General features: G+C 46.1%; 51 protein-coding genes, 1 rRNA gene and 1 pseudogene. 8 read left to right on the top strand and 45 right to left on the bottom strand.

Features of this window, described 5'->3' with window-relative positions; all coding sequences use genetic code 11:
• From DIJ65_RS11570 to rpsF, 30 genes and pseudogenes are all read right to left on the bottom strand, one after another.
• A pseudogene (locus DIJ65_RS11570) lies at window positions 1-410 on the bottom strand (IS21 family transposase); the annotation flags it as partial.
• A gap of 367 nt (window positions 411-777) precedes the next feature.
• On the bottom strand, window positions 778-2055 hold the full coding sequence (locus DIJ65_RS11565; protein ID WP_117302398.1) for an IS110 family RNA-guided transposase: 1278 nt from the start codon (window positions 2053-2055) through the stop codon (window positions 778-780).
• A 216-nt stretch (window positions 2056-2271) separates the two neighbouring features.
• A complete protein-coding gene (locus DIJ65_RS11560; RefSeq protein WP_117302396.1) occupies window positions 2272-2997 on the bottom strand; it encodes a M48 family metallopeptidase in 726 nt (241 codons plus the stop codon).
• Window positions 2998-3010: 13 nt separating this feature from the next.
• Window positions 3011-6109, bottom strand: coding sequence for a type I restriction endonuclease subunit R (locus DIJ65_RS11555; protein ID WP_117302394.1), 3099 nt, complete (start codon window positions 6107-6109; stop codon window positions 3011-3013).
• Window positions 6110-6152: 43 nt separating this feature from the next.
• On the bottom strand, window positions 6153-7148 hold the full coding sequence (locus tag DIJ65_RS11550; protein ID WP_117302392.1) for a restriction endonuclease subunit S: 996 nt from the start codon (window positions 7146-7148) through the stop codon (window positions 6153-6155).
• A gap of 93 nt (window positions 7149-7241) precedes the next feature.
• Window positions 7242-8009 (bottom strand): IS21-like element ISSau9 family helper ATPase IstB, encoded by a 768-nt coding sequence (gene istB / locus DIJ65_RS11545; protein ID WP_117302390.1) that lies wholly within the window; start codon window positions 8007-8009, stop codon window positions 7242-7244.
• A complete protein-coding gene (gene istA / locus DIJ65_RS11540; protein WP_142836497.1) occupies window positions 8002-9549 on the bottom strand; it encodes an IS21 family transposase in 1548 nt (515 codons plus the stop codon). Before istA ends, istB begins: the two co-directional genes overlap by 8 nt.
• 68 nt (window positions 9550-9617) lie before the next feature.
• A complete protein-coding gene (locus tag DIJ65_RS11535; RefSeq protein WP_071151813.1) occupies window positions 9618-9824 on the bottom strand; it encodes a restriction endonuclease subunit S domain-containing protein in 207 nt (68 codons plus the stop codon).
• A gap of 182 nt (window positions 9825-10006) precedes the next feature.
• On the bottom strand, window positions 10007-10999 hold the full coding sequence (locus tag DIJ65_RS11530; RefSeq protein ID WP_071151814.1) for a virulence RhuM family protein: 993 nt from the start codon (window positions 10997-10999) through the stop codon (window positions 10007-10009).
• A 16-nt stretch (window positions 11000-11015) separates the two neighbouring features.
• Window positions 11016-12545 (bottom strand): type I restriction-modification system subunit M, encoded by a 1530-nt coding sequence (locus tag DIJ65_RS11525; RefSeq protein ID WP_117302386.1) that lies wholly within the window; start codon window positions 12543-12545, stop codon window positions 11016-11018.
• Window positions 12542-13138 (bottom strand): restriction endonuclease subunit S, encoded by a 597-nt coding sequence (locus DIJ65_RS11520; protein WP_117302385.1) that lies wholly within the window; start codon window positions 13136-13138, stop codon window positions 12542-12544. Before DIJ65_RS11520 ends, DIJ65_RS11525 begins: the two co-directional genes overlap by 4 nt.
• A 232-nt stretch (window positions 13139-13370) precedes the next feature.
• On the bottom strand, window positions 13371-13850 hold the full coding sequence (gene rlmH / locus DIJ65_RS11515) for a 23S rRNA (pseudouridine(1915)-N(3))-methyltransferase RlmH (protein WP_117302383.1): 480 nt from the start codon (window positions 13848-13850) through the stop codon (window positions 13371-13373).
• Between the two features lie 89 nt (window positions 13851-13939).
• On the bottom strand, window positions 13940-14104 hold the full coding sequence (locus DIJ65_RS11510; RefSeq protein WP_117302381.1) for a CxxH/CxxC protein: 165 nt from the start codon (window positions 14102-14104) through the stop codon (window positions 13940-13942).
• Between the two features lie 306 nt (window positions 14105-14410).
• On the bottom strand, window positions 14411-14914 hold the full coding sequence (locus tag DIJ65_RS11505; RefSeq protein ID WP_117302379.1) for a DinB family protein: 504 nt from the start codon (window positions 14912-14914) through the stop codon (window positions 14411-14413).
• 382 nt (window positions 14915-15296) lie between these two features.
• Window positions 15297-16499, bottom strand: a complete 1203-nt coding sequence (locus tag DIJ65_RS11500) for a S1C family serine protease (protein ID WP_117302377.1) — start codon at window positions 16497-16499, stop codon at window positions 15297-15299.
• 800 nt (window positions 16500-17299) lie between these two features.
• Complete coding sequence (locus DIJ65_RS11495) at window positions 17300-18088, bottom strand: MBL fold metallo-hydrolase (RefSeq protein ID WP_117302375.1); 789 nt, start codon at window positions 18086-18088, stop codon at window positions 17300-17302.
• Window positions 18089-18100: 12 nt separating this feature from the next.
• Entirely contained in the window at window positions 18101-18913 is an 813-nt protein-coding gene (locus DIJ65_RS11490; RefSeq protein WP_142836496.1) for a two-component system regulatory protein YycI, read from the bottom strand.
• The gene (locus tag DIJ65_RS11485; protein ID WP_117302371.1) at window positions 18900-20234 is read right to left on the bottom strand and encodes a YycH family regulatory protein; all 1335 of its coding nucleotides are present in this window, start codon (window positions 20232-20234) and stop codon (window positions 18900-18902) included. The genes DIJ65_RS11490 and DIJ65_RS11485 overlap by 14 nt, the downstream gene beginning before the upstream one ends.
• Window positions 20231-22063: a cell wall metabolism sensor histidine kinase WalK gene (gene walK / locus DIJ65_RS11480; protein WP_117302369.1), complete on the bottom strand. Its 1833-nt coding sequence runs from the start codon at window positions 22061-22063 to the stop codon at window positions 20231-20233. The genes DIJ65_RS11485 and walK overlap by 4 nt, the downstream gene beginning before the upstream one ends.
• A 5-nt stretch (window positions 22064-22068) precedes the next feature.
• A complete protein-coding gene (gene yycF, locus DIJ65_RS11475) occupies window positions 22069-22776 on the bottom strand; it encodes a response regulator YycF (RefSeq protein WP_117302368.1) in 708 nt (235 codons plus the stop codon).
• Between the two features lie 319 nt (window positions 22777-23095).
• Window positions 23096-24385: a M23 family metallopeptidase gene (locus DIJ65_RS11470; protein ID WP_117302366.1), complete on the bottom strand. Its 1290-nt coding sequence runs from the start codon at window positions 24383-24385 to the stop codon at window positions 23096-23098.
• Window positions 24386-25061: 676 nt separating this feature from the next.
• Entirely contained in the window at window positions 25062-26348 is a 1287-nt protein-coding gene (locus tag DIJ65_RS11465) for an adenylosuccinate synthase (protein ID WP_117302364.1), read from the bottom strand.
• A 132-nt stretch (window positions 26349-26480) separates the two neighbouring features.
• Window positions 26481-27836: a replicative DNA helicase gene (gene dnaB, locus DIJ65_RS11460; RefSeq protein ID WP_117302362.1), complete on the bottom strand. Its 1356-nt coding sequence runs from the start codon at window positions 27834-27836 to the stop codon at window positions 26481-26483.
• A gap of 12 nt (window positions 27837-27848) precedes the next feature.
• Window positions 27849-28298, bottom strand: a complete 450-nt coding sequence (gene rplI / locus DIJ65_RS11455) for a 50S ribosomal protein L9 (protein ID WP_117302360.1) — start codon at window positions 28296-28298, stop codon at window positions 27849-27851.
• The gene (locus DIJ65_RS11450; RefSeq protein WP_117302358.1) at window positions 28295-30271 is read right to left on the bottom strand and encodes a DHH family phosphoesterase; all 1977 of its coding nucleotides are present in this window, start codon (window positions 30269-30271) and stop codon (window positions 28295-28297) included. Before DIJ65_RS11450 ends, rplI begins: the two co-directional genes overlap by 4 nt.
• Before the next feature lie 13 nt (window positions 30272-30284).
• Window positions 30285-30512, bottom strand: a complete 228-nt coding sequence (locus DIJ65_RS16580) for a DUF2232 domain-containing protein (protein ID WP_260678702.1) — start codon at window positions 30510-30512, stop codon at window positions 30285-30287.
• Between the two features lie 61 nt (window positions 30513-30573).
• Window positions 30574-31245 (bottom strand): YybS family protein, encoded by a 672-nt coding sequence (locus DIJ65_RS11445; protein ID WP_260678701.1) that lies wholly within the window; start codon window positions 31243-31245, stop codon window positions 30574-30576.
• A 571-nt stretch (window positions 31246-31816) separates the two neighbouring features.
• Window positions 31817-32053, bottom strand: coding sequence for a 30S ribosomal protein S18 (gene rpsR / locus DIJ65_RS11440; protein ID WP_084243442.1), 237 nt, complete (start codon window positions 32051-32053; stop codon window positions 31817-31819).
• A gap of 51 nt (window positions 32054-32104) precedes the next feature.
• Window positions 32105-32590 carry a single-stranded DNA-binding protein gene (gene ssb / locus DIJ65_RS11435; RefSeq protein ID WP_117302355.1) on the bottom strand — a complete coding sequence of 162 codons (486 nt, stop codon included), beginning with the start codon at window positions 32588-32590 and terminating at the stop codon, window positions 32105-32107.
• A gap of 50 nt (window positions 32591-32640) precedes the next feature.
• On the bottom strand, window positions 32641-32928 hold the full coding sequence (gene rpsF / locus DIJ65_RS11430) for a 30S ribosomal protein S6 (protein ID WP_117302353.1): 288 nt from the start codon (window positions 32926-32928) through the stop codon (window positions 32641-32643).
• A 233-nt stretch (window positions 32929-33161) separates the two neighbouring features.
• Here rpsF and DIJ65_RS11425 point away from each other — a divergent pair, with 233 nt between their 5' ends.
• Window positions 33162-33713: a DUF3267 domain-containing protein gene (locus DIJ65_RS11425; protein WP_117302351.1), complete on the top strand. Its 552-nt coding sequence runs from the start codon at window positions 33162-33164 to the stop codon at window positions 33711-33713.
• 412 nt (window positions 33714-34125) lie between these two features.
• Here DIJ65_RS11425 and DIJ65_RS11420 read toward each other — a convergent pair whose 3' ends face one another.
• The 15 genes from DIJ65_RS11420 to rpmH all read right to left on the bottom strand — a co-directional run bounded on the left by DIJ65_RS11420 (window position 34126) and on the right by rpmH (window position 47738).
• Entirely contained in the window at window positions 34126-34500 is a 375-nt protein-coding gene (locus tag DIJ65_RS11420) for a gamma-glutamylcyclotransferase family protein (RefSeq protein ID WP_117302349.1), read from the bottom strand.
• A gap of 119 nt (window positions 34501-34619) precedes the next feature.
• Window positions 34620-35720: a redox-regulated ATPase YchF gene (ychF, locus tag DIJ65_RS11415; RefSeq protein ID WP_117302400.1), complete on the bottom strand. Its 1101-nt coding sequence runs from the start codon at window positions 35718-35720 to the stop codon at window positions 34620-34622.
• Window positions 35721-35807: 87 nt separating this feature from the next.
• Window positions 35808-36008: a DUF951 domain-containing protein gene (locus DIJ65_RS11410; protein ID WP_117302347.1), complete on the bottom strand. Its 201-nt coding sequence runs from the start codon at window positions 36006-36008 to the stop codon at window positions 35808-35810.
• A gap of 53 nt (window positions 36009-36061) precedes the next feature.
• Window positions 36062-36952 (bottom strand): mechanosensitive ion channel family protein, encoded by an 891-nt coding sequence (locus DIJ65_RS11405; protein ID WP_117302345.1) that lies wholly within the window; start codon window positions 36950-36952, stop codon window positions 36062-36064.
• A 15-nt stretch (window positions 36953-36967) separates the two neighbouring features.
• A complete protein-coding gene (locus DIJ65_RS11400; protein ID WP_117302343.1) occupies window positions 36968-37684 on the bottom strand; it encodes a DUF554 domain-containing protein in 717 nt (238 codons plus the stop codon).
• A 108-nt stretch (window positions 37685-37792) separates the two neighbouring features.
• Window positions 37793-38626, bottom strand: coding sequence for a ParB/RepB/Spo0J family partition protein (locus DIJ65_RS11395; protein ID WP_117302341.1), 834 nt, complete (start codon window positions 38624-38626; stop codon window positions 37793-37795).
• The gene (locus DIJ65_RS11390; RefSeq protein WP_117302339.1) at window positions 38619-39380 is read right to left on the bottom strand and encodes a ParA family protein; all 762 of its coding nucleotides are present in this window, start codon (window positions 39378-39380) and stop codon (window positions 38619-38621) included. Before DIJ65_RS11390 ends, DIJ65_RS11395 begins: the two co-directional genes overlap by 8 nt.
• A gap of 153 nt (window positions 39381-39533) precedes the next feature.
• On the bottom strand, window positions 39534-40394 hold the full coding sequence (gene noc, locus DIJ65_RS11385; RefSeq protein WP_117302337.1) for a nucleoid occlusion protein: 861 nt from the start codon (window positions 40392-40394) through the stop codon (window positions 39534-39536).
• Between the two features lie 105 nt (window positions 40395-40499).
• Complete coding sequence (rsmG, locus tag DIJ65_RS11380; protein WP_117302335.1) at window positions 40500-41213, bottom strand: 16S rRNA (guanine(527)-N(7))-methyltransferase RsmG; 714 nt, start codon at window positions 41211-41213, stop codon at window positions 40500-40502.
• 286 nt (window positions 41214-41499) lie between these two features.
• Complete coding sequence (gene mnmG, locus DIJ65_RS11375) at window positions 41500-43389, bottom strand: tRNA uridine-5-carboxymethylaminomethyl(34) synthesis enzyme MnmG (RefSeq protein WP_117302333.1); 1890 nt, start codon at window positions 43387-43389, stop codon at window positions 41500-41502.
• Window positions 43390-43411: 22 nt separating this feature from the next.
• Window positions 43412-44797, bottom strand: coding sequence for a tRNA uridine-5-carboxymethylaminomethyl(34) synthesis GTPase MnmE (gene mnmE / locus DIJ65_RS11370; RefSeq protein WP_117302331.1), 1386 nt, complete (start codon window positions 44795-44797; stop codon window positions 43412-43414).
• Window positions 44798-45213: 416 nt separating this feature from the next.
• The gene (jag, locus tag DIJ65_RS11365) at window positions 45214-45975 is read right to left on the bottom strand and encodes an RNA-binding cell elongation regulator Jag/EloR (protein WP_071151787.1); all 762 of its coding nucleotides are present in this window, start codon (window positions 45973-45975) and stop codon (window positions 45214-45216) included.
• Window positions 45972-46751: a membrane protein insertase YidC gene (gene yidC / locus DIJ65_RS11360; RefSeq protein WP_117302329.1), complete on the bottom strand. Its 780-nt coding sequence runs from the start codon at window positions 46749-46751 to the stop codon at window positions 45972-45974. The genes jag and yidC overlap by 4 nt, the downstream gene beginning before the upstream one ends.
• A gap of 223 nt (window positions 46752-46974) precedes the next feature.
• Window positions 46975-47316, bottom strand: a complete 342-nt coding sequence (rnpA, locus tag DIJ65_RS11355; protein ID WP_117302328.1) for a ribonuclease P protein component — start codon at window positions 47314-47316, stop codon at window positions 46975-46977.
• Window positions 47317-47600: 284 nt separating this feature from the next.
• Window positions 47601-47738 (bottom strand): 50S ribosomal protein L34, encoded by a 138-nt coding sequence (gene rpmH, locus DIJ65_RS11350; RefSeq protein WP_033544046.1) that lies wholly within the window; start codon window positions 47736-47738, stop codon window positions 47601-47603.
• Window positions 47739-48219: 481 nt separating this feature from the next.
• Between rpmH and dnaA the strand changes: the two genes are divergently transcribed.
• The 7 genes from dnaA to DIJ65_RS11315 all read left to right on the top strand — a co-directional run.
• Window positions 48220-49563, top strand: a complete 1344-nt coding sequence (dnaA, locus tag DIJ65_RS11345; protein WP_071152274.1) for a chromosomal replication initiator protein DnaA — start codon at window positions 48220-48222, stop codon at window positions 49561-49563.
• A gap of 171 nt (window positions 49564-49734) precedes the next feature.
• Window positions 49735-50871: a DNA polymerase III subunit beta gene (dnaN, locus tag DIJ65_RS11340; protein WP_071152275.1), complete on the top strand. Its 1137-nt coding sequence runs from the start codon at window positions 49735-49737 to the stop codon at window positions 50869-50871.
• Between the two features lie 108 nt (window positions 50872-50979).
• Window positions 50980-51219 (top strand): S4 domain-containing protein YaaA, encoded by a 240-nt coding sequence (yaaA, locus tag DIJ65_RS11335; protein ID WP_071152278.1) that lies wholly within the window; start codon window positions 50980-50982, stop codon window positions 51217-51219.
• On the top strand, window positions 51209-52321 hold the full coding sequence (recF, locus tag DIJ65_RS11330; protein WP_071152276.1) for a DNA replication/repair protein RecF: 1113 nt from the start codon (window positions 51209-51211) through the stop codon (window positions 52319-52321). The genes yaaA and recF overlap by 11 nt, the downstream gene beginning before the upstream one ends.
• A gap of 206 nt (window positions 52322-52527) precedes the next feature.
• Window positions 52528-54456, top strand: a complete 1929-nt coding sequence (gene gyrB, locus DIJ65_RS11325) for a DNA topoisomerase (ATP-hydrolyzing) subunit B (protein ID WP_117302326.1) — start codon at window positions 52528-52530, stop codon at window positions 54454-54456.
• A gap of 29 nt (window positions 54457-54485) precedes the next feature.
• Entirely contained in the window at window positions 54486-57059 is a 2574-nt protein-coding gene (gyrA, locus tag DIJ65_RS11320; RefSeq protein WP_117302324.1) for a DNA gyrase subunit A, read from the top strand.
• 421 nt (window positions 57060-57480) lie between these two features.
• Window positions 57481-57544, top strand: a 16S ribosomal RNA gene (locus DIJ65_RS11315); the annotation flags it as partial.

Below are 57544 nucleotides of genomic sequence, written 5' to 3'. Positions count from 1 at the left end.
TCGCAGAGCCGGATCCGGAATTCATAGTAATTGGAGAGGTTAATCATGCCGTCCGTAATCTTCCGGTCCGTTCCGACAAACGATTTCACCACGGTTCGCATATTGTCGTAAGTGAATACAGATGGAACGAAACCTAAGTGGTCAATCAATTTGGTGTGCGCATCCTGTACACAGATCATCGTCTCGGATTCATAAAGCAGCGCAAATCGATAATTGCTGTAAGCCAAGGTGAAGACCGCCAGGGAATAAGATTTCTGTTTCCCGTCAATTACCAGTTTTACTTCTCCCCAATCAAATTCCACTTCCCAGGCAGCTGAATAGCGTTGGCGAATATAGACCTCTTTTGTCCGTCTCTCCTCGGTATTGATGAAATTCCGAACCGTCGTATAGCCGATGTCATATCCTCCCTCTATAAATATTGATGTATCAACGGTTTGCACCGTTTTCAGGGTGCCAAAAAATATTTTTTTGGCCCTGTTGAAACCATTTATTTTAAAACCTGTGAATCTCTGGTAATGAAAGAATACGCTCCGCTGGAACCAATTCCAGTTATTGGTTCTAATCCGCTATGTCATGCACATTGGATCTCTGCGTCGCTTATGATGACGCACCCTCCCATGTCTCTTGGCATCAAGTGCCTACATTCCTTCGTTCGGTCTATTCATAAGGCAGAGGCCAGCGAAGCTCCTTTAGGGACTCGGTGGTCGGATGGATAAAATGGTGCCGGCTTCTCCGTGTCATTCTCATGTCGTCGATCTCGCGTGAAATGCAGACTTCTTAAGCGGCCTCTTGGAGGCACAGGCTGTCGTTCATCATGCGCTTCGTGTCAAAATGGATCTCTTTCGTACAAAGCGTGTGGAGCACTTTCAGTAATTTTCCGCATAACACCACAATGGATTGTTTTTTCCGCAGGGGGTTGTGCGTGCGCGTTGTATAGTATTCATGTAATTTCTTAAACGCTTCGTTGTGGCGGATCATCGGCATCATCACCCGGAACAACAGGGCTCTGAGTTTCCGTCTGCCGCGTTTGGAGATGCGTTTCTGGCCTTTGTGCATGCCCGAGGAGTTCTCCCGCAAGGTGAGTCCCGCTAGCTTGATGAGTTGGCGTGGATCACTGTAATGGGAGAAGCTGCCGATTTCAGACAACAGGTCGATAATCGTCGGATCCCCAAGGGCAGGCACAGTCGAAAGGTATTCGTATTCAGGCGTCGTCTGGATCATGGCAGTGAGTTCCAGCGTCAGCTCATCCAGCTCTTTTTCCAGTTGGCGATACCGGCGGAGAAGCGTGGCGATTTCAAGTTGTGCCATCTTTTTCCCTTCCGTGATGCCAATGGACGAAGAAGCAAGTTCGATTAACTGCTTCGCTTTCGGTCGTTGCGGTGATTTCATTCCGTCTACCGTCCGGTAGAGGGCTAGCAGTTCTTCCACCTCTTTTCCGGTGATGTCACTGGGGAACGGCGTACGTTCAAGCGCTGCCAATGCCATCTTACCGAATGTGGGAAAGACCTGGACGAACTCCGGAAAATAGCGGTCCAGCCACCGGATCATCTTGTTTTTGATGGCGCCAAATTCTTCGGTCATCTGGGAACGAAGCGTGGCGCCGACGCGCAATTCCGCTTCCATGCCTTCCAGGGCGCGCGGATAGCTGAAGCGCCCGTCTTTTACCAGGCGTGCAATAACCAGCGCATCTTTCTGGTCGTTTTTCGTTTGTAAATTGTCGTCCAGCTCTTTCGAGCGTTTCACGTGCATCGGATTCGTCATGACGAGCGGAATCCCGTGATCGTTAAGGAAATGGAAGAGATTGAGCCAGTAATGTCCGGTCGGTTCGATGCCGACTAGCACATCGGTCTTCCCGAATTCCTTCATTGCGCTTACGAGGCGCTCGTAGAAGAAATCAAACCCTTCTTTCGATTGATGGACAGGGAAGGCTTTCACCAGCTGCCGTCCGCGATCATCGACGAATGTCGCATAATGCTTGCGCTTGGCGATGTCCATTCCTACAACAATTGTTGTATTCATGACTTGATTTATTTTTTCATTCAGTTTAGAATTCATTTTGGAGTCCTCCTTGGTATCAAATTAGGGGTCAATTCGTCTGTGTATTGACACCCCACATCATACCAAGAGGGCTCTTTCTGTTTCAATCCCCCGTAAATCCTTCTAACAGGAATGCTCCTTTACAACGTTAAATTGTTCTTTTATCGTATTAGATATAGTATAAATTAAAATAAAAAATCACAATCATGCTTCAATTGTGATTTCCTCGACTACTTACAAGTCTCTTACAATTTCCATATCCAAAATCTCCTTCCGCTTTTCCCAATCAGGCATTAGCGTCCAAAGTAAATTGTAAAATTTTTCACTATGATCATTGTAGATAAAGTGAATTAACTCGTGCAGAATTACATATTCAATACAGAATTTCGGAGCTTTGATCAATTCTGTATTAAGTGAAATTGTATTTGCCTCAATCCATGCGGAGCCCCACCGCGCTTTCATGGACCGCATTTCCACTGTCGGTTCTGCAAGTCCGTATTTTTTTACAAGAGGATAAAGTTTCTCTACTAATTCACCGAAAGTTTTTTTCGCTTTATCTAGATACCATAATTCCATTAGTTCGGATTTTCGATTGTGGTCGTCTTTGTTTTTGACAAACAGGTAAATAAATCCTCGGAAGTACTTTACTGATTCTTCTCCGCTTGTTACTTGCACTTTTAGACGATATTGCTTGCCGAGATATTTGAACGATTCACCGCTGACATATTCCCGCTCACTTTGCATATACGGCTGAACGGTTTCAAATTGACCGATCTGTCTTGTGATCCATGCGCCCTTTCCTTTAACAAAGTCGTAGATAAAAGAAAGCGGCACTTTTTCATTTGCCGAAACCATTATTCGCATATCAGGTTTGATATTGAGATTGACATTTTTAACGTTTTTTCTTTCCAGTTCAAACTCAATCCAATTAGAACCGTACGGGACTTGATGTTTCTCCATGTTGTTCACGTCCTTAGTAACGTCTAAGAGCTACCGTTTTAATTTGCTCGATTAAATGATCAATGACTTCTAACGGAATATCAGATTCCAGTTCTTTCGAAAAATCAAAGAACATATCATCCAAATCCTGCGCAATTCGGTTGTGGACATCAATATTGCTGTGCCAATCACGTTTCTTGTAATCTTTAATAATATCGTCCGTTTTTAGCGCAAGTTCACCTAGCGCATTATAATCGACACTAAACTCGGCTGCTTGTAAAATATCTTTTGTTATACCATAAAGAGCTTGTGCATTACCATTTTTCTTAATCAATTCGGGATAGTCATCCACAGGCTCCCCACTCCGGTACTCTTCTACAATTTCTTTCATCTTGTTCAAGTACTCAGCTTCAGAAATCCGCTTGTCCTTATACGCTGCAATCGCTTCCTGGATACGCTCAGAAAACCGCTTATAGTAAGCCGGATTTTCATCCCATTTCGTATTGACGCTTTTTGTTAAGCGAGTCCGAATCGCATCCGCTTTTGCACGCTTTGAACCGAGCCGTTCAATTTCTTCTTCAAATGCCTGTTCATTAAGAATATCAACCGGATTGGTAATCCGAATAACATCCTCAGCCGAGATATAGTGATCCATTAGCTTCTGCATTTTTGCTTCATATTCTTTATGGTCAATCGCATCCGAGTAGCGGAGTTTCACATTTTTCCGGAGCTCCTGGTAAAATCTCAAGTCTTTTTTATACGTTTTCAATTCTTCCTCAGAAAGCGCATTATAAACTTTTTCTGATTCTAAAGCGATGCCCAGATTCCGGCCAAATTTGCTTAACACATCATAGAAAGCATTGCGGCGCTCCTCGTCTTCCAGTGATACTTCATACTCTTCCGTATCGATTTTATTGCGGATAGAGCCGAACATTTGCACTAAATCGGAATGGTGTTGGCGAAGTTGGCCAATGATGCTGATCACATCATACATTGTCCCTTCCAAATCAGTTGGGTCGAAATTTTCAAGCCCTGCACCGGAATACATTTCCAAAGCCGAATCCAGTTTCTCAAGCAATCCCCGATAATCGATAATCAAGCCATAATCCTTGCCTTCATATAATCGATTAACACGAGCAATGGCTTGCAGCAACGTATGCTCTTTCATCGGTTTATCGACATAGAGAACAGTTGCACGCGGCGCATCAAAGCCGGTCAGCAGTTTATCGACCACAATCAACACATCGATTTCATCACCATGGATGAATTCTTCTTTTATTGCGTCTTCATACACTTCCGGTGTACCGTACCGGGCCATCATCTTTTTCCAAAAGCCTTGTATCTTATCTTTCGATTCTTCATCTACAGAATCATGGCCTTCCCGCTGGTCCGGCGGCGAAATTACCACCGCGCAGTTCAAATCTTCCAGATCTTCAAATGCTTCTAGATAACGGATTGCTTCAATTTTGCTGTTAGTCGCGAGCATTCCTTTGAATTGGCTTCCTTGTGTTTTGTAATGATTTAGGAAATGTTCATTTATATCAAAGGCAATCATACTGATGCGCTGATTAGAAGAGGCAATGCGTTCAAAAAGACTCCACTTCTGCATGACCTCTTGCTTATGCTCATCTGTTAAATGACGAGTTATCATGTCAAGCCGGTTATCAATCGCTTTTCGATTGACTGTCTGGTCCACCATTTTTCCTTCGTAAAGAAGAGGAACAATCGCTTTGTCTTTTACACCGTCCGCAATGGTATAGGTGTGGATCAGCTTTCCGAATTTAATCATCGTACTTTTTTCTTTTTTCATCAGCGGAGTTCCTGTAAACCCAAGATAACACGCATTAGGAAACACTTTTTTCATTTTGATATGGAGTTCCCCGTACTGGCTCCGGTGCGACTCATCCACCAACACAAAAATGTCCTTTGACTCAATCGGCTCTTGAAGAATAGAGGCTGTATCGAATTTATGGACGAGTGTCGTCACGATATCCACATTGCCGTCATTGATCAATTCAACCAAATGGCTTCCTTTCGTCGCTCGCCTCGCTTTAAGGCGGGTATGGTTGAATGTGTTATGGATCTGTTTATCCAGGTCAACCCGGTCGGTTACGACGATTACTTTCGGGTTGAAATCATTCAATTTGGATAGTACGTATTTGGCGAACATAACCATCGTCAAACTTTTTCCCGATCCTTGTGTATGCCAAATGACACCGCTTGTCCGATTGCCTTTTTCATCTCTGATTTCAATCGTTTTCAGAATTTCTTTGATGGCAAAATATTGCTGGTAGCGCGTTACTTTTTTTAGATCTTTATCAAATAAAGTGAAGAACTGAGTCAATTCCAGCATTCGCTTCGGATGGAACAGCGAAACGATGTTTTTGTCTTGCATCGTTGGCAAGCGGCCCTGAACGGTTTTATTCAAACCCTCTTGAAGCCAATCTTCGTTTTCTTCTTTCCAGACCGACCAGAATTTTTTGGGTGTATTACAGGTGGCGTACATCGTCTCATTTTTATTGGTCGCCATGACGATTTGAACATATTTAAACAATTGCGGCGCATAATCTTTCCCTTGATTGCGTATCATCTGGCTGATTCCTTGCTGCATGGAAATCGACGCTTTCTTGCATTCAATAACTCCGAATGGGATACCGTTGACAAACAGCACTAAATCCGGTCGGACTGTCCCATTACCGTCTTGGCGTTCAACGGAAAATTCTTCCGTTACGTGAAAAATATTATTTTCAATGTCTTCCCAGTCAATAAACTGAATGGTAAATGATTTTTTCGAGCCATCTGGCAAAAACTCAGTATAGCTTCGCCCTAACAATAGTGTCTCAAATATCTTTTCATTTGTTTTCACCAATCCGTCTGTCAATGCTTCGTCCAAGTCACGCATTGCCTGCTGGATATTGGTTTCACTGAATTGATATGTATTCCCCTTGTATTCATAGCGATTCAACTCTTTTAACTTCCGCTCCAACACAGCTTTCAATAAAACCTCATATAAATTGCCCCGCATCGCTTCAGCTTCGTTCGAATTGAGCTTCTGGTAGCCTAAGCCCGCCAGCACTTCGATTGCGGGCCCTTGGCTGATATATTGTTCGTCAAAAACATTTTCTCCCGCCATTTTTCCACCTCCGGTTTGTTAGTATATGAAAAGAGCAAAGGGATTAGACCTTTACTCGAATCTTTCCTGTTAACAAGGTTTGCATGAGAGCTTTTCGTTGCTTTTGGTATTCTTTACTTTCTTTTTTTAGCAGGTTAATTTCTTTATCGAAGGTAGATAATAATCTCGATATCGCTTCTTGCTCCGCAAGAGAAGGCACTTTTATTGGTAACTTATAAAGATTTTTTGGTTGAATTCTTTTTGATCCAGTCCCTGTAGATATTTTCTCTAAATCTGTGTAGTAATTTTCTCTAGCAAAATAATAATAAAACCATAGAGGATTTACTTCATCTCTAAAATCAAAAGCTGGTATATCTGTGGATGTTTGAAAGCCATCTAACTCTTCAGGAATTAAACCTAAAGCACCTTTATGGAGATTTTGTTTTCCATAAATAAATTGCCCTGCTTTTCTCAAATACTGAGTTGTAGCTCCTTCTTTTTCTATTGCAGAGAAACTTCTTTTTTCAATACCTTTTAAATTTAGTTTTACTGTAATTTTCTTATTCAAATCAGCTTCATGTGCAACTTCTTTGCTCTCTATTATCAGATCACCGATTAGTTTATTATCCCATTCTTCGTAAAATCCAGGCATTCTAATTTCACCCACCAACAATTTCTGCATGAGTCCTTTTTTTTGGTCTTTTTTCTGCTCAATCAGGGTTTCTTTTAGATTTATTGCTTTGGCCCAAGTGGTGAGGATATCTATTATTTCTTTTTGTTCCTTAAGTGGTGGTAAAGGAATTTCTATTTCAGATAGCAATTTTTGATTTAAATTGCTTATACTTGAACCTCCACCCTTGGTCATAAATTGTTGCTTGACCAAGGAAGATGAACAGAAAATTGCACAATACTCACTTAAAACTTCGTTGCTTTGATTTCTTGCTCTTATAGTAAAACCAGAATGGGTAACTTTTCCATGAATTTTTTTTGCATATAGAACTCTTCCAATAAGTTCTTTATTCCCGTTAGATCTAACAAACACGAAATCTCCATTTTGCATTAAGTAGTCTGCTGGTAGAGATTCAACAGCGACTGTCGATAGCTCTTCTTTATCAATTGTATTTCGCAACTGAAAATTGAGCCACAACGCACTTTAATTTTGAGCCACTTCTGAATGGCTACTTTCGAGCCATTTTTGCGTTTCTCTCATCCGGTAAGAGGGGCCGATCATGTTTACCACATGCGATTTATGCGTTAGTCGATCCGTCAATGCTGCGGTCAAAATGGGATCATGGAACACTTCTTCCCATTTCGCAAAGGACAGGTTGCTCGTGATAATGGTCGAGGATCGACCAGCACGCAGCGACAAATGCGTAAACAATAATTCGGCGCCTTCTTTATCGAAGGAGATGTAGCCTAATTCATCAATGATGACGAGGTCGTACTTCTCAAATCGCAATTCGAAAGAGCGTAAGGTCCTTTCGGACCGGCTTTCCTTCAATTGGTTGATCAAGGAAGAAACACTCGCGAAATAGACCTTGTAACCGGCTAAACAGGCTTCTACCCCTAAGCCAATCGCCAGATGGCTCTTGCCAGTTCCAGGGGAACCGGTCAGAATCACATTCTGTCCAGCTTTGATGAAATCTAGCGTCTGTAAGTTGGGCAGCTTTTGCTGCGCATCTGCGGGCAACGCTCTTATGTCAATTTCCTCGAGCAGCTTCTTCTCTGGAAAGTTCGCACGGCGGATTCGTGTGGATTTTGACCGGATCCACCGGTCATTCTTTTCCTTCGTTAATACGCTGTGTAACAGGTCAATTGCAGCTGTCGCTTCTTCGAACGCTTCGTCTTCTTCGACTAACTCACGGATACCAGGGAGACGCAATTCTTTGCACATATCGATGACGCGTTGCTTTTTATCCATGTTCAAGCACTCCTTCGTCGACTTGATTGAACATCACTGAAAAGGCCTTAATGTTTTGATGCGCCTGTGCAACCGTCTCATCTGGATTCATAGGTACCGCAGGTACCAGATCCGTTTGTTCGCTTAGAAAAATTAACTTTTCTGTGGTGATTTCGCCAAGACCTTTTGTCTCAATTTGTCGGACGGCTGCCATCACTTTACCCAACTGATTTTTCTCTCGCACATAAAAGAGTAGCTCTAGAAAATCTTTCTCTTTTCCGATATAATGGTTATTGAAGAGTTTTTTAATTTGAATTGGTGCTTGGCTCAAACATTCACTTTGAGCTAAAGCGCCTTTTTTCTTTGTAAAGGTTTTTATGTAGTGATAGAGATCCATTTCCCATTGGTGAACGCCCCAATTCCTCCGGTGTTCTGCGACAAATTCCCCTTCAATAAAGAGACGGACTGAATCTGCACTTACCTTTGCACGAATCCATGCGCCTACATGGCCTTCAGGTACGGAGTATCGGTTTTGCTTGATCATGACGGTGCTGTATTTATCCACCCGACATTCCAAGACTTCCGAAACATCGAAGGGCAGAGGAAGCGCCTCTTGAGCAGCGACTGCTTTTTCCTGATCTTTCAATTCTATATGAGCGATTTTCTTTTCATGGTGAATCCGTTTATTGAGCGATAGAACCGTTTGGGTTAGGCGTTTCCGAGCTTCTTCAAGAGAAGGGAACGCAATGTCATGCGAAAATGCTTTTCTGCGAATAACCTCCACACTCCGTTCAACATGCCCCTTCTGATTTCCTTTTCTTGGCTCGCAGAGCCGGATCCGGAATTCATAGTAATTGGAAAGGTTGATCATGCCATCTGTGATCTTCCGGTCCGTTCCGACAAACGATTTCACCACGGTTCGCATATTGTCGTAGGTGAAAACAGATGGAACGAAACCTAAGTGATCAATCAATTTGGTGTGCGCATCCTGTACACAGATCATCGTTTCGGATTCATAAAGCAGCGCAAATCGGTAATTGCTGTAAGCCAAGGTGAAGACCGCCAGCGAATAGGATTTCTGTTTCCCATCAATCACTAGTTTCACTTCTCCCCAATCAAATTCCACTTCCCAAGCCGCTGAATAGCGTTGGCGAATATAGACCTCTTTTGCCCGTCTCTCCTCGGTATTGACGAAATTCCGAACCGTCGTATAGCCGATGTCATATCCTTCTTCTTGCAGTTTTTCATACATATCAATCTTTTTCATTTGTTGCTTGCTCATGTTATTTTTGCGTTTCCATTCGTTGTCCTGAATGAATCCCCTGATCCGTTCCATGATCTCTTCCGTCATTTTGCGTTTTACCCCAGCCCTTTTCTTGTAGGAGGGAGGCGATAAGATATCCTCTGTAACCGCCAGGTTACGGACATCGGTCGCCTTACTCTTCTCGAAGGCTTCGATGTATTTGGAAACGGTGTTTCTGGAGACCTTCACTGCTGTGGAAATTTGTCTTTGGCTGACATCTTGAAGATGCAGCTGAATCACCTGTTGCTTCTTGTTCAATGTAATCACTCCTGTTTTCCCCCTAACGATTGTGCTAGGGTTATTTTCCTACAGAAGTGGCTCAGTTTTCAATTGCGTTGGTGGCTCAGTTTTAAGTTACCATATACATCAATAAGGAAAGTATTTTTAAAGTCTGAAACTCCTACAATAGATATTTCTTCACCTTGATCGCCTGTTCGGTAATTAAGCCCATTCTTAAATTCCAGTAATTCGCCCAATGTCTTGGTTCTCCAAGTATGGGTTTCCTTAGAATCTTCTACTTGTTTCATTTCCATTTTCTTCACCACTTTCAGTTAAGCTTTCTCTTAAATTTATAATATAAGAATTTTGCAATTGCGCCTCCGTATCAGCCACAATTTGAGGAACTATTGAGTCTGACACAAAGGGGCGAATCGAATCATTTTGTTATCGCCATCAAAATAATTCGAAGCCTTATATTTTCTAGCTTTCTCTACTGTTACTTCAGCCTTTTCTCCTTAATAAATACATCAAAATCATCTTTTGTATTTTTTGTTAATCTTTGTTGATGATATTTTCCATATTCTTCTTGAGCTAATCGATCGGCAACTTCTTTCTTCACTTTCCCAGCGTTTTCAAGGATTTCTTGTTCATTGAACTGTAAAAAAGCATTCAGTCTTTCAATCCAATTTTTCATGTACATAGGCTTCTGTTGCTCGGCCTGCAATTCGGCATAGTCCAAATACATTGTGACGATTCGATTGAGTGACTTTACCTCATGCTCATTCAAGTAGTTTTTGGCAATAGTTACATCGGATTTTCGGACTTTTGATTCTTTCCAAGTAGTTAATCCCATATTTTCCTTTGTGGCGTCAGCACGAGACGCGATTAGTTCCGCTGCCGTTTGACCATGGATTGCAAAATGAAGTTTGTTCTGAACGGTCGCAAAAAACTCTCTGGACATTGCTGCATCTTTATTATAATCAATTGAAGTGGCATAAATATCCGTAATTTTATTGTAAAAGCGTTTCTCAGAAGCACGAATGTCTCGAATACGCTCAAGCAATTCATCAAAATAATCCTGTCCTAAATTACGAATTTCTTTTAACCGTTCGTCATCCATCGTAAATCCTTTTACAAGATATTCGTTTAGCCGCTCCGTCGCCCATTTGCGAAACTGCGTGCCTCGATGCGAACGGACACGGTATCCAATAGCGAGAATCATTTCGAGGTTGTAAAAAGAAACTTCTCGTTCTACTTCTCTCTCTCCCTCGATTTGAACTATCCGGTTTCTCCGGATAGTTGCAAATTCGCCAAGTTCGCCATCTTCATAAATATTCTTAATGTGTTCATTAATTGTCTTCAGGCTTTTTTGAAACAACTCCGCAATCGCTTTCTGCGTCATCCAAACGGTTTCATCTTCCAAGCGGACATTAATCTTTGTTTCGCCATCTTCCGTTTGATACATCAGTAAATCTGTTTGGTTATCCATCAACTCACCTCCACTTTCACAATCCCAGTTCCTGCAAATACTTATCCATTTGCGCCTCTACTTCTTCGAGTTCCTGCTTGATTTTTTTAATATTTTCTTTCACTTGGACCATATCAATCGTTTCTTCTTCTTCAAACGTATCGACGTAACGAGGGATGTTCAAGTTGAAATCATTTTCTTTTATTTCTTCGAACGCCGCAATGTAGGAATATTTCTCTTCCGCCGCGTAGTTCTCATATGTTTCTACTATTTTCGCGATATCGCTTTCGCGGAGCTTGTTCTGGTTTTTGCCTTTCTCGTATCGGCCTTCGCCAGATGCATCGATAAAGAGAACGTCTTTCCGCTTGCGGTCTTTTTTCAATACAAGCACACAAGCGGGAATACCAGTTCCAAAGAAAAGCCCCTCTGGCAAACCAATAACCGCATCCAATAAATTCATCTCCACGATTTGTTGGCGGATTTTTCCTTCGCTCGATCCTCGGAACAATACGCCATGAGGAAGAATGGTGGCCATACGACCATTTTCAGCCAATGAATACAGCATATGCTGAACGAACGCAAAATCTCCTTTAGAAGTCGGCGGCACACCCCATTCAAAACGGCGATGCTGATCTAAGCTTGCTTCCATTTTAAATTTATTGTCGTTTGCTCCTTCTCCCGCAAAGCCCATTGCCCATTTATCGAGCGAAAATGGCGGATTGGCTACAATGGCCTGGAACTTCATCAATTTGCCGTCTTCCAAATGAAGCGGATTGGCTAACGTATCGCCCCATTCGATTTTTGCATCGTCAATGCCGTGCAGATACATGTTCATCAATGCCAAAGAATGCGTTGCACCGTTTCTTTCTTGTCCGTAAATTGCGACTTTGTTACTTGGTACCTGGTTGGCTACACGGATCAGTAACGATCCAGAACCACAAGTAGGATCGTAAATCCTGTCGTTTTCCTGTGGTTTTACGAGGCGAGCCAATAATTCAGATGCCATCGTCGGCGTGTAAAATTCTCCACCTTTTTTTCCGGCATCTGATGCAAAACGTTCGATCATAAATTGATACGCGTCACCAATTACATCTTCGTTTCCGACTACAGATGGTTTTAATGTCAGTTTATTAAAATCTTCTAATAGTGAACGCAGCATAGCGTTTCGTTCTTTCGCTTTTCCAAGAGTTGATTCGCTATTAAAATCAATATTGCGGAATACGCCTCGCAGTTTAGCGGTGTTTTCATTTTCCAAGCGTTCCAACGCCTTGTTGATGATTTCCCCTATTTCAACATCATTCCGTTTGCTGTATAGGTAATCGAAGGTCGACAATTGATCCAACACAAATCGCTCTCTCGACAAAGCACGTTGAATGCGCTGCTCATCGCCTTCATATTTTTTTGCGTATTCTTCCGTCTGTTCCTTATATGCATCACTTAAATACTTGATGAACAACATTGTCAAAATATAATCTTTGTAGGTACTGGAATCGATTTTCCCTCTGAATGTATCGGCTGCTTGCCATAATACCGTGTTAATTTGCTGTTTTGTCACTTGTTCTCTCATTTTGCTTCCTCCTTTAATGTCCCAAAAAGTATGTGGTCTGAAACGCCTTTAAACCATTTTTCTTTTTCTTTCAATAATTGCTTAAACAAATTTTTTTCCTGTAGATGGAGTTTCCATATTTCAATGAGTATCTGCTGTTTTGATAAGGGGATTCTAGCAATTGGTAAGTTCCTTAAAACATTTTGATTGGTACTTGGAATGCGGCTCCCTGCATGGGATCGTTCCAATTCGTTTTTCACTTCCTCGGAATTTAAATACCAAGCAAGATATTCAGGCAAGAAATCATCTTGATTAATTTTAATCACTGCAAAGTAAGATGGAATAAGTAGCCCGCTTTGTTCTTCGTCTATATAGACAGCCGTATTTGGATGGCTTAGACGCATCAGTACATCGCCTTTTTCGGTAAAATAATGATTGTCTAAAATATCGCTGCTCGCGAACTGATCAAAAGAGAGATCTTGTATTACGCCTTCTTCTGTTATATTTTTCAAGGTTAGCAATTTATAAGACACTTTTTCCTCGTCTTCCATTTCTGCTTTTTTTCTGCTTAAAACAAGTCCCATTTTAACGTTTGCAATATCTTCAAGCTTCATTTTGCACCTCCGTTTCAAAGTAAAATAAATCATTTTACATTTGTTAAATACAGTATATAACTAGTAAATTCATTTGTCAACATTATGTAAATTGTTCATTTATATAAATCATTTTATACAAAGAGCCTCTTTTTCTGAAAAGGGGGTCTTATTGAAACTTAAATCAAAAGAATCTGCTTGAGGGGAAAAAAAAAGACTGCCAAATCTTTTTCGACAGTCTAGAAAACCTCATTTACTTATGGTACGGTTCACCCTTCATAATCCGAAACGCCCGATAAACCTGCTCCACCAATATCAACCTCATCAACTGATGCGGAAAAGTCATCTTGGAAAACGACAATTTCTCATCCGCCCGCTTCAACACCTCATCATGCAAGCCGAGCGATCCGCCGATAACAAAGACGATTTTGCTGCGTCCGTAAGTCATCAGGGATTCCAGGTCTTTCGCCAACCCTTCCGACGTTTTCATCTTGCCATCGATTGCCAATGCGATGACGTAAGCATCGGCTGGAATTTTTGCGAGGATCCGGTCGCCTTCCTTCTTTTTGACGATTTCCATGTCGGCCTCGCTCAATTGCTCCGGCGCTTTTTCGTCCGCCACTTCGATTTCGTTAATCTTCGAGTAACTTCCAAGCCGTTTCGTGTATTCTTCTATTCCCGATTTCAGGTATTTCTCTTTCAGTTTTCCTACAGTGACAATTGAGATATTCACAAGATATCCCCCTTTACAGTAAATTTACAAACAAGTTATCCACCATTGTTATACACATATCCACAGGCACTTCTACATATTGTGGCATTTTAAGAACTCGCCACTAGATACAAAGCGGGCTCTTCGCAGTAATCACACTTTGTGGATAACTTTTCTTGTTCAGATAATTCTGTAAGGATAGGATAGCTTTCGGTCTCTGCGATGAATACATCCAAGCCATGTTCTATATGGGTTTTGCAGCATTTAATCTTCATTTTATCAATTCCTTTCGATTTCCGAATATTCTACACAGTTATGCACATTTCATTCATATTTATCCACAAGTCATTGTAACAGAAGAAACTCAATTCGTATAATCATCATTTATTCCACCTGTGGATAGTTGTGCCATCTCACTTCCCCAAAAAGTTATCCACATGTCATTTTTCTGCTTTTCCGAACGATACAAGTGTACTCTACTGTTTTTGTTAACAAATTTTACAATAATATTATAATGTAAAAAAGGAAGTAGAAAATTTTACGTAAAGAAACCGCAGAGCTGGTCGGCTCTGCGGCAGATTTTAAACAGTTGGCGGCTTGGCACCCATCGCAGCCCATTCTTCTTTTGCGGGTCCGTACAGCCCGGGGACCTGTAATCCAGCCTGGCGCATCAATACCGTCATTTGTGCGCGGTGATGCACCTGATGCAGCAGCAACACTTTCAAAATGGTGGCTACGGTCCATTTCTCCCCATACATATCGTATTCTTCCTGCAGCGTTTCATCAGTCCAATTATCTCTCATGGCCCTGATCATCGACTGGTTGGTGAAACGGTAGGCTTCCGCAATTTCCTCGGCTGTATCCGGTACGGGTTTGCTGAAATCCGCTCCCGAAAACTGCAGGCCAGTATGTGAAACCATTTCTTCCAATGTCGTCGCGAGATGCCAGCCAAGACGCCCAAGATTCCGGTGTCCTTCCGTGAAATTTTTCTGAAGGGATTCATCTGTCAAAGAATCCAGCATCTGCTGCGTTCCTTTTGCTTCCTCTTTCCAGGTTGTATAAAAGTCATTCATCGTTCTGAACATGTCCATCCTCCGTTCATCAATTCTTGTCTATATTAATTTCGCCTAAAACGGTCTTTTTCCTGCAATAAAAAAAGACCGGAGATTTCTCTCCGGCTCATTTTTTAAGAGGTAAACGGGCGGTGTCGCTTTTCGATTTCCAGACTCCGGCGACCCAGCTCCTCGGGTCATAAGCCCGCCCAGCTGCCGTGGTAAAAAACGCCACTCTGCTGGTCTGTCTTATGCCTTTCGGAGCTTAACGGGTGCCGTCGCTTTTCGATGTCCAGACTCCGGCGACCCAGCTCCTCGGGTCATAAGCCAGCCCAGCTGCCGTGGCAAAAAGCGCCACTCTGCTGGTCTGTCTTATGCCTTTCTGAGCTTAACGGGTGCCGTCGCTTTTCTTTTTTTATTGCAATGAAGAATTGTCCACAAGCTCGAATTCGAACTCCAAAAGTTCCCCATCGCGGTAAGCTTTCACCTGCAGGCTTTCCCCGATTTCTTTTTCTTCGTACAGATGCTTGCGGAGCGCTATGCTGCCGTCAATCGGTTCACCGTCCATCTCGACGATGACGTCGTATTCCTGCAGACCGGATTCAGCGGCGCCGGAATCCGGCAGCACCGAGTTGACCACTACGCCGGAAGTGACATCTTCCGGCAGATTCAATGTATCCTCGCGATACATCTGTGGCACCTGGTTCAAATCCATCAGAGTAATGCCCATAGCCGGGCGCACCACCTGGCCATCCGACTCCAGCTCTTCAATAATCGGGATGGCTGTATTGATTGGAATTGCAAAACCAATGCCTTCCGCAGTTGTCGGATTGATCTTCATCGAATTGATGCCGATCAGCTGGCCGCTGATATTGATCAGCGCACCCCCGCTGTTGCCGGGATTGATAGCCGCGTCTGTCTGCAATACTTCAACTTCCCAGTCGACCACATTATCTCCATCGATATCGACCGGTACTGCCCGGTCCGTGCCGGAGACCACGCCGGTCGTTACCGAACCATAAAAATCAAGTCCGAGCGGATTCCCGATCGCAATGACCGTTTCACCTTGCTTCAATACATCCGAATCACCGAACTCAGCGGTATCCTCTATTCCTTCATCGTCCATACTGAGGACTGCCAAATCTGTCCAGACATCGCTGCCGACCAGTGTCGCCTGTTTTTTCGCACCATCCGGCATCGTCACCTCAATGTCAGTGGCTCCAATAACAACATGGTGGTTCGTCACCACAAAAGCGGTGCCGTTTTCATTTTTATAGATGACCCCGGAGCCGGTTCCGACTGCCTGGTTCGGAGATTCGGAAAAGAAATCCGAGCCCGCCTGCAGATTGGTGACGCCAACGACCGTATCATCGGCTATCTCCACCGCGTCCGTCACATCATTCGTTACTTCCACTGAACGCTGCTCTGTCTGCTGCTCCTGATTTCCCTGCTGGTTTTGCGCTGATTCCGTTCCATTGCCGGGCAACAGTTCCGGCCGCAGGAACAACAGCAGCGCTATCAATAAAGCGCCCACCAGGACGCCCCCAAGCCCCGCCATAAATACGCGGCCCCGTTTCGGCCGCTGTCTTCCATTCGGTGTCTGATCGTAATACCCCATCTTCCCCATCCTCTCAGAAAACTATCTTTCCCTAATTTTATGAATAGAATTCTGACAATGCAAGCTTGAGCACTCTGTTAGAGTTTCTATATATAAAGCACGAGTAAGAAGATTGAAACCGATATTACGCAAAACAGCTTCGCTTTCCTGGGGGCTCGCGCTGAGCTAACTCGGACTCAGTCCCCTTCGTCCGAGTGGATCTCAGCACTTCGCTCGAAACGGAGTTGGAAAGCCAACTCCGTTTCTGTTCCCCTGGGAGTCTTCGCTGTTTTGCTCCATATCTCAGCTCGCTTGCTAGAAGGGATGTCCTTTTAAGGTTGTTCTAAGTATGGAATTAGGCACCGTAGTTCTAAACATACTTAGAATGGAGCATTAGGCGGTGAAGGGCAAAGATATGCTCCTGCATCGCTGCGCTGCTTCGTCGCAAAGACTTGTCCTCGCATGCTTCGGCCAATGTCTTTCCTGCGGGAACCAGAGTGAGTCTGAGACCCCGCAAGGAGCAATGCGACTGAGGAGGCTCAGGCCCGCTCCCCGCGGAAAGCGTCCGGCTAAAGCGAAATGATTCAAGAATTTATTATTTTTTCAACAACTAAAAAAGGCTCCGCAACTGCGAAGCCCTTTTCCTTATTGTCCAGACTCCAGCGGCCCAGCTCTTCGGGTCATAAGCCGGCCCAGCTGCCGTGGCAAAAAGCGCCACTCTGCTGGTTTGTTTTATAACCAATGCTCCTGCATCGCTCCGCTGCTTCGTCGCAAGAGATAGGCCCAAACGAGTTTGGGCTATCTCTCGCTTTCGCTTTTCCTTATACCAATACCAACTTGGTCGCCACATTCGCATCCGTATCCAGCAGGTCCACATACTCGCCAACGATGATGCCTTTGGTTTGCAGGGTCTGCTCCACGCTCATGCGTGCCAAATCCTTCATGTTGTTGTCTTTGCTCAAATGCGACAAGTAGATTTTGGTCGGCTTTTCGGCCATCACTTCGCTCATCGCCACTGCCGCGTCTTCATTGGACACATGGCCGACATCGCTCAGGATCCGGCGCTTGACCGACCAGGGATACCGGCTCATCTGCAGCATGCCGACGTCGTGATTGCTTTCGAACACGTATGCGTCGGACGCCTGGATGATGCCTTTCATCTTGTCGCTGACATAGCCCGTATCCGTGATTAACGCCAGTTTGCGGCCGTTTTCATGGAACACATAAAACATTGGGTCAGCGGCATCGTGCGATACGGCAAACGACTGGATATCCAGCCCGCCGAACGTTTTCACCGAATCCATATCGAAATGGAAACGCTGCTCCACCGCTATGTTCCCGACCAGGTTGTCCATCGCCAGCCAGGTTTTGGCGTTCGCGTAGATCGGCACTTTGTGTTTGCGTGCCACAATGCCGAGCCCTTTGATGTGATCGCTGTGCTCATGGGTGACCAGGATGCCGTCCAGGTCACTCATCTTTTTGCCGATGGAAGCGAAAAGCTCTTCCATCTTCCGTCCGCTCAGCCCGGCATCCACCAGAAACGAATGCTGGTCATTTTCTATATAGATGGCATTGCCGCTTGAGCCGCTTGCCAACACACTAAAACGCATAATTAAAACTCCTTACTCCGAACCTTCTTCTTCCGGCTTCTTGAATTCGATGACTCCATCTTTGATTGCATTTACAAAATAATCCGCCGTCGAACCATCTTCCAGTTCCACGATGATCCTCCAGGTCGGCAGGAACATCCGTGTATCATCCGATACTGCCACATACACCGAATACCCCAGGTTTACAGATGTGACTTTGCTGTTTTGCTGGAGCACCCGTTTTGAATAAAGCGTTTCGATCGCCCTTTTAGGAGAAATCAGATCTTTGCTTTGCGCATTTTCCACGAGGTCGGTAAAGAGGGTCTGTTCATAGCGGACAGCCTCGCCTTCATCGTTCCAAAGCAGTGTCACTCTGCCACTATCACTATGATACAACGTTTTGTCATTGATTTCCTGAAAAAAGATTGCCTTGTTTTCTTCTTCGACAATATCCCACAGGACATATTCATCGCCTTCATGGATGTTCGATGCCAGAAAAGCTTCCAGGCTTTCTTTGTTTGTCTCGTCTCCCAAACGGATCGGTTCGTTGAACGCCACATTCAGTAAATACTTGTCCTCTACCGCCACCCGGGTGTCTTCGACCGGAACATCTTCGGTCGTCAACATTTTCCGGGTGCCGCTGATGTATGGTTCGTCTTCAAGTTCTGATGGTAAATCAGCCGGGTAGGTTATATTATCGCCTTCCAGCCGTTCATCCACTGCCGGTTCAGCCAGGATCGAGAAGTTTTCGGCTTCTGTGTAACGTTCCAGGTACAGGGAATATAAAAAGATATTTAAAATGGAAAAGACGATGATAAATATCGACTTTGTTCTACTCCAATCCAAATGGTCCTCCCCCTAACACTTCATTCGATAATTCCAGCCACGTTCCGTTCATTTTAAAATACCAGGTCGGTTCGACAATCATCAGCCGGTCCGCATCGTTCGAGCTCCGCACCAATTCATAGCCCGGCATAACTTCAGTCACAGCGTCTCTTTCTTCTTCTTCCAGGCGCAATAATGCCGCAAGCACCGCTGTTCCGGAAGCCTGCTGTTTTTCGACCGTTCTGCCGGTCGATTCCAGCACATAGATTGGCCGGTCGTAACGGAATACCTGTTCTTCACCGTCAGCCATTCCCCATTGCACATCTATCGCAGTCGATACTGCCGATCCGAAAACGGGAAGATTATTGATGAACAATCGGTACTCGATTTCCTGGTTGAGCGGTTCCATTCCAAAATAATGGTACTCATTTGTCCATCCGCCGTGATCATTGATGAAACCGATCGTATTGAAAACCAGTTCCGAGGGAATTGCCGGGTCAGCAGTTTCCGCTTTGGACTGTACATAATTCAAGCCTTTAATCGCGGAATCCTTTTCGAGGAAGGCACCGGTGTTATCGGTATAGCCGCCATCGATCAAATTGGTGGCAGGTTCCGCAGAGCCGTCAAACAGCCCATCCGCATATTCCTCAAGCGGAGTTTCTTCATACAAATAGATATAACTTGTCGAATCCACCGGCTCGGCCGGCACGTAAATCGGCATGATTCCGAGAGATGGATCTGTTATATAAGGAGCATATTGTTCTGCAGGTTCGAGTATGTCCTCTTCAAACTCTGCAAAGTCGTTCATCTGGACAATGCCTTCGTATATTCGTCCGGATTCTGAATTGATGAAATAAATGACAAGTTCCCCATTTGCAGCGCTCTCCCAGTTAACGACCATTCTATTGAACGTTGCTTCCGGTACATTTGTTTCGGAAATATCCATCATGGTATCAAAAACCGGAAACGGAACTGCGCCCGGATAATACAGCACTGCCCGCGAAGGATCGTGCATGATATCCGCCATTTCAGCAGGTGTTGCTTCATCCGTCTGCAAATTCAACTCGCTCATTGGCCATTGCCGCATCGAATTCATGAATAAATCAATTTCATCTTCATTGACCGTGCCTTTTGCACTTTCTTCGCTATGGTAAAGGAGCTTCACCGGCTGAACAACCTGCTCTATTTTCTTGGTTTCGCCAACAGCGATATCAATAGCAGGCGGCTGGTCGATGGGATCCAGTTGCGTTGGGGTAAAATTCCAGATGGTAAACGTCAATCCCAGGCTGAGAAACACAAGTAAAAATAAGACCACCGACTTTATTTGCTCGATGTATTTCATTCCCACTCACCTCCGTCATCAGTTTCGAATGGGAGCGTGAAGAAAATCGTTGTCCCTTTTCCATAATCGCTTTCCGCCCAGATGGTTCCGCCATGGATATTGATGACTTCTTTGGAAATGGCCAGACCCAGTCCGGTGCCGCCCATCTCCCTTGAACGCGCCCGGTCGACACGGTAGAACCGATCGAAGATCTTATCGAGATTCTCTTTCGGAATTCCCATGCCCTGGTCGCTGATCTTCGTCTGCAGCAGTCCGTCTTCTTCACTGAGTTTGAAGGAAACTTTGCCGCCTTCCGGTGAATATTTCAATGCATTGGAAATGATATTATCGAAGACCTGTGTCATCTTATCAGGATCGATTTCAACGAAATAAGGTGTTTTGGGCATATCTCGCTCAAATGTGACATTCTGCGATTTCGACATCTCGAAGCGGTCGATGATGCGATTGAAAAATACTTTAAAATCGACCATTTCTCTACTCAATTCGCTGTCTCCGGCATCCATCTTGGACAGCTTCAGCAAGTCATTGACAAGGCGGATCATCCGCTCGGTCTCCGTCTGTGTAACATTGAGGAAACGCGGCGCCAAGTCTTCATCCTGCCAGGCGCCTTCGGCCAGCGCTTCGAGATAGCTGCGCATTGTCGTCAGCGGTGTACGCAGTTCATGCGATACATTGGCCACGAATTCGCGGCGTTCCATGTCGATTTTTTCCTGCTCCGTATTATCATGGAGCACGGCAATCAAACCGTTGACGAATCCGGTTTCCTTCTGGATAACCGAGAAATTCGTTCTCAATAATGCGCTTTTTTCATACGTGCCGAAATCGAGTGTGATGGCATCTTTCATGTGAATGAGATCTTCAAACGTATATTCACTTTCCAGCCCCAAAACTGTCGTAATCGGACGGTTCATCACCGTTTCACGTGAAACATTCAATAAGCGGAGCGCCGGATCGTTGATCAGGATGATTCTCCCTCTCCGGTCCGTGGACAATACCCCATCTGTCATATTCGCCAGGATGGAAGCCAGTTTCCGGCGTTCGCTTTCTGTCGATTGCTGGGATTCCTGCAGCCGGTTCGTCAAATGGTTGAACGCTTTTGCCAATTGGCCGATTTCATCATCGCCATAGACCCGCACTTTGCGGGAGAAATTCCCTTTCGCCATGGCCTGGGCATGCTTCCGCATATCTGAAATCGGCTTGGAAATGGTTTGTGCCACCAGAATCCCAAGAATCGCTGTAATCAGAAGCGACAGAGCGGTTCCGCCTGCGAGAATCGAGTTGATTTCGTCCATTTGATCATAGACGTTCTCCACTTTCGACTCCAAATAGAGGATACCGAGCAATTCGCCTCCTACGGTGATGATCGGTTGAGTCGTTACCCACACGCGCCGGTCGGTTTCTTCATTTATCTTGATCTGTTCCCGTGGTAAGACATTAACGATCGACTCCCGGACCAATTCATCCGCCGATCGCTGTCCTATCAGCGGCTGTTTCTCAATCGCTGATGAACCCAATATCCGGTACCGTGAATCCACCACCCGGATTTCCGAGATGTCTGAGGAAGATGAGCTAAAGCCGTTTAAGACCGAACGGAGGCTCTGTTCCACTGTCAGATCATCGTCAGTCCGGGTCTTGATGATTTCTTCCCGGACGCTGAACTCGATAATTTCCATGCGGTCCATAATCGACTCTTCAAAGTTATCAATCAGTTTTTCTTCCAATTGCTGTGCAAAGTAAAGGCCGATTATCTGCATCGCCAAAAGGATCAGCAAGATATAAATCAGCACAATCTTCACATGGATTGATTTGAAAAAAGTTACTTTCTGCATTCAGTCTACTCCTGTTCAGGATTTCGCAAATAATAGCCCACACCGCGGCGTGTTACAATCCACGCCGGATGGCTCGGGTTATCTTCAATTTTTTCACGCAGGCGGCGAATCGTAACATCCACTGTGCGGACGTCTCCGAAATAATCGTAGCCCCATACTGTCTGAAGCAAATGTTCACGTGTCATGACCTGGCCGATGTGCTTGCCGAGATAATGAAGCAATTCAAACTCACGGTGAGTCAGTTCAATTGTTTCCTCGCGCTTGAGCACCAGATACGCATCCGGCTGGATTGTCAAAACACCCACCTGGATATCGTTCGAATTCGGTCCGGCTTCTTCGGAAGGGACAATGTTCTGGCGGCGCAGGTTCGCCTTGACGCGCGCCACCAATTCCCGTGTTGAGAACGGTTTCGTCACATAATCATCGGCACCCAGCTCCAAGCCGAGCACTTTATCAATTTCCGAATCTTTCGCTGTCAGCATGATGATCGGAAAATCATATTTTTTACGCACTTCCCGGCACACTTCCATGCCGTCGCGATTCGGAAGCATGATATCCAGCAGCATCAGATCCGGCTTTACTTCTTCCGCCAATTTGATGGCTTCATCACCGTCATATGCGCACACAACGTTGAATCCTTCTTTTTTCAAGTTAAATTGCAGAATATCTGCAATCGGCTTTTCATCGTCCACTACCAAAATCGTCTTATTCATCAATGATCTCCCCTTTTTTGAATAGAAATTCCCACCCTGATCTTAAACTTTTCTAACTTTACTTTATCACTGTTCAGGCTGTTTAGCATCTCTCATTCATTGCGTGTTATTTCCCGGGAAATAATCACTCGCTTTTCAAGGGAGCATTGTTTTGTTGCGACCAACTATCTCCAGCTCCGTTTTTTGCGTTGCAGAAAATGCCGCTGCCGGTGTCCCTGTATATGAATGCCAGCGGCGAAAAGGATCACTTTTCGCCGCTGGCATTCAAGTTTTCTATCGAAAAAGAGTCGGCTGAATAACGGCCGTCCCCCTTCATGCTTTACTCGCTTACATAATTCAGCGGATCTTTTGTAACCCCGTTCTCGGAAATTTCAAAATGCAGGTGGATCCCCGTAGAGCGTCCGGTCATTCCCATGATGCCGAGTTTTGTTCCCTGCGGCACTTTGTCGCCGACTTTCACATCGATCGAGTCAAGGTGTGCATAAATCGTTTCAAAGCCATTATTGTGGTCAATGATGACGCGTTTGCCGAAGCTGCCGTCTGTACCTGCAGCTTTTACGACCCCGTGGTCAGACGCCAGGATATCAAAGCCATCCGGGCGGGCGATATCGATGCCATTATGCTGTCCGCCCCAGCGCGGTCCTTTCTTGCTGGAAATGTACCCGCCCTGTGCCGGCCAGACAAATTTCCCGGTCCCGATTGAAGGCAATTCTTTCACACCGTTCAAAACCACTTTTTCAACCGGTTCTGCCGTCATTTTTTCGTCTATTGCTTCGCGCTTCAACTGTTCGCCGTCTTTTTCGATGATTGTATACGTTACTTGTTTTTCGCCGTCTTTTCCTTTTTGTTCAACTTCCGTGTTGCCGACAAACAAATCGGTGTCTTCTTTCCCGACAGTTTCAAATTTGACGCCTTCTTCCACTCTCTGCTGCTTTTCAACAGTGACAGTGATATCTTCCACTGCCAGCAGGAGCGCAGCCGCTTCTTCGGGACTGCTTATCGATTCCGGGTCCGCCTGATCGCTTGTGCCGGAAATGCTTTCTTCAATATCAATTGAAGTGATTTGGGTTTGACCCGCTTTTAAGTCGGGTAAACCATTTCGTGTACGCTTGTTTTCTTCCCATTGATCCAACTCTTCAGGGCTTGCATATGCCAGAAGCAGCTGACGGATTGTTTCATCATAGGCTGAATGGTCTTTCAGCTGGGCAATGACTTTTCCATCAAGCGTCAAAGCAAATGTGGACGCTTTTACAGCCAATTCCTGCTCAAGCTTTTCAATGATTTCCTGTTCATTTTTCACTGATGGTTCGAAAACCTGTTCGGCGATCACGCTGAAGCTCTCATCGGCTTCCAAGTTCAATCCATTGAACTCTTCGCCTGCTTCTGTAACTTTCGCTTCAACAAGTTCTTCGATTCTTTCGCTGTCACTGACGGCACCTACATAATCGCCATTGTTATATATATGATAAACCGTTTCAAGGTCTTTGTTTCCAAGTTTTGCTGCGGATGTCGGATTGGTATTCAGGCCTAACACCAGAAACACCGAGGCCGCTATTTTTATCAGGTTTGAGCCGCTAATGCTGAAGCTCTTGTCATTAAAGTTCCCCATATGGCAGTCATAATCCCCTCTCAACTTACAAATTCTTCTTAATTTTTTCTAAATTATTTTAAGCCTCCATCACCATATCATAAACTTATGCCGAAATAGTATAAAACTGCCCACTGTAAATAAAACGATATATTTATTCCATTTTATTCTATATTATGTATCTTATTAGGATATTTATTTGTCTTTATTGGATTTTTTCTTATTATGAGTAATTAAAAAGGGTTTTAAAGGTAAAAATCCGTAATTTTTGTCATGTTACTGTAGCATTCTGAATATTTAATCACTCCTATTTTAGTAACATAACAAAAAAAGTCGTCCAAATTGTGTACGACTAAAATAACTGAAGCGCCCTCTGGAGCGAACGGATCCTCAACTTGATAAGCTTTCAGACGTAAAAAAGCCGGACACAAGTGTGTCCGGTTTTGTGTTATTTATTTTCTTTGTCTAGACTCCAGCGACCCAGCTCCTCGGAAAAAAGGCTGCTCCTGTCTCTGCATCGCTACGCTAGCTTCGAGACATGAAAAACCGTTGCATCTCTTGCCGTCGCTTTTCTCTGTCCAGACTCCGGCGACCCAGCTCCTCGGGTCATAAGCCAGCCCAGCTGCGCGGCGGGACGCCACTTCGCTGGTCCGTCTTATGCCTTTCAGAGCTTAACGGGTGCCGTCGCTTTTCTCTATTATCTCCAAACACTGGTAACAATGTTGGTCTGGTTGCGGTCAGGTCCGACCGAGAAGATGGAAATTTGAACGCCTGTCAATTGCGAGATGCGCTCCAGGTAATGGCGCGCGTTTTCCGGCAATTCATCAAGTGATTTGCAGCTTGTTACATCTTCCGTCCAGCCTGGAAGTTCTTCGTAGACCGGCTCACAATCCGCAAGCATGCGAAGGTTCGCCGGGTATTCTGTAATCAGCTCGCCCTGATAGCGGTAAGCCGTACAGATTTTCACCGTATCAAGCCCCGTCAACACGTCGATCGAGTTCACTGTCAAATCCGTCAACCCGCTGACACGGCGTGCGTGGCGTACAACAACGCTGTCAAACCACCCGATGCGGCGCGGACGGCCTGTTGTGGTGCCGTATTCCTTGCCGACTGTGCGGATCTGATCACCGATATCATCAAACAATTCTGTCGGGAAAGGTCCGTCACCCACTCGGGATGTATAAGCTTTGCAGACACCGATGACGTGCGAAATCATCGTAGGGCCCACGCCCGCTCCGATGGTGACACCGCCGGCAACCGGGTTGGACGACGTAACAAACGGGTATGTCCCCTGGTCGATATCGAGCATAACGCCTTGTGCGCCTTCAAACAATACGCGGCGGCCTTCGTCAAATGCATCATTCAATACTTTTGAAGTATCTGTTACGTATTTGGCAATTTCCTGGCCGTATTGATAGTATTCTTCCATGATTTCCTCGACAGTAAAACCTTCTGTTTCGTAGAATTTCTCGAACAGGCGGTTTTTCTCTTTCAAGTTCATGCGAAGTTTTTCCTCGAATACGACATGATCCAGCAGATCTGCCATCCGGATTCCGACACGCGCGGCTTTGTCCATATAAGCCGGTCCGATGCCTTTGCCTGTTGTGCCGATTTTGTTGGCGCCGCGGCGCGCTTCTTCGACTTCATCCTGCTTGATGTGGTAAGGCAGAAGAACGTGCGCACGGTTGGAAATACGCAGGTTTTCAGTAGTCACTCCCCGTTCGTGCAGGCCTTTCAATTCTTTTACCAATGCTTTCGGATCCACGACCATGCCGTTGCCGATCACTGATACTTTATCTTTATAGAATATTCCTGATGGAATCAAGTGCAATTTGTATGTTTCTCCGCCAAAAATGATTGTGTGCCCGGCGTTATTTCCGCCCTGATAGCGTGCAATCACTTCTGCGTGCTCGGATAGAAAATCCGTGATTTTCCCTTTTCCTTCGTCTCCCCATTGCGTTCCTACTACTACGACTGATGTCATTGTCCGCACCTCCGACAGGCTTGCGCCCTTGTTTCAAACAGTGTTCATTGTACCAATGAAAGCCGCTTTCGTCAATCCGAAATCAAAGAAAACACGAACGCAAAATGTGTTTCCACATTTGAACGTTCGTGTTTAGAAGTCGCCGCCGGATTCGTGCTGGCTCCAGTCAATCGTGACGAATTTGTTGTATTCTTTTACGAAAGCCAATTTCACCGTACCGGTCGGGCCGTTACGCTGTTTGGCGACGATGATTTCAATCATGTTCTGGTCTTCGGTTTCTTTGTCGTAATAATCTTCACGGTACAGGAACGAAACAATGTCGGCATCCTGCTCAATACTTCCGGATTCACGAAGATCCGACATCATCGGCCGTTTGTCCTGCCGCTGCTCGACTCCACGGGACAACTGCGAAAGTGCGATGACCGGAACTTCAAGTTCACGGGCAAGCCCTTTCAGGGAACGGGAAATATCCGATACTTCCTGCTGGCGGTTTTCACCGGATTTGCCGGTTCCGGCGATCAACTGAAGATAATCGATCATGATCATGCCGAGGCCGTATTCCTGTTTCAACCGACGGCATTTCGCGCGGATATCGTTGACCCGGATGCCCGGTGTATCATCGATGAAAATACCGGCATTCGACAAACTGCCCATGGCCATCGTCAGCTTACGCCAATCTTCATTCTGCAAAGCACCGGTACGCAGCACCTGCGCATCGATATTGCCTTCCGCACAGAGCATACGCATGACGAGCTGCTCCGCGCCCATTTCCAGGCTGAAGATGGCGACGTTCTCATCCGTCTTTGTGGCTACGTTCTGCGCTACATTCAACGCAAACGCGGTCTTACCGACAGAAGGCCGTGCAGCAACGATGATGAGGTCGTTGCGCTGAAACCCGGCCGTTATCTTATCGAGGTCCCGGAAACCCGTAGGAATGCCTGTTACATCCCCTTTGCGGGTATGCAGCAATTCGATGTTGTCATAAGTTTTCACCAACACGTCTTTGATGTGAATAAAGTCTCCGGCGTTTTTACGGCTGGATACTTCCATCATTTTCTTTTCCGCTTCCGCGAGCAATTCTTCCACTTCGTCCTCGCGGGTAAAGCCGTCTTCCACAATGGAAGTCGCCACGCGGATCAGGCGGCGCAGCAACCCTTTTTCTTCTACGATATGGGCGTAATGGCCGACGTTCGCGGCGGTCGGAACCGCATTGGCGATTTCCGTCAGGTACGACAGCCCGCCGACATCTTCCAATTCCTTTTTAGCGGAAAGCTCTTCCGTGACAGTCACCACATCAATCGCTTTTCCACGATCCGATAAATTGATCATTGTCTGGAAGATTTTTTGGTGCGCGATGCGGTAGAAATCTTCCGGCATGACAATTTCCGCGACCGAAATCAGGGATTGCGGTTCCAAGAATATGGCACCAAGAACCGATTGCTCGGCCTCCTGGTTATGCGGAGGGACACGATCCATTATTTCGTTCATCGGCCCATCTCCTTATGCTTCTTCTGTTACATGAACTTTGAGCGTCGCTGTTACATCGTGGTGCAATTTCACCGGTATATTTGTGTAGCCGAGTGCACGAATGGCATCATCCAATTCCATTTTGCGCTTGTCCAGTTTGATACCGTGTGTTTTTTCAAGCTCTTTGGCAACCTGTTTTGTCGTGATGGAGCCGAACAAACGGCCGCCTTCACCGGATTTCGCTGTCAGCTCGATTGTCAGGCTTTCCAGCTCTTCTTTTAACTTCTGCGCTTCCGCCAATTCATGGGCAGACTCTTTTGCCTCTTTGTTCTTCTGGCCGGCCAATTGGCTGATTGCTGCCTGATCGGCTTCTTTCGCCAAATTGTTCTTCAGCAGGAAGTTGTGTGCATAGCCGTCCGCCACGTTTTTGATTTCGCCTTTTTTGCCTTTGCCTTTTACGTCTTTCAGGAATATAACTTTCATTCTGTTTGCTCCCCCTCATAAATTTCTGAAATTGTTTCCTTTAAACTCATGATTGCTTCTTCGATTGTCGCGTCCGGCATTTGCGTTGCCGCATTCGTCAAATGGCCGCCGCCTCCGAGATTTTCCATGATAACCTGGACATTCACTTCTCCGAGTGACCGTGCCGAAATGCCGATGCCGCCTTCATTCCGCTCCGCTATAACAAACGATGCGTTGACGTCTTTCATCGTCAGCAGGATATCCGCTGTCTGTGCGATTAGCACCGGGCTGTAAACACGATCCGGCTGGCCATGGGCAATCACAATGCCATTATTGACAAATTCCACTGTTTCCACAATCTTTGCGCGTTCGAGATATGTGTCCATGTCTTCTTTCAACAGCCGCTGCACAAGCACGGTGTCTGCCCCATTTGCGCGAAGGTAGGATGCGGCTTCGAACGTACGGGCTCCTGTCCGCAGTGTGAAACTTTTCGTATCCACGATAATTCCCGCAAGCATCGCTGTCGCTTCAAGCATCGACAACTTCTCATGCTTCGGCTGGTACTCGATCAATTCCGTGACCAGTTCAGCTGTGGACGATGCATAAGGTTCCATATAAACAAGCATTGTATTGGTGATGAATTCTTCGCCCCTGCGGTGGTGGTCGATCAATACGACCCTTTCCATCCGCTGAAGCAGCCGTTCTTCGATGACCATTGACGGTTTATGGGTATCCACTACAACCAGCAGGGAATTTTCCGTCATATCGGCCAGTGCTTCTTCCGGCGTAATAAACTGCTCGAAAAGATCAGCATCTTTTTCGATTTCTTCCATCAGACGGCTGACACTGCGGTCGTATTCATCAAAGTCGAGGACGATGCGTGCTTTGACTTTGTTCATCGCTGCCATTTTGGCAACACCGACGGCCGCTCCGATCGAATCCATGTCCGGCATCTTGTGCCCCATGATAAAGACCTGATCGCTTTCCTGAATAAGATCGCGCAACGCGTGGGAGATGACTCTCGCCCGCACCCGTGTGCGTTTTTCGACCGGATTGGTTTTGCCGCCGTAAAATTTCACTTTTCCGCTCGGATGCTTGATGGCCACCTGGTCGCCACCGCGGCCAAGGACCAGATCGAGCCCCGATTGCGCCATGCTGCCGAGTTCAACAAGCGATGTTGAACCGGCACCCACACCGATGCTCAAAGTCAGCGCCAGATTATCCTTCGCCGTCACTTCGCGGATATCATCCAGGATGGCAAATTTTGAAGTCTCCAGCTGTTTCAGAATTGATTCATTGAACACCGCCATGAAACGGTCTGATGAAACCCGTTTGACGAATATCCCGTACGTCGCTCCCCAATCATTGACGAGGGAAGTGACCAGGCTGTTCAAATTGCTGCGCGTCTGGTCATCCATGCCCTGGGCCAATTCATCATAATTATCGATGAACAGGACCCCGATGACAGTTCGGTCCGCATAATACAATGTCTCAATTTCCATTTGCTCCGTAATGTCGAACAAATAGAACAGGCGGTCGTCCGCCTTATAATAGACCCGGTATTTGCGGTTTCCCAGCGTGACCGTCAAATCCCGGATTTCTTCCGATTTCACCAATGTGTGGAAATCATCCGACAGGCTGTAGATCGATTCGCCGATCAGCGTATCGTATTCAAGGACCGAGCTGATGTAAGGATTTGCCCATTCAATTTTAAACTCTTCATCTGCCAATAAAATACCGATCGGCATTTCAAGCAATGCCTCTTCCCCGACTTTTTTCATCCGGTAGGAAAGGGTCTCAATGCGTCTCTCGTTGGCTTCATATGTCCTTTTTTCGATCAGCCATGTAAATGCAAAAACGGCAGCGAAAAGAAAAAAGAATATGCCTGCGACCAATTCCGATATAAATGCAATCAGAATTGATGCGACCAGCCCCAATATCAGCAATGCCAATAACGGGTACCTCAACTTCCTTTTCCTAAAAAAAGCCGACATTCATTTCAGCTCCTTATTTTCCTTTAAAATCATGTGCCTTTTTGACCCAGCCCCGGATATCGAATCCAAGGTCCACGATTCCAACGATTATTGTAAATGCCTGTAATGGCAGTGCCAGAACAGTGACGAGGACCGTCACCCATTTCGGCCAGCCTTCCTGCTTAATGTAGAAATGATAAAAAGAGATTCCCTGCAGGAACAAAAGCATCTGTAAAAGCATTGTCGCATTCATGAACGCCAAATAGACAATAGTTCCCTGTTCCAGATCTGACAGCAACGAAATAAGTAATACGATTAAATAATTACCATAATACAGATTTCGGCAATTTCATATCAGCAAATGGCGGGAATTTCGGGACCGCTATGCCGAAGCGTTTCAAAATCGGCAAATTGATCAACAGGTGGATCCAGACAACCACAAAAACCGATAAAACGATCAACGTTGGCATCATGGTTTCCATTGTCATCAGCATGTCGCTGACTGTTTCATTGTATTCTTCTATTTGCTCTTCCGTTCCGCCCAGCCGCTCCATCCAATTTCCGCCATTCGTGAAAGTGGCTTTGGAAGCTGTGATGTATTCTTCAATGACGTTGATGCCAAACAGCCAGATTGTTGCCAGATACTGCAGCATGACCGACAGCAACATAACAATGGAAGAGCCGATGAACATATACAATTTGCTTTTTTTGTAATGGATTGAATATCCAATCATCAAACCGAAAGGAATGTAAAGAAGCGCTATCGGCACTGCTAAAATCCCGCCGATAATAAAGCTCAGGAAGAGCGCAGCTGCTGAAAACAGCACTGACGGCTTCCAGGGATAGTTAGCGCTGTACCAGGCAATTGGCAGGACCAGAAAAAACATCGTGATTACACTAAAAATTGGAATGTATACAGAAACGGCCAGCAATACAGTAAAAACGGCCGCCATCAATGCACCATTCGTTATTTGCCTTGTTCGTTGATTTTGCATGAAGCTGTAATTCCCCTTCTTTCGGGTTTATTTCATCCTTCCAATTGTAACACGATTGCAGAACCTGAACAAAAAAGGGTGAACCGGGTATAGAAGCGAGATGGGTGTGCCTGTTCATATATAAATGAGAATGTTTCTACTATATAATCGATATTCCGCAAAACAGCTCGCTTGCCTGGGGACTCGTCCTGAGCTAACTCGGGCTCGTTCCACTTCGCCCAAGTGGATCTCAGCACTTCGCTTGCTCCCCTGGGCGTCTTCGCTGTTTTGCTCCATATCTCAGAATGTCTTCTATATAAGAATTAACTTTTAAGTTTTTTAAGAAAGAAACACCAAGTTCTAAACAAAACTAGAATGAAGCGTCCACCTAGAGCGAAATGATTAGAGCAGAGTATTGTTTTCGACAAACAAAAAAAGACCGGTTTCCCGGTCTTTTTGAAATCGTTATTGTCCAGACTCCAGCGCCCAGATTCTTGGGTCATAAGCCAACCCAGCTGCGTGGCAAAAACCGCCACTTCGCTGGTCCGTCTTATGCCCGGCGAATCTACACGGGCGCTTTCGCATTTCTTTATTATCTTTCTTCCGCAACAAACGGAATAAGTGCCATGATACGAGCGCGTTTGATAGCGATTGTCAACTTACGTTGCCATTTAGCGCTAGTGCCTGTAACACGACGTGGCAAGATTTTTCCTCTTTCAGAAATGAATTTCTTCAACAGGTCAGTATCTTTATAGTCGATGTGCGTGATGTTGTTTGACGTAAAATAACAAACCTTTTTACGCTTTTTGCCTCCGCGACGTGGTGCCATATCGAATTACCTCCTTTTTGCTTAGATTTTAAGCCCTGTGGCCAGTCTTTCTTAGAACGGTAAATCGTCATCCGATACTTCGATCGGTCCGCTTCCGCTTGAGAATGGATCCTGGTCTACACGGGTACGATTATTTTGCTGACTTGGCTGACTTGTCGGTTGGTTCTGCTGATAGGATGGCTGTTGCCCTTGTGAACGGTCTGAATTGGAATTAGCACTTTTCGGTTCAAGGAATTGAACACTGTCCGCCACCACTTCAGTCGTATAAACACGTTTTCCATCCTGTCCCTCGTAACTGCCTGTCTGGATGCGGCCTTCAACACCTGCCAAACTCCCTTTTTTCAGGAAATTTGCTGTGTTTTCAGCTTGTTTGCGCCAAACGGTACAGTTGATAAAATCCGCTTCCTTTTCACCTTGTGCGTTGGAGAATGTCCGGTTTACAGCCAGTGTAAAACGTGTCACCGCCGCACCACTTGGTGTGTAGCGAAGATCTGGATCTTTTGTCAGCCTTCCGACTAAAACAACTCGGTTAATCATTAGAATTCAACCTCCTTTAAGTCAAAAATATTTGTAGTTCCATATGGCGCTTACGCGTCTTTGCGTACAGCGATATGGCGAATGATGTCTTCGTTAATGTTCGCAAGACGTGTAAATTCGTTGATAGCTTCAGAGCCAGAGTTAATTTTAACGATCTGGTAGAAACCTTCACGCAAATCGTTGATCTCGTAAGCTAAACGACGTTTACCCCATTCTTTCGACTCGATGATTTCAGCACCGTTAGAAGTAAGGACTTCGCTAAAACGCTCAACTAGAGCTTTTTTCGCTTCCTCTTCAATTGCAGGCTGAATAATGTACATTAGTTCATACTCTCTCATCGTGTTGTCACCTCCTTATGGACTTGGGCCCTACTGATTTCAGCGGGCAAGGAGCAAGCAATTAAAAATATTACTCACATCACTGTATTGTATCACAATCGCACATGGGCTGCAACTGTCATTTCAACCGGCAAATCGGCTATACTTTCTTTATATATAAAGGATATTTTATCCGCAGTAATTGTTCCATTTTTCTGCCGCTTACCGACTTTCATCCAAAAGGAAGTGAACCGATGCAACCTTCATCCATCATCGAATTAAAACTGGAAGAAATCGCGCCAAAAATGCTGTGGATCAATATCTGGCTGCTGGTCGCTTTTGCTGCGGCCTACCATCTGTTCGTCGAGCCTTTGGCATACGGTTTTTCTTTATGGGGCATCGTCTATTTTATCGTCGGTTATATTGTATTGATCATCTTGCACGAGCTTTTTCACTTGATCGGCTTTGTGATTTTCGGGAAAGTACCCGTTTCTTCCCTGACTTACGGCATGGAATTGTCAAAAGGCTATGCGTATGCCACAAGCAGCGCCCCTCTTCAAAACAAGAGGATGCGCAAAGTGCTGCTGCTTCCATTTTGGACGACTGCGGTCATCCCGACCATCATCGGTTTCTGGATTCAGGATCAGGTTCTGGTGCTGCTCGGTGCGATGCTCGCGGCCGGAGCCGCCGGAGATTTCCTGATGTACGGAAAATTGCGCAAAGAAAAAAACGAAGCGTGGATTCTTGATGATCCCTCACAGCCCCGTCTTCATGTATACGATGAATATCCAAATCCCGAAGAATAGCTGCGTCCGTGACGCGCTGATTTTTCGGGATTTTTCTTTTATTTATTGTCCAGACTCCAACGGCCAACTCCTCGAGTCGTAAGCCACCCCAGCTGCCGTGGCAAAGAACGCCACTCTGCTGGTTTGCCTTACGCTTGTCGGAGCTAAACGGCCGTTTCCGCTTTTCTACTGTCCAGACTCCAGTGGCCCAGCTCTTCGGGTCATAAGGCGGTTCAGTGTCTAGTCTCCAGCGCCTAGCTCTTCGGGATATAAGTCGCCCCAGTTACGTGGCAAAGGAAGCCACTACACTGGTTCGCCTTATACCTGTCAGAGCTGAACAGGCACTTCCGCTTTTCTGGACTATGCGGCAAAGAACGCCACTCCGCTGGTCCGTCTTATGCTTTTCGGAGCTAAGCGGGTGCCGTCGCTTTTCTTAAGCGAAAACTATTTCCCAATTACCGCTTGGCATCTTCGCTTTCAGCAAGCTTTTATCTTTTGCCAGGTAAACCGTGGCTTCCAGAACTTCGCCGTTCACTTCCACAGGAATCACCGATTTCTCATAAAGATCGGTTGCTTCATCTCCTGTACAATCTTCAAGGAAATCGAGTGCCGGCCACAGTACTTCAGGGATGTCATAAACTTCCCCGTGGATTTGATCTGTTCCTTCCAGGTTCATCGCCGGATAGCCCAATCCCGTATCGTAAAGTGAGCCGGTTGCGATTGCCTTTTCGGCTTTCAAGGAAGCCTCTTCCATATAGAAATGGTATTTCCCGCCTGTCTTCAACGTTCCGTATACAAATAACAGCATATTTTTACCCTCCCAAATTAAAAACCGGATGCAAATAGGCATCCGGTTTGGTTTATATTCCTGACTCGGTCCGTCGCCCTGGTTATTCTTGAATTGTATCCATGGCAACATCCCGCGTCTTATACGTTAAATCTGAACAACATGACATCGCCGTCTTTGACAAGGTATTCCTTGCCTTCCTGGCGAACTTTCCCAGCTTCTTTTGCAGCAGCCATTGAACCGGCTTCCACCAGCTCATCATACGCCACCGTTTCTGCACGGATAAACCCACGCTCGAAATCAGAGTGGATAATGCCGGCACACTGTGGTGCTTTCATCCCTTTTTTGAATGTCCATGCACGAACTTCCTGCACGCCGGCAGTAAAGTATGTAGCAAGTCCAAGCAAATTGTACGAGGCTTTGACCAATTGATCCAAGCCCGATTCTTTAATGCCCAGTTCTTCAAGGAACATTTCTTTTTCCTCATCGTCCAACTCGGCCATTTCTTCCTCGATTTTCGCACATACCACAATGACATCCGAATTATCTTCGGAAGCGTATTTTCGTACTTCCTGCACGTACGGATTATTCTCCGCTTCCGCAATTTCATCTTCGGCCACATTGGCAACATAAAGCATAGGCTTTAGCGTCAATAAATTCAAGTTTTTTGCAATGCGCATCTCATCTTCCGTAAAATCGATGGACCGGGCAAGCTTTCCTTCTTCAAATGCTTCGCGCAATTTCATCAGAACCGGCTCTTCCGCAACCGCATCCTTATCTTTTTGTTTCACAAGTTTTGCGGCGCGGGCAATTCTCTTTTCGATGCTTTCCATATCAGCCAGGATCAACTCAAGGTTGATCACTTCGATATCGGAAATCGGATCCACATTCCCGGAGACGTGGGTGATGTTGTCATCTTTGAAACAACGCACGACCTGGCAGATGGCATCCACTTCACGAATGTGTGAAAGGAATTTATTTCCAAGACCTTCACCTTTGCTGGCTCCTTTAACGATGCCGGCAATATCCGTGAATTCAAAAGCTGTCGGTATGGTCTTTTTCGGTTGGACCAATTCAGTCAGTTTGTTCAAGCGCTCATCAGGAACTTCTACAATTCCGACGTTTGGATCTATTGTACAGAACGGGTAGTTTGCCGCTTCCGCGCCCGCTTTGGTTATTGCGTTAAATAATGTGGATTTCCCTACGTTTGGTAATCCTACAATCCCTGCAGTTAATGCCAAAGGATTCACGACCTTTCTTTTTTGAAAAACAATTTATTTTTATACAACCACTCTATTATAGGAACAGAACACCGAAATGTCCATTAATCATTCCGCTTCCGCTTTCACGAGAACTTTTTTCATTTTCTTATTGAATTCAATTCTCGGGATCATGACACTGTGCTGGCATCCTTCGCATTTGATGCGGATATCTGCACCCATCCGGATGATTTTCCACGCATTCGCGCCGCAGGGATGGCCTTTTTTCATTTCGACGATATCATTCAACCCGAACTCTTTCATTTCCATCGCCCATTCTCCTTCCTTATCAACCGATCCTAAAAATCCGCTCTACTCAATCTTCACTTCTTGGCAATTGCCGTAGAATTCGAAGCCTCCGGCGAACGCTGCACCATTACCATGCGCGGATACGGAATTTCCACGCCGCGTTGATCAAGGAATTCCTTCAAATCACGGCGCATGCTTCTGGCAATGGCAAAATGCTGCATCGGCAGGGTTTCAGCCGTAATGCGCATGACCACTTCGGTCGTCGTCAAATTCTGGACGCCGAGGAGTTCCGCGGGCTTGATGATTTGTTCGTAGCGATTCTGCAAAGTATCAAGAAATTCAACGATCAGGTTTTCCACTTTTGCGATATCCGATTCGTAGGAAATATTGACATCCACCACCGCAATCGAATTGTGGATTGAAAAATTGACGACATCTGTTATGGTGCCGTTCGGAAAGATGAATAATTCACCCGTCCATGCCTTTACTTTCGTCGTCCGCAACCCGATTTCTTCCACTGTTCCTTCGGCCAATCCTATCCGCACATAATCGCCGACAGAAAATTGGTCTTCAAAAATGATGAAGAATCCGGTGATGATATCCCGCACCAGATTCTGTGCGCCAAAGCCGATGGCCAGGCCCAGTACTCCGGCACCGGCAATCAACCCGGTGATATCGATTGTAAAAGCAGACAAAACCGCAATGATGGCAACAAAATAAACAACATACGCAACGACGTTTTCAAGTAATTTCGATAAAGTCTGCTGGCGCCGCTGATTGTACTTCAAAGGGCCCCGGATCTTTACCGAAAAAGTTTTCCGAATTATGACTCTGGTGACGATTACTATGATGTAGGCGGCAGCTGTAATCAGAATCACTTTCAAAAAAATCCAGCCTAACCCTACCCACATCTTCTCATCCGTCATCATTTCAAAGGCTGTCTGATACAGACTTTCTATGGTCATTATTGCTTCACTTCCTTATGGCATTAAATTGAATTGATAAATCACCGTGACAGCCATTGCAACAACCAATATACCCGGCAATAAATTCGCCACTCTTATCTTTGTAATGCCCATCAGGTTCAAGCCGATTGCCACAATCATTACGCCACCGGTGGCCGACATTTCCGAGATGAACATATCGAGTGCCGCTTCAGGAATGATCAGGCTTATTTGCGTGGCAAACAGCGCAATCAAACCCTGGTAAACAAAAACCGGTGCAGCGGATAATAGCACTCCGATGCCAAGTGTGGAAGCCAAAATAATTGAAGTGAACCCGTCAATGATGCCTTTGGAAATCAGAACTCCGTGTTCATTGCTGAGACCGCTTTCCAAAGCGCCGATCACTCCCATTGCCCCAATGACGAATATCAGAGTGGCTGTGACGAATCCTTGAGCGATACTGCCCTTGCTTTCTTTCGCGCCCAATTTAACTTCGATCCAATGGCCAAAATGATTGAGTTTTTTATCGAGATCCGCCCATTCACCGAGGACCGTTCCGAGCACCAGACTGATGATGACAATCACGAAATTCTGGCTTTCGAATCCCATTTGCAGTCCGAGCACCACCACGGCAAGTCCGATGGCATACATCACTGTTTCTTTCATCCTGTCAGGGATATTCCGAAGCGCTCTGCCGATAAGGGTTCCCGCAATTATTAATAACGCATTTATCAATGTTCCCAAGAGAACCATTTATCCAGCTCCTTCCCACGCCTAAACCGATTGGCCGATTGCAACATTCAATACACAGTCACATAAACAGAACCTATTTCCCTTCTGAGGAGAATAGGCACCGGCTTGTTACTTCAAAATCTCTAAAATACGCTCCAGGTCTTCTTCCGAGAAAAACTCGATTTCAATTTTTCCCTTGTTCTTGTTTTTCTTGATTTGGACATTCGTGCCAAAACGGTCACGAAGTTCAGATTGCTTTTCTTCTATAAAGATATCTTTCTTTTTCTCAATTGTTTCACGTGGAACATCTTCGTTCAGCCTCTGCACCAGATTTTCCAGCTGGCGAACATTCAGGTTGTCTTTCACTACCTTGTCTGCAATTTCAGGAATGATTTTCTTTGAGCGCAATCCCAATAGCGTCCGGCCATGCCCCATCGACAGTTTCTTGTCGGAAATCATTTGGCGGACGTCTTTCGGCAATGCCAGCAACCGGACATGATTCGCTATGTGCGGACGACTTTTCCCTAAGCGAAATGCCAATTGTTCCTGGGTCAGATTCAGCGCTTCCATCAATTTTTGATAAGCCTCTGCTTCTTCAATCGGTGTTAAATCTTCCCGTTGAAGATTTTCTAATATAGCAAGTTCCATCATTTGTTGATCTGTCAATTCTTTGATGATCGCTGGAATGTCATCTAATTTCGCAAGTTTGGCAGCCCGGAAACGCCGCTCTCCGACGACCAGTTCAAAGCGCTTGCCAGCTTTTCGGACCACTACCGGCTGCAGGATGCCGTGCTCTTTGATAGATTCCGACAATTCATCCAGTGCTGCGTTGTCGAAAATCTTACGCGGTTGGTACGGATTTTCTTTTATCTCGCAAATGTTGATTTGACTGACCGTTTCATTTTTCGTTAAATTTTCACCTGGAAATAAGGCGTTGATCCCTTTGCCCAATCCTTTAGCCATTCCGAATCACTTCCCTCGCCAATTCTAAATACATTTCCGCGCCTTTTGATTTTGCATCATAGATGATGATCGGTTCACCGTGGCTCGGTGCTTCGCTCAAGCGCACATTCCGCGGAATGATTGTCCGGTATACTTTGTCCTGAAAATATTTTTTCACTTCTTCGATAACTTGGATGCCCAAATTTGTCCGTGCATCGAGCATCGTCAGCAATACGCCGTCAATCATCAAATCATGATTTAAATGCTTCTGGACAAGGCGGATAGTGCTCAATAATTGGCTCAACCCTTCCAATGCGTAGTATTCGCACTGCACCGGAATGATGATGGCGTCTGAAGCTGTCAGAGAGTTTATGGTCAGCAGTCCCAGCGAAGGGGGACAATCAATGATGATGTAATCGTACATCCCCTTAACTTCTTCAAGTGCGCTTTTCAGGCGAACTTCCCTGGATATGGTGGAAACCAATTCGATTTCTGCTCCAGCCAATGAAATAGTGGCAGGTACAAGGTGAAGATTTTCTACCTTCGTTTCCATAATGGTGTCCTTGATGTCCACATCGTCGATCAGAACTTCATAAATGCATTGGTCGACGTCCCCTTTATTGACGCCTACCCCGCTTGTTGCGTTCCCTTGCGGATCAATATCTATTAAAAGAACTTTCTGGCCCAAATATGCAAGGCAGGCACTTAAGTTCACTGAAGATGTCGTTTTTCCTACGCCGCCCTTCTGATTGGCGATCGCAATTGTTCTACCCACACCTGCACCAACTTTCTTTCTGCTTTTCTCATTTTCAGGGGATACTGCATTATCGGTTTGTTTCCTTCCCCGTCACTCTATTGTATCAAAATATTTCTTCAGTATGATTACAATGCTATTAAAAAAAAGCCTTCCCCTGACAGGAAAGAACTTTCATGATTTTTTCTTCGGAATTTTTACGGTTATTTGATAGTAATCGTCATGTTCTTCTTCTTCGGAAGATACATCGATTCCACTTTTTGTCACCATCGTCAACGATTGCTTGATCGTATTCATCGCAATCCTTACATCCCGGCTGAACGCTTTGCGTTTCGGTTTGGCTTTTTTCGGTTCAGTCGACAGATGGTTTTTCACCTTTGTTTCCAGTTGCTTAACGTTCAAATTCTGTTCGACCGTTTCATGAAAGAATTTCAATTGAACAGCGGGATCCTTCAATTGCAGCAGCACCCTCGCATGGCGTTCCGTGATAACCCGGTCCATCAACGCCTGCTTCAGCTCTTCAGGCAGTTTCAGCAATCGGAGTTTATTGGATACCGTAGATTGGCCTTTGCCCAAACGCTGGGCGAGGGCTTCCTGTGTAATCTCATGGATTTCCAGAAGATTATGGTAAGCATTCGCTTCCTCAATTGCCGTCAATTCCTCACGTTGGAGGTTTTCGATCAAAGCGATGGACGCCGTTTCTTTATCACTCAATTGACGGATGATAGCCGGAACTTCTTCCCAGCCCAATGTCTTCATCGCCCGGAAACGCCGTTCCCCTGCAATGATTTCAAAATTTTCATCTTCGTCTACACGCACAACAATTGGTTGTATAACGCCGTGCATATGAATGGTACGCGCCAATTCTTCGATTTTGCCTTCATCAAAAATCGTTCTTGGCTGGAATTTATTCGCAATTATTTTATCAATCGGCAGTTTGACAACTTCTTCAGAAGCCTCACTCACCGGTTTCTCGACAACTTCTGTCTCTTCTTTATCTCCGCCCCCGAAGAAACGTGAAAAAGGACTTTTCATCCTCAAGCACCACCTTTTAAAAGCTCACTTGTACATAATTCGCTGTTCCTGCTGCAATACCTGCTTTCGGCTAATGTTTCACGTGAAACATTACGTTTATCTAATTTAAGAAATCGGAGATTTATTCGGTACACCCGGTTTTCTCGGATACTTTTTGGGTGTTTCCTTGAATTTCCGGAAAACCTGTAGGTAACGTTCGCTTTCCTCTACCGGTAAAGTGAACACATGGACACTTTCCAGTTTGACCCCGAGTTTGTCCAATGCCTGTTTGGCATCTTTCAATTCATCCCTTGCAGAAGATGCTTTCATCGCTGCAAATATTCCCCCGTTTTTCACAAGAGGTACACATAACTCTGCCAATACCGACAACCTTGCCACAGCACGGGCCGTCACCAGATCATATTGCGCGCGGTGCGCAGATTGACCGAAGTCTTCGGCGCGGGCATGCACAAATTCCATCCCTTCCAATTCCAGTTTTTCGCTTAAGTGGTTAAGGAATTGAATCCGTTTATTCAAGGAGTCCACAATTGTCACCTGGAGATGCGGGAAACAGATTTTTAGCGGAATGCTCGGAAATCCGGCTCCTGCTCCTACATCGCATATCTTCATTGGCTTTGTGAAATCGAGATAAAAAGCCGCAGTTATCGAATCGTAAAAATGCTTTAAATAGACAGATGGCTGATCCGTAATGGCGGTCAGATTCATCTTCTCGTTCCACTCGACCAGTTCTTCATAATAAATGCTGAACTGGCGAAGCTGCCGGTCGTCCAACACTATTCCTTTTTCGCTGAGGGCGTCTTTAAATTGCTGTTCATTCAATCTGCTTCTTCCTCCCTCTTTTTGTTCAACTTTCGCGTACTCGTATCATATGTAAAAAGGGCTGGTGTATCCCAGCCCTTTTAATCGGCTTTTGTAATCTTTATAAATCAGGTTCCATAAACCGCTTCGGCGCTTAGGACAGGGCAAAGATTATGCTCCTGCGCACTGCTCGTCGCAAAGGCATTATCCTCGCAGGCGTCGGCTAATGCCTTCGAAGCTGTTTTGCGCAATATCGATTACTATAATTCTTTATCTTACTAATTGTATCTAATATTTATTCTTTAAATCATACCGAAACTTTAGCGATTCTTCCTTGTTCAATATACACCAAAAGAATCGAAATGTCAGCAGGGTTTACGCCTGAAATTCGGGAAGCCTGTGCAATAGAGAGAGGTCTGACCTCAGACATTTTCACTCTCGCTTCTGTCGCAATGCCGGAAATCGCATGATAGTCGATGTGGTCCGGAATCTTCTTGTTTTCCATCTTTTTGAGTTTATCCACTTGCTGCAGGGATTTTTCGATATAGCCTTCGTACTTCACCTGAATCTCCACTTGCTCTTTGATGTCTTCGCTGAGTTCAATGTCAGATGGTGTCAATTTGGCGATCATTTCATAATTCATTTCCGGACGTTTCAACAGGTCTGCCCCGCGGATGCCGTCTTTCAGCTCGCTGCCACTTGCATCCCGGATGGCCTGCTGGGTTTCTTCCGTCGGCTTGATCATGACTTTGCGCAAACGGGCGATTTCCACTTCAATGCGCTGCTTTTTCTCGATAAAACGGTCATAGCGTGCTTCGGTGATCATGCCCAGCTTGTAGCCCAGTTCCGTCAGGCGCATATCCGCATTGTCATGGCGCAGCAACAAACGGTATTCCGCACGTGACGTCAGCAGGCGGTAAGGTTCGCTCGTCCCTTTTGTGACGAGGTCGTCGATCAGCACGCCGATATAAGCTTCTGAACGGCTCAGAATCACTTCTTCTTTGCCCAGCACTTTCGCTGCTGCATTGATTCCGGCCATCAATCCCTGGCCTGCCGCTTCTTCGTAGCCGGACGTGCCGTTGATCTGGCCCGCTGTATAAAGGTTTTCAATTTGTTTGGATTCGAGTGTCGGCCATAATTGCGTCGGTACGATCGCATCGTATTCGATGGCGTAGCCTGCACGCATCATATCCGCTTTTTCAAGTCCCGGAATCGATTCCAGCAGTTTGCGCTGCACGTGTTCCGGCAGGCTTGTCGACAATCCCTGAACGTAAACTTCGCTTGTGTTGCGGCCTTCCGGCTCCAGGAAAATCTGGTGGCGCGGCTTGTCGGCGAAACGGACGATTTTGTCTTCGATGGACGGGCAGTAACGCGGGCCTGTCCCTTTTGCCATACCTGAATACATCGGCGACAAATGAAGATTGTCATCGATGATCTGGTGCGTGTCAGAAGTGGTATACGTCAGCCAGCAAGGCAGTTGGTCCATGATGAATTCCGTCGTTTCAAAACCGAAAGCGCGCGGCACATCGTCGCCCGGCTGAATTTCGGTTTTTGAGTAATCGATGCTTTTGCTGTTGACGCGCGGAGGTGTGCCGGTTTTGAAACGCACGGTTTCGAAGCCCAGCTCCTCCAGATGCTCAGCCAGTTTGATCGATGGCTGCTGGTTGTTCGGGCCGCTTGAATAGCGGAGGTCACCGATGATGATTTCACCGCGCAGGAAGGTCCCTGTCGTGATGACCACCGAATTGGCGCGGTAAATGCCGCCAGCCTGTGTAACCAAGCCTTTGACAGTCCCGTCTTCAACAATCAGTTTTTCAACGACTCCCTGATGCAGGGTTAGATTTTCTTCATCTTCCATAAGGCGTTTCATTTCCTGCTGGTAGAGCACTTTATCAGCTTGGGCACGGAGTGCGCGCACAGCCGGCCCTTTTGCTGTATTTAACATTCTCATTTGAATGTGTGTTTTGTCGATAACGCTCCCCATGGCTCCGCCAAGTGCGTCAATTTCGCGTACTACGATCCCTTTCGCCGGTCCACCGATGGACGGGTTGCAGGGCATAAATGCGATCATATCCAAATTCATCGTCAAGGTAAGCGTCTCGGCTCCCATGCGGGCAGAGGCCAGTGCTGCTTCAGCACCTGCATGTCCCGCTCCTACAACGATTACATCGAACGTGCCTGCTTCAAATTGTGGCATGTCCGTTCATTCCCTTCGAATTTTATTTCCCTAGGCAGAACTGTGAGAATAATTGGTTCAGGAGTCCGTCATCCGCTGTATCGCCGATGATTTCCCCCAGTAGTTCCCACGTTCGTGTAACATCTATTTGGATCATATCGACCGGCACGTCCATTTCTGCGGCTGCAATGGCATCCGAAATGGTTTGGTGCGCCTGGTGCAATAATGAGATATGGCGTGCATTTGAAACATACGTCATATCCCCTGCTTCGATTTCACCTTCAAAAAACAGCTCCGCAATGGCCTGTTCGAGCTGATCGATTCCTTCTTCTTCTATTAAAGAAGTCGTCACCATCAAATGATCGCCTGCCAGTTGCTGCATTTGCTCCAAGTCAATTTTGCGGGGCAAATCGGTTTTATTGACGACGACGATGTAATTCATTCCTCTGACCGCTTCAAACAATAAGGCGTCTTCTTCGGTCAGTTCTTCCGCGTAATTCAGTACGTAGAGGATCAGATCCGCTTCCTTCAGCACTTTGCGGGAACGTTCCACGCCGATGCGTTCGACAATGTCCTCGGTTTCCCGGATTCCGGCCGTATCGACCAGCCGGAGCGGTACGCCGCGCACATTCACGTATTCCTCTATTATATCACGGGTCGTGCCCGCAATTTCAGTTACGATGGCTTTATTTTCCTGTACCAGGCTGTTCAGCAGCGATGATTTCCCGACGTTCGGCCGTCCCACGATGACGGTCGAAAGACCTTCCCGGAGAATTTTCCCCTGGGAGGAAGTCTGCAGCAGCTTGTCGATTTCCGCCTGGACCCATTTTGCCTTCTCCAGCATCATCGGCCGCGTCATTTCTTCGACGTCGTCGTATTCCGGATAATCGATATTGACTTCCATCTGGGCAATCGACTCGAGCAGGGCCTGGCGCAATGTGCCGATAAGTTTCGACAGCCGCCCTTCCATCTGCCCGAGCGCCACGTCCATGGCACGGTCCGTCTTGGCGCGAATCAAATCCATCACCGCTTCCGCCTGAGACAGATCGATGCGGCCATTGAGGAATGCGCGCTTGGTGAATTCACCCGGCTCCGCAAGCCGTGCCCCGGCGCGCAGGACTAACTGCAGCACACGGTTGACCGAAACGATTCCCCCGTGGCAATTAATCTCGATGACGTCTTCCCGGGTGAAGGTTTTCGGTCCCTTCATGAATGACAGCATCACTTCTTCGACTGTTTCCTCTGTCCACGGATCCCGAAGATGGCCGTAATGAATAGTATGCGTCGGCTGGGTCGCCAACGTTTGTCCGCTCGCCGCGCGGAACAGGCGGTCGGCGATCGAAATCGCCTCCGGTCCGCTCAAACGGACAATGGCGATGGCCCCTTCGCCGCTGGGTGTCGATATCGCAGCAATCGTATCGAACTCCATGATGTATCCTCCTCTATGTGCAGAAAAATCAAATGCCGGGCCGGAATACTTATCCACACCCGCCACTTTCTCTTTTCGTCCATCCAATTTCCTTTGCTCTTAAAAAAAGTTGTCCACATGTGGACAACGAGAAAAGTACATGACTTTCTAACATATTACATTAGCATAATTCTCTCTGAACCGAAAGACAGAGAACTTCTTACGCGTAATTTTATTCAGTGTTATTCATCGGTCATTCCCTACTCATTTCCATGCATATTTACTCAATGCCAGGCTTTTGTCCTATTTCACTCCATTTCCTGCCGCTCTCTCCATCCCAAACCGCTTTTTCTTCCCCTTTTCCCTCTCTCGGGCCACAGTTCACTTTCCGTCCAATAAAAAAACAGCCCGCTTTTTTACAAGCGGACTGCTTTTTATTATCGCAGCGGTTCGATGACCAGATAGCGGTTCGGATCTTTCCCTTCCGAAAAGGTGTCGATATCAAGGCGTCTCGACAAGGCCTGGTGAATTACTTTGCGTTCATAGGATGGCATCGGTTCAAATTGGACACGGCTTCCGGTGCGGATCGCTTTGTCAGCCATCCGATCGGCCAGCTGCTCCAATGTCTCCTGGCGGCGTTCGCGGTAATTTTCCGCGTCCAATTCCACCATTATGAATCCTTTTGCGTGTTTATTGGCCACCAATTGCGCCAATTGCTGAAGCGAATTCAAGGTATGCCCTCTTTTTCCGATCAGCATCGCCACTTTTTCGCTTTCCAGATAAAAACTGGCTTGCTTACCTTTTACCTTATGGCTGATCGACAAATCGTCGATGCCCATTTCTTTGGCAATGGCCTGTAAGTATTTCTTCGTTTCTTCAATCGCCTGGTCATTCGAGGCACGGGAATTTTCCGGCTCTTTGCCGAATCCTTCCTCTTGTCCCTCTTTTTCAGTACTTCTTTCAATCTGTTCTTCAGTCAGCACAGGAATTTCGGTTTCTTTGCCGCTTTCTGCCGATGCGGGCTCTGGTGTATTCACCGTCACTTCCACTTCGGCCTCCTTGGCGCCAAATCCGAAAAACCCTTTTTTCTCTTGCTGAATGACGGTAATGCTCACTTCTTCGCGTGTAACTTGGAGTTTTTCTAATGCTGCAGATATCGCGTTTTCAACAGTTGTACCCGTCTGCGTAATCTGTTTCACTTTTTAGCCCCTCCTGCTTTCGTTTTAACAGGTTGCTGCACTTCTTTCTTTTCCCATGGACGGTAGATGAACATGTTCTGAATCAATGAAATGATATTTCCGATTACCCAATACAACGTCAATGCTGATGGCAAAATGATACCGAAACCGATGATCATGACCGGCATGAAATACATCATCGCCTTCATTTGCGGATTGTCCATTGCAGGTCCTGTACGCAACACCACATATTGCATCAACCCGGCGATAACCGCCAAAATGATGCTTGGTTCTGCCAGCGGAAAAATGAGGAATGAACCAAGATTGATCTCAGGAGTACTGTTCATACGGCTGATTGCGTGATAGAAACCGATAAGAACGGGCATCTGGACCACAACCGGCAGACAGCCCGCCATCGGGTTGACTCCTTTTTCCTGGAACATCGCCATCATTTCTTTTTGGTATTTCTGCTGGGTTACAGCATCTTTTGATTTATATTTTTCTTTCAGCTTCTTGAGTTCCGGCTGAACTTCCTGCATGCGCTTCGAGCTGCGCGTCTGTTTGATCATCAATGGCAGCATGACCAATCGGATAATGATCGTTACTGCGATGATCCCGAATGCATAGGTTCCAAGCAGGTCCTTAAAATAAGTGATGGCTGATACGAGTGGCCAGACGATGAATTCATTCCAGAACCCGTCACTGTCGCTGTTGATCGGCTGATCGAATTCCGTACAACCGGATAAAAGCAAGGCAACGCCTATCAGCGCGATAAGCAATAAATTACGCTTGTTCAAGCTTCTTCCCCCAAACTGATTTCTAAATAAGTTGAAATAAATCACTGCACCAGCCGATATTCCGCAAAACAGCGAAGATGTGCCATACGAAGATGGCACCACCTTTGCGACGAGCTTGCGCAGGAGCATACTCTTTGCTCTGGCCGAAACGGCATATTCAGGCTGATTCTTTCATTCAACTTCTAAATTTACTTCTATAATAACATTCCCTTTGGTGCGCTTTCTACCTCTTTGGCAAGGCTCGGGCAATTTTTAAAACATGCTGCAAGCTTTTCTTGCTTTCATGGAAATCCATGGTGGCCGCCTGTTGCCTGGCGATGATAACATAATCCGCATTCGGCACCAGCTCATCCTCCATTTCGAGGAAAGCTTGCCTGATATAGCGCTTGATGCGATTTCTCGTCACTGCGTTGCCGACTTTCTTGCTGACGGATAAACCAATCCTCAATTCGGGCTGGTCGCTTTTCAGCATATAGACAATGAATTGACGGTTCGCGAATGACTTTCCCTGCTTGAATACTCTTTGAAATTCTTTATCCTTCTTGATCCGTTGATGCTTATTCATTTTTTCACCTGCTTATTAGGCTATATAAGAAAGTACAGCTTATAAAAATTGAAATTCTTTGTAAAGAAGCGTTTCCCTGTCCAGACTCCGGCGACCCAACTCCTCGGACTTAAGCTGCCCTTCCTGTGCGGCAAAGATCGCCGCTTCGGAAGTTCATCTTAAGCCTGTCGGAGCTTAACGGGTGCCGTCGCTTTTCTCTGTCCAGACTCCGGCGACCCAGCTCTTCGGGTGCCGTCGCTTTTCTCTTTAAATGAAAAAAAAGACCACTGATGCGGTCAGTGGACTTAAGCTGATAATACTTTTCTTCCTTTACGACGGCGTGCTGCGATAACGCGACGTCCGTTCTTTGTGCTCATACGTGCTCTGAAGCCGTGTACTTTGCTGTGTTTACGTTTATTTGGTTGATATGTGCGCAATGTCATACATGACACCTCCTGAATTGAGAGTTAACTATATTTTTTTAAAGACAGTCTTGACTATTGTAAGGGGTGGGCCCATCAAATGTCAATGTATTATTCCAAGTCCATTTATTCTCCCTCCATAATGTTATCCACATTCATAAAAAAGTTTTCCGGATTTGCTGTGCAGAACTTTTTTCGGTAAAATAATTATCCACACCCCTTATCTACAAGTTCCGCACATAGGAACCCCATGTGGACAGCTCCATTGTGCACTGTTGCGGTTATGTGGATAAGTATAAGAAATCCTTGTATTGTCTATTCTTTTTTGGTAACATTAACTTGTTTTCACTTGTTGATAATTTTTATACCGAAATACTTATCCACAAACTGTGGGTAAGGTGTGGATAGTTATTCAACAAGCTGTTCATCAATGTTATCCACAGGCTGTGGTTTTGTGTATGATATACTTAAAAAATATTTTACATATAAAGGAGAAGAGCTATTGGAACACTTAGACGAAATCTGGTCGAGTGTCTTAGCCAAAGTTGAAACAAAAATCTCCAAACCTAGTTTTGAAACATGGTTAAAATCAACAAAACTTTTGACTTATCAGGGTGATACCGTCACCATATCCGCTCCGAATTCATTTGCACGCGACTGGCTTGAAAACCATTACGTCCATCTGATAACAGGAATTCTTTCGGATCTGACAGGCGACGATCTGCTGATAAAATTTGTTGTGCCCAAAGATCAGGACATGGACGATTTTCAGCTTCCAGCGCCCCGCATAAAGCCGGGCCAGAATGACCAGCAGGAATTTTTGCCGGGAATGCTGAACCCCAAATACACATTCGATACGTTTGTAATTGGGTCAGGCAACCGTTTCGCGCACGCTGCATCTCTCGCAGTGGCCGAAGCTCCCGCAAAAGCCTATAATCCGCTGTTCATCTACGGGGGCGTAGGACTTGGCAAGACCCACCTCATGCACGCAATCGGACATTATGTCCTGGAACACAACCCGAATGCCAAAGTGGTTTATTTGTCTTCGGAAAAATTCACCAACGAATTCATCAATTCCATACGGGATAACCAAACCGTCGATTTCCGCAATAAATACCGGAGTGTCGACATTCTTCTGATTGACGACATTCAGTTTTTGGCCGGAAAAGAGCAGACACAGGAAGAATTTTTCCATACCTTTAATACGCTGCACGAAGAATCCAAACAGATCATCATCTCCAGCGATCGGCCGCCCAAAGAGATTCCGACACTAGAAGACCGCTTGCGGTCGCGTTTCGAATGGGGTTTAATAACGGATATTACACCGCCTGACCTGGAAACACGGATTGCCATCCTGCGCAAAAAGGCGAAAGCGGACGGCCTGGATATCCCGAACGATGTAATGACGTATATCGCCAATTCCATCGATTCGAACATCCGTGAACTTGAAGGCGCATTGATCCGCGTAGTGGCCTATTCGTCTTTGATCAATCGCGATATGAGCGCGGATCTTGCTGCAGAAGCGCTGAAAGATATCATGCCGAATGCAAAACCGAAAGTCATCACGATTCTGGACATCCAGCATGCAGTCGGAGATCAATTCAACATAAAAATTGATGATTTCAAGACAAAACGCCGGACAAAAGACATCGCCTACCCAAGGCAGGTAGCCATGTACCTTTCGAGGGAGCTTACTGATTTTTCATTGCCGAAAATCGGGGAAGAATTCGGCGGGCGCGACCATACCACGGTCATCCATGCCCACGAAAAGATTTCAACGATGCTGAAAGACAACCAGCAGCTTCAGCAGGACGTCAAGGACATCAAAAAAGCCCTTACCAAGTAAAAAGAAGCTGTGGATAAACCCCGAAATAGTACAGTGGCTTACACACAGCTTATCTACATGTGGATAAGCCGCACAGTTTCAGAAAAAAGGGGTTATCCACATATTCACAGGCCCTACTACTATTATTACTTTAAAAGCTTTAAACAAAATATATATAAGCGAGGTTCGACAATGAAATTCGAGATAATGCGAGAACGGTTAGTTGAAGGATTAAACGATGTAATGAAAGCAGTCAGTTCAAAAACAACGATCCCGATTTTGACAGGGATCAAAATGGACGTTTCTTCAGAAGGAATGAGATTGACGGGCAGTGATTCAGATATCACGATCCAGACTTTCATCCCGGCTGAAGAAGACGGCGAACAGATCATCCGGGTGGCACAGGGAGGAAGCATTGTTCTCCAGGCGAAAGTATTCGGGGAAATCATCCGCAAATTGCCGACTAATGATGTCGAAATTGAAATCACCGGAAACTTCCAGACACATATTCGTTCAGGTAAATCCGAATTTCATCTAATTGGCTTGGATGCAATGGATTATCCACAGCTTCCTGAAATCCAGGATGACCGCCTGTTCACAATCCCGGCGGATCTATTGAAGACAATCAACCGTGAAACCGTGTTTGCCGTTTCCAGTTCAGAAACGCGTCCGGTCCTTACCGGCGTGCACTGGGAAGTCAAAGATGGGGAACTGGTGTGTGTCGCGACCGACAGCCACCGTCTTGCGCGCCGAAAAACGAAATTGGAAACTCTGCCGGAAGGCGAATACAGTGTCGTCATTCCAGGAAAGAGCCTGAACGAGCTGAATAAGATTCTTGATGACAATTCCGAACCGGTTGAAATCGTCATGACAAACCAGCAGGTACTTTTCAAATCGAAGCATATTCTTTTCTTCTCAAGATTATTGGAAGGAAATTATCCGGATACGTCCCGCCTGATTCCGGCGGAATATAAAACAACTGTCACAGTAAACGGCCGATCGTTGCTGCAGGCAATTGACCGCGCTTCTTTATTGGCACGCGAAGAACGCAATAATGTGGTCCGCTTCTCAGCTGCAGAAGGCAATGATGTCGAAGTTTCTTCCAATTCACCGGAAGTCGGTAAAGTGGAAGAGCAGCTGCAGGCACAAAGTATAGAAGGGGAAGATCTGAAAATCTCCTTCAGCGCGAAATTCATGATGGATGCTTTAAAAGCGATTGATGGGCAGGATGTGGTCATTCAATTCTCAGGTGCTATGCGCCCATTCGTTCTGAAATCAGCGTTGGATGATTCGATTCTTCAGCTGATTCTTCCTGTCCGGACATATTAAATAACCAGCAACACCTCAGGATAGCCCATAGAGGCTATCCTTTTTTACTTCTGGGGGTAAATAGGGTAAAATAGAGGGATAGACTACGAATTGAAGGATGAGTGCATTTTGAAAGAAATCGGTATTGAGACAGAATTTATAACTTTGGGACAATTATTGAAAATGACAGATATAATCAATTCGGGCGGAATGGCGAAATGGTTCCTGAGCGAACATGAGGTTTTCGTCAATGGAGAAGCGGAAAATCGCAGAGGAAGAAAGCTGCGTCCGGAAGACACGGTATCAATTCCAGAGGCGGGGGAATTTCGCATTGTCGTCGCCGAAGGCATGAGCTTCGATGCGGATTGACCGTCTCGAGCTCCTGAATTACCGCAACTACGAAAAGCTGGAGCTGTCGTTTTCCCCGGAGATCAATGTTTTTATAGGAGAGAACGCGCAAGGCAAGACCAATATCATGGAAGCATTGTACGTGCTGTCGATGGCCAAATCCCATCGCACTTCCAATGATAAGGAACTGATACGCTGGGATGCGGAATATGGTAAAATAAAAGCTGATGTATACCGTAAATACGGCAAACTGCCGCTTGAAATCACCTTATCCAAAAAAGGCAAGACTGCGAAAGTCAATCACCTGGAACAGCGCAGGCTCAGCGATTACATCGGGCAACTGAACGTTGTCATGTTCGCCCCGGAGGATCTGCATCTTGTGAAAGGCAGCCCCCAGGTGCGGCGGCGGTTTATCGACATGGAAATCGGCCAGATTTCGCCGGTTTACCTGCATGACCTTCTGACTTATCAGAAGCTGCTGAAACAGCGGAATCATATATTGAAACAACATTACGGCAAACAATCGATCAATGACGTCATGTTCGATGTCTACACGGATCAATTTATAGAAGCAGCGGTAAAAATCATCCGCAAGAGATTCCATTTTATGGAACTTCTTCAAAAATGGGCAGCTCCAATCCACGAGGGAATTTCCAGGGGACTCGAGCAACTGGAAATCCGCTACCAGCCAATCAGCGGTTTGGATCCCGATTGGACGCCAGAAAAAATGGCGTCTTTTTTAGGGGAGAAGCTGGTGGAAGTCAGAAAAAGGGAAATTGACCGCGGAGTGACGCTTGTCGGTCCTCATCGGGATGAGCTCCAATTCTTCGTCAATGGCTATGATGTCCAGACTTACGGCTCCCAGGGCCAGCAGCGTACCACCGCCCTGTCACTGAAATTGGCTGAAATCGAGCTGATCAAACAGGAAGTGGGAGAGCCTCCGGTTTTGTTGCTGGATGATGTGTTGTCGGAATTGGACGATTACCGCCAGTCCCATTTGCTAAATACGATACGCGGTTCGGTCCAGACATTTGTGACCACCACCAGTGTAGATGGAATTCAGCATGAAACGATTCAAAACGCCCGCCTCTTTGAAGTAACAAATGGAACTGTCAAAGAGTAAAATAAGAAGGTGCGTACAGTCCCGGATCATCCGAATAACTGAAGCTGGGCCGTCATCTGGCATGTACTGTAAATGGCGGCGTTTTTGTGCGGATGGCAATGCGAATCGGAAAAATTGGAATTTCATTAACTAATAGATAAACAGTCCAGAGAGTTACAGCGTGCCACGGGAAATAGAAATGTTGTAAGAAAGAGCAGGTGGGTGGAATGGCTATGGAAGAAAACAAACTTCAAGACTCATATGGCGCCAATCAAATCCAGGTACTGGAAGGGTTGGAAGCTGTCCGAAAAAGACCGGGGATGTATATCGGTTCGACGGGTTCACGCGGCCTTCATCATTTGGTGTGGGAAATTGTCGATAACAGTATCGATGAAGCGCTTGCCGGTCATTGCGATCAAATCAAAGTGACAATTGAAAAAGACAACTGGATCCGCGTCGAAGATAACGGTCGGGGAATTCCGGTTGGTATGCAGGAGAAAATGGGACGTCCGGCTGTCGAAGTCATCATGACTGTACTTCATGCCGGCGGTAAATTCGGCGGCGGCGGATATAAAGTGTCGGGCGGACTTCACGGAGTAGGCGCTTCGGTGGTAAATGCTTTGTCAGAAGTGACAGAAGTTTATGTAAACCGTGATTCAAAACGCCATTACATCAAATTCGAACGCGGAGCGGTGACAGAAGAATTGAATGTCATCGGAGAATCCGACCACACAGGAACGACGATCCGTTTCAAAGCCGATGGCGATATCTTCAAGGAAACCACCGTTTATGAATTCGATATCCTTGATCACCGTTTGCGCGAACTGGCTTATTTGAACCGCGGCTTGAAAATCGTTGTGGCCGATGAGCGAGAAGGCGAAGAAAAAGAGAAAAACTATCATTTCGAGGGTGGGATCAAGTCCTACGTCGAACATTTAAATAAATCAAAAGACGCGATCCATGAAGAAGCGATTTTTGTGGAAGCGGAAAAAGAAGGTATCACGGTTGAAGTAGCCATGCAGTATAATGCCGGCTACGCAGCCAATATTTTCTCGTTTGCCAATAATATCAACACCCACGAAGGCGGAACGCACGAATCCGGCTTTAAGACGGCTTTGACGCGCGTCATCAATGATTACGGCCGAAAAAACGGCATGCTCAAAGAAGTGGAAACAAATTTGTCGGGTGATGACGTGCGTGAAGGTTTAACAGCCATCATCTCCATAAAACACCCGGACCCTCAATTCGAAGGACAAACAAAAACGAAATTGGGCAATACGGAAGTCAGCACAATCGTCAATAACCTGTTTTCAGGCGGATTTGAGCGCTTTATGCTTGAAAATCCTTCTACGGCACGCAAAATCGTCGAAAAAGGCGTTATGGCATCGCACGCACGCATGGCGGCTAAAAAGGCCCGGGAATTTACACGCCGCAAATCGGTTCTTGAAGTTTCAAGCCTGCCGGGCAAACTGGCGGATTGTTCTTCGCGTGACCCGAAAGTCAGTGAAATTTATATCGTTGAGGGTGACTCAGCGGGAGGCTCGGCAAAATCAGGCCGTGACCGCCACTTCCAGGCCATTCTGCCACTGCGTGGGAAAATCCTGAATGTTGAAAAAGCCCGTCTCGACAAAATTCTCTCAAACGCGGAGATCCGCAATATCATTACCGCGCTTGGAACCGGCATTGGAGAAGAGTTTAATCTTCAAAAAGCCCGTTACCATAAAGTGGTTATTATGACTGATGCCGATGTTGACGGTGCCCATATCCGCACGCTGCTGTTGACTTTCTTCTTCCGTTATATGCGCCCGTTGATTGAAGCCGGCTATATATATATCGCTCAGCCGCCTTTATTCCAGATCAAACAGGGCAAGCATGTGGAATATGTTTATACTGATGCACAATTGAAAGAAGCATTGGCGAATCTGTCGAGTAATCCGAAACCGAATATTCAGCGCTACAAAGGACTCGGTGAGATGAACGCAACACAGTTGTGGGATACGACAATGGATCCGGATGTCCGGACATTGCTGCAGGTAACATTAAATGATGCCATGACGGCAGACGAGACATTCCACATTCTCATGGGGGATGACGTTGAACCGCGCCGGAACTTCATTGAAGAAAATGCCCGTTATGTTAAGAATTTGGATGTGTAAGGTGATACAGGTGAGAGGGGGCTGCGGATATGGCGGAACGGCCTAGCAGTGGAGTAGAAGAAATAAATATAAGCACGGAGATGCGCACGTCGTTTTTGGACTATGCAATGAGCGTCATCGTCTCCCGTGCCCTGCCGGATGTGCGTGATGGATTGAAACCGGTCCATCGGCGAATCCTTTATGCAATGCACGATCTTGGGATCACTTCCGATAAAGCCTATAAAAAATCTGCTCGTATCGTCGGGGACGTAATTGGTAAATATCACCCGCACGGCGACAGTGCAGTTTATGAAACGATGGTAAGAATGGCGCAGGATTTCAGTTATCGCTATATGCTTGTCGACGGACACGGAAATTTCGGGTCTGTAGATGGTGATGCGGCAGCTGCTATGCGTTATACGGAATCCAGAATGTCCAAAATTTCGATGGAAATATTGCGTGACCTGAATAAAAACACGATCGACTATAAAGAAAACTACGATGGCCAGGAAAAAGAACCGGTCGTCCTGCCAGCCCGTTTCCCGAACTTATTGGTCAACGGTACTTCAGGGATTGCAGTCGGTATGGCTACGAATATTCCGCCGCATAATCTTGGCGAAACGATTGACGCCGTTTTGGCATTGGCGGAAAATCCGGCTATTACAACGGAAGAATTGATGGAATATGTTTCCGGACCGGATTTCCCGACCGGCGGCATTATCCTGGGTCGGAGCGGCATTCGCCGCGCTTACGAAACCGGCAAAGGTTCCGTTCTTATCCGTTCAGTGGTAGAAATAGAAACAAAACCGAATGGCCGTGAAACAATCCTGATCCATGAATTACCGTATCAGGTCAATAAAGCACGCCTCATTGAGAAAATCGCTGAATTGGTGCGGGACAAGAAAATCGATGGCATCACCGACCTTCGCGATGAATCTGACAGAAATGGAATGCGTGTTGTCATCGAAGTTCGCCGCGATGCGAGTGCCAATGTCCTATTGAATAACCTTTACAAGCAAACAGCGATGCAGACAAGCTTCGGCATTAATATGCTGGCTCTTGTAGATGGACATCCGAAGGTTCTGGGACTGAGAGATGTATTATTCCATTATCTGGAGCACCAGAAAGTGGTCATCCGCCGCCGCACCCAGTTCGATTTGCAAAAAGCGGAAGACCGCGCACACATTCTGGAAGGCTTGCGTATTGCACTTGATCATATCGACGCCATCATTGCATTAATACGCGGATCCCAGACAGCAGAAGAAGCACGCAATGGTCTGATGAACGATTTCAACCTTTCCGAGCGCCAATCACAGGCCATTCTCGATATGCGCCTCCAGCGCTTAACAGGCCTGGAACGCGATAAAATCGAAGATGAATATCTTGGGTTGGTCAAAATAATTGAAGAACTTCGTGAAATTCTGGCTAACGAATACCGGATCATTGAAATCATCCGTGAAGAAATGCTGGAAATCAAAGAGCGCTTCAACGATGCAAGAAGAACGGAAATCACTACGGGCGGCTCTGAAATGTTCGAAGACGAAGATTTGATCCCCCGCGAAGATTCAGTTCTTACACTGACTCATAACGGTTACATCAAGCGCCTGCCTGCAAACACTTACCGCAGCCAAAAACGCGGAGGACGCGGCGTTCAGGGAATGGGGACAAATGAAGACGATTTCGTAGAACACCTTCTATATACCTCTACCCATGACACGATCCTGTTCTTCACGAACAAAGGGAAAGTCTACCGGAAAAAAGGCTATCAGATTCCGGAATATGGCCGCACTGCAAAAGGGCTGCCACTCGTGAATCTGCTTGAAATCGGCAAAGAAGAAAAAGTTACCGCTGTAATCCGTGTGGAGGAGTTCAAGGAAGATGCATTCTTCTTCTTTACTACCCGTGATGGAATCAGCAAACGGACTCCGGTAACAAATTATGCCAATATCCGCCAAAATGGTTTGATTGCCATCGGCCTGCGTGAAGAAGATGAGCTGATATCAGTCAAACTGACAGACGGCACGAAGGAAATGGTTATCGGAACACGCAATGGTGCACTGATCCGCTTCCCGGAAACCGATATCCGCAGCATGGGCCGGACAGCAAGCGGCGTCCGCGGCATCCGTTTACGTGAAGGCGACAAAGTCGTAGGCATGGAAATTTTGGATCCCGAAGACAATGTCCTGGTCATTACGGAAAATGGTTACGGCAAACAAACGAAAGAATCCGAATACCGCGTCCAGTCGCGGGGAGGAATGGGGATTAAAACGTGCCAGATCACTGATAAGAATGGACCGCTTGTTGCAGTCCGGACCGTCAATGGCACGGAGGACATCATGCTGATCACCGTCAATGGCGTACTGATCCGTATGGATGTCAATGATATCTCCACCACCGGCAGAAGCACGCAGGGTGTCCGTCTGATTCGTTTGAGCGAAGACGAGATCGTCGCAACAGTTGCGAAGGTCAAGAAAGACATCGATTTGCCGGAACCAGAAGAGGAAGGCGACGATGAGCTTCTTATAGAAGAAAGTGCTGGCGCAGACGTTTACGCGGAAGATGAAGTTGTATCCGACGATGCAGCGGAAAGCGTTGAAGAACTGCCTGAAGAAACTGAAGAATAAATTTTAGGAACCCGCTGAAAGCTTTGCGGGTTCTTTTTTTTCGGCCATTTTTATTAACGGAATTTTTTTGCAATTGAACCAAAAAATAATCATTGAAAACAAATCACCCGAATCAGAAGTTTTTTTAGGTTTCCTGTTGACGCAGCCTTGCCTGCGTGGTATATTTATCAAGTCGCCAAAGAGCGCGGCGTTATAATTTGAACCTTGAAAACTGAACAGCAAAACGTCAACGAAAGACGTCACGAGCGCCTTGGCGCGAGAACGGCTTTTGCGATGGTCGCCTTCGGGCGATCGGAGCACCGCCTTCGAACTACTTGGGTTCGTGACTTAACTTACTGATCAGCATTCGTGCAGATCAAAAGCGAATCGCTTGTCTTCGGACGGCGATGCGCCAGCAGTATTGAGCAATCAACACTACTCTATAATGGAGAGTTTGATCCTGGCTCAGGACGAACGCTGGCGGCATGCCTAATACATGCAAGTCG

This window comes from Planococcus salinarum (assembly GCF_007004625.1).
GTDB classification, from domain to species: Bacteria; Bacillota; Bacilli; order Bacillales_A; family Planococcaceae; genus Planococcus; species Planococcus salinarum.
Note: the sequence above shows the minus strand (reverse complement) of the source record. Positions and strands in the feature narration are given on the sequence as shown.

What these genes read in the sequence shown, in the direction of transcription:
- DIJ65_RS11530 (WP_071151814.1), bottom strand. Translation starts at nt 10,999, where the DNA reads ATGGATAACCAAACAGATTTACTGATGTATCAAACGGAAGATGGCGAA.
- rplI (WP_117302360.1), bottom strand. Translation starts at nt 28,298, where the DNA reads ATGAAAGTTATATTCCTGAAAGACGTAAAAGGCAAAGGCAAAAAAGGC.
- DIJ65_RS11395 (WP_117302341.1), bottom strand. Translation starts at nt 38,626, where the DNA reads ATGGCTAAAGGATTGGGCAAAGGGATCAACGCCTTATTTCCAGGTGAA.
- yycF (WP_117302368.1), bottom strand. Translation starts at nt 22,776, where the DNA reads ATGAATAAGACGATTTTGGTAGTGGACGATGAAAAGCCGATTGCAGAT.
- rpsF (WP_117302353.1), bottom strand. Translation starts at nt 32,928, where the DNA reads ATGAGAGAGTATGAACTAATGTACATTATTCAGCCTGCAATTGAAGAG.
- gyrA (WP_117302324.1), top strand. Translation starts at nt 54,486, where the DNA reads ATGGCGGAACGGCCTAGCAGTGGAGTAGAAGAAATAAATATAAGCACG.
- DIJ65_RS11420 (WP_117302349.1), bottom strand. Translation starts at nt 34,500, where the DNA reads ATGCTGTTATTTGTATACGGAACGTTGAAGACAGGCGGGAAATACCAT.
- DIJ65_RS11450 (WP_117302358.1), bottom strand. Translation starts at nt 30,271, where the DNA reads ATGTCGGCTTTTTTTAGGAAAAGGAAGTTGAGGTACCCGTTATTGGCA.
- DIJ65_RS11555 (WP_117302394.1), bottom strand. Translation starts at nt 6,109, where the DNA reads ATGGCGGGAGAAAATGTTTTTGACGAACAATATATCAGCCAAGGGCCC.
- rpmH (WP_033544046.1), bottom strand. Translation starts at nt 47,738, where the DNA reads ATGACATTGCGCACATATCAACCAAATAAACGTAAACACAGCAAAGTA.
- DIJ65_RS11510 (WP_117302381.1), bottom strand. Translation starts at nt 14,104, where the DNA reads ATGAAGATTAAATGCTGCAAAACCCATATAGAACATGGCTTGGATGTA.
- rpsR (WP_084243442.1), bottom strand. Translation starts at nt 32,053, where the DNA reads ATGGCACCACGTCGCGGAGGCAAAAAGCGTAAAAAGGTTTGTTATTTT.
- dnaN (WP_071152275.1), top strand. Translation starts at nt 49,735, where the DNA reads ATGAAATTCGAGATAATGCGAGAACGGTTAGTTGAAGGATTAAACGAT.
- istB (WP_117302390.1), bottom strand. Translation starts at nt 8,009, where the DNA reads ATGGATAAAAAGCAACGCGTCATCGATATGTGCAAAGAATTGCGTCTC.
- DIJ65_RS11535 (WP_071151813.1), bottom strand. Translation starts at nt 9,824, where the DNA reads ATGGAAATGAAACAAGTAGAAGATTCTAAGGAAACCCATACTTGGAGA.
- DIJ65_RS11495 (WP_117302375.1), bottom strand. Translation starts at nt 18,088, where the DNA reads ATGCGTTTTAGTGTGTTGGCAAGCGGCTCAAGCGGCAATGCCATCTAT.
- DIJ65_RS11445 (WP_260678701.1), bottom strand. Translation starts at nt 31,245, where the DNA reads ATGCAAAATCAACGAACAAGGCAAATAACGAATGGTGCATTGATGGCG.
- ssb (WP_117302355.1), bottom strand. Translation starts at nt 32,590, where the DNA reads ATGATTAACCGAGTTGTTTTAGTCGGAAGGCTGACAAAAGATCCAGAT.
- DIJ65_RS11465 (WP_117302364.1), bottom strand. Translation starts at nt 26,348, where the DNA reads ATGACATCAGTCGTAGTAGTAGGAACGCAATGGGGAGACGAAGGAAAA.
- DIJ65_RS11405 (WP_117302345.1), bottom strand. Translation starts at nt 36,952, where the DNA reads ATGACCATAGAAAGTCTGTATCAGACAGCCTTTGAAATGATGACGGAT.
- mnmG (WP_117302333.1), bottom strand. Translation starts at nt 43,389, where the DNA reads ATGCCACAATTTGAAGCAGGCACGTTCGATGTAATCGTTGTAGGAGCG.
- mnmE (WP_117302331.1), bottom strand. Translation starts at nt 44,797, where the DNA reads ATGGAGTTCGATACGATTGCTGCGATATCGACACCCAGCGGCGAAGGG.
- DIJ65_RS11410 (WP_117302347.1), bottom strand. Translation starts at nt 36,008, where the DNA reads ATGGAAATGAAAGAGTTCGGGTTGAATGATATCGTCGAAATGAAAAAA.
- DIJ65_RS11470 (WP_117302366.1), bottom strand. Translation starts at nt 24,385, where the DNA reads ATGGGGAACTTTAATGACAAGAGCTTCAGCATTAGCGGCTCAAACCTG.
- walK (WP_117302369.1), bottom strand. Translation starts at nt 22,063, where the DNA reads ATGCAGAAAGTAACTTTTTTCAAATCAATCCATGTGAAGATTGTGCTG.
- DIJ65_RS11550 (WP_117302392.1), bottom strand. Translation starts at nt 7,148, where the DNA reads ATGCAAAATGGAGATTTCGTGTTTGTTAGATCTAACGGGAATAAAGAA.
- dnaB (WP_117302362.1), bottom strand. Translation starts at nt 27,836, where the DNA reads ATGAACGAAATAATGGATCGTGTCCCTCCGCATAACCAGGAGGCCGAG.
- DIJ65_RS11565 (WP_117302398.1), bottom strand. Translation starts at nt 2,055, where the DNA reads ATGAATTCTAAACTGAATGAAAAAATAAATCAAGTCATGAATACAACA.
- DIJ65_RS11400 (WP_117302343.1), bottom strand. Translation starts at nt 37,684, where the DNA reads ATGGTTCTCTTGGGAACATTGATAAATGCGTTATTAATAATTGCGGGA.
- DIJ65_RS11485 (WP_117302371.1), bottom strand. Translation starts at nt 20,234, where the DNA reads ATGAAATACATCGAGCAAATAAAGTCGGTGGTCTTATTTTTACTTGTG.
- DIJ65_RS11425 (WP_117302351.1), top strand. Translation starts at nt 33,162, where the DNA reads ATGCAACCTTCATCCATCATCGAATTAAAACTGGAAGAAATCGCGCCA.
- DIJ65_RS11500 (WP_117302377.1), bottom strand. Translation starts at nt 16,499, where the DNA reads ATGGGGTATTACGATCAGACACCGAATGGAAGACAGCGGCCGAAACGG.
- DIJ65_RS11525 (WP_117302386.1), bottom strand. Translation starts at nt 12,545, where the DNA reads ATGAGAGAACAAGTGACAAAACAGCAAATTAACACGGTATTATGGCAA.
- rnpA (WP_117302328.1), bottom strand. Translation starts at nt 47,316, where the DNA reads ATGAATAAGCATCAACGGATCAAGAAGGATAAAGAATTTCAAAGAGTA.
- recF (WP_071152276.1), top strand. Translation starts at nt 51,209, where the DNA reads ATGCGGATTGACCGTCTCGAGCTCCTGAATTACCGCAACTACGAAAAG.
- gyrB (WP_117302326.1), top strand. Translation starts at nt 52,528, where the DNA reads ATGGCTATGGAAGAAAACAAACTTCAAGACTCATATGGCGCCAATCAA.
- DIJ65_RS11505 (WP_117302379.1), bottom strand. Translation starts at nt 14,914, where the DNA reads ATGTTCAGAACGATGAATGACTTTTATACAACCTGGAAAGAGGAAGCA.
- DIJ65_RS11520 (WP_117302385.1), bottom strand. Translation starts at nt 13,138, where the DNA reads ATGAAGCTTGAAGATATTGCAAACGTTAAAATGGGACTTGTTTTAAGC.
- noc (WP_117302337.1), bottom strand. Translation starts at nt 40,394, where the DNA reads ATGAAAAGTCCTTTTTCACGTTTCTTCGGGGGCGGAGATAAAGAAGAG.
- DIJ65_RS11560 (WP_117302396.1), bottom strand. Translation starts at nt 2,997, where the DNA reads ATGGAGAAACATCAAGTCCCGTACGGTTCTAATTGGATTGAGTTTGAA.